We start from the raw sequence: 57,671 nt of genomic DNA on the forward strand, positions 1-57,671 counted from the left end.
TTGACCGGTTTTGCACGGGTTCGGGCAAAAGAAATCTTGAAATGTTTCGGTTTATTAATAAAAGAAAATGTGAAATGTTTCGGTTTCTTAATAATCGAATCTGGCCATCAAGATGTGCTACAAAGCCTTGAATTCAAAGGAAATGTTTCGGTTCCTTAATGATTCATTTGTGGTTGTCAACTTCAACGAGCGGAGTGTACTATTTCGCGCCAGTCGAGACCAACATTTAACTCGCCAATTCCGGTGAATATGATTGGGTATCGACGCACCGCTTTGAACTTTTGAAGAGTCTCGCCGTGGCCAAATCCATGTCTATTTCCCGCGTTCTCCGTTCCCTTATCGTGCTGGCTGGTGCCGCTGCCTTGATCACCGGCTGTGCCACAAGCAACCCAGGCCCCCAGACGGACGAGGCTTTCAAGCAGAGCATGTCGGAGGCGGAAACCGCCGCTAAGGGTGGCCAGCAAGACAAGGCCATCGACCTGTATCAGCAGATCGCCAAGGTCAACCCGACGCGTGACGAACCGTGGGTGCGCATCGCCCAGCTCCAGTTCGGCGCGGAAAAGTATCCGCAGGCCATCCTGGCGGCTGAAGAAGCGCTGCAGCGTGATGGCAGCGACCGCCAGGCCAAGAGCATCCTGGCGGTGAGCGGCCTGCGCGTGGCGCGTCGCTCGCTGCAAGAGCTGCGTGCTGACAGCGCGCTGGCAGGCGACGTCAAGACCGATGCGCAAGTGCTGGCCAAGATGCTGCGTGACACGCTGGGCGAGCAGGTTCTGTTCCCGGGTGAGCAAACCGCCAAGCAGCCGGTGCGCCGCCCGACTCGCGTCGTCAAGCGTGCAGCGCCCGCCGCAACCGAGGCCGCCAACCATGGTGGTACAGCCGCTCCGGCAGCCACGGGTGGCGCCAGCGGCAGTGCTGATCCGTTTGGCGCGCTGCGCTAAGCGCCGCACCGGTTCCCGCTTCCGCATTCCCCAGGAGGAACGTGATGGCCAAGAAAGAAAGTGTGCAGAAGCGTCTGCAGAAGGTGCGCCCGCCGCGCGTGCAACTGACATATGACGTCGAGATCGGCGACGCGATCGAGCAGAAAGAACTGCCGTTCGTCGTGGGCGTGGTGGCTGACCTGTCGGGCCAGTCGGAAGTGCCGCAACCCAAGCTGCGCGACCGCAAGTTCGTCAACATCGACCGCGACAACTTTGACGACGTAATGTCCGGCGTCGCACCGCGTGCGGCCTTCCAGGTGCCCAACACGCTGACGGAAGAGGGTGGCCGCTTTGGCGTCGACCTGACATTCCGCTCGATTGAAGACTTCAGCCCCGAGGCGGTGGTGCAGCAGGTTGAGCCGCTGCGCCAGTTGCTGGAGGCGCGTTCCAAGCTGGCCGACCTGCGCAATAAGATGGCCGGCAACGACAAGCTGGAAGACCTGCTGGCTGACGTGCTGAAGAACACCGAAAACGCGAAGAAGCTCGGCGCCAAGACAAACGGGGGCGAGGATGCTTGAGAACCAATCCGCTGCGCAGAGCGCCTCGGTTGCGGAGGAGGTCAGCCTGCTTGACAGCATCGTCGAGCAAAGCCGCGTTGCCAAATCGGATTCCGAGCGCGAGCGTGCCAAGGACATCATCGGTGAGCTGGCCAGCCAGGTGCTCAACGGCACCGTGGTGGTGTCCGATAACCTGTCTGCCACGATCGATGCCCGTGTGGCCGAGTTGGACCGTTTGATCTCGCAGCAACTGAGTGCCGTCATGCATGCGCCGGAATTCCAGAAGCTGGAATCCACCTGGCGCGGGTTGAACTACCTGGTCAAGGAAACGCAGACCGGCACGACGATCAAGATCAAGGCGCTCAACGCGACCAAGCGCGATCTCGTGAAGGACTTCAAGACGGCCATCGAGTTTGACCAGAGCGCGCTGTTCAAGAAGGTGTACGAAGAAGAGTTCGGCACGTTCGGCGGCGCACCGTTTGGCGCGATGATCGGCGACTTTGAAGTGACGCGTCAGCCTGAGGACATGTACTTCATCGAGCAGATGGCGCACGTGGCCGCCGCCGCACACGCACCGTTCATCGCTTCGTCGTCGCCTGAGCTGCTGGGTCTTGAATCGTTTGCCGACCTGGGCAAGCCGCGCGACCTGGCCAAGGTGTTCGACACGGTGGAGTACGCCAAGTGGAAGTCCTTCCGCGAGTCGGAGGATTCGCGCTACGTTGGCCTGACCTTGCCGCGCTTCCTGGGCCGTCTGCCATACAACCCAAAGGACGGCACCACCGTTGAAGGTTTCAACTTTGTTGAAGACGTGGACGGCACCGACCACAGCAAGTACCTGTGGTGCAACGCTGCCTGGGCCTTCGGTGCACGCCTGACGGCGGCGTTTGAAGACTTCGGCTGGTGCGCGGCCATCCGTGGTGTGGAAGGCGGCGGCCTGGTCGAAGACCTGCCGACGCACACCTTCAAGACCGACGATGGCGAAGTCGCGCTCAAGTGCCCGACCGAAATTGCCATCACTGACCGCCGCGAGAAGGAGCTGAGCGACCTCGGCTTCATTCCGCTGGTCCACTGCAAAAACTCCGACTACGCCGCGTTCTTTGCAGCGCAGTCAGTGCAGCGTCCGAAGAAGTACGACACGGATAGCGCCAACGCCAACGCCGTGCTGTCGGCGCAGCTGCAGTACATCTTCTCGGTATCGCGCGTGGCGCACTACCTGAAGGCGATGATGCGCGACAAGATCGGCAGCTTCGCGTCGGCCAAGAACGTCGAGACGTTCCTCAACCGCTGGATCTCGCAGTACGTGCTGCTGGACGACAACGCCACGCAAGAACAGAAGGCGCAATTCCCGCTGCGTGAGGCGTCGATCCAGGTGTCGGAAGTGCCGGGCAAGCCGGGCACGTACCGCTCGGTGGCGTTCCTGCGTCCGCACTTCCAGCTGGACGAACTCTCGATCTCGCTGCGATTGGTGGCCGATCTGCCCAAGCCGACCAACTCGTAATCATCATTCCTGACCGGACTCTCCCCGGGGGGGAATGTTCGGGCCTAACCACGCGTTGCGCTCGTTACACATTGCAGTACCAACAACCTATCTATTGAAGAGGGTCTCTGTATGAAGGATATCTACGTCAAGTTCGACAGCCCGGCAATCAAGGGGGAGTCGCAAGACAAGGATCACAAGGATTGGATCGAGATCAACAGCTGGTCGCAAGCCGTCGTGCAGCCGCGTTCGGCCACGGCTTCGACCGCCGGCGGCCACACCGCCGAGCGCTGCGAGCACCGCGACATGGTGTTCTCGAAGGATCTGGACGTGGTCAGCCCGCTGCTGTACCAACACGCTTCGGGCGGCACGACCTTTGGTGAAGTCACGATCGAATTCTTCCGCGCTGATGGCGAAGGCAATCGCGTGAAGTACCTCGAAGTGAAGCTGAAGAACGCCATCCTGAGCGAAGTCGATTCGCAAGTCGTGGCCCAAGGCATCCCGAGCGACACGTTCAGCCTGCGTTACGCCGCAGTGCAGTGGAAGTACACGCAGCAGAAGGGCGCTGGCGGCCAGGGCGGTAACTCGCAAGGCGCCTGGAGCCTCACGAAGAACGACAAGACGTACTCGGTCTAAACGTTTTAACGTTTGGCGTTCTGATTGCAAGCGCCGCAGCCGTACGCTGCGGCGTCTTGCATTGGCACTGGCTAGAGCGGTATGAAAGGCTTCGAACCCAGCCTGCTCGAAAAACTCTTCGACGACGAGCCCCACGCGCCCATGCCCACGGCATTGCGCCAGCTCTCGCTGGAAGAACTCAAGAGCACGGTCGCACGCGACATTGAATCCCTGCTCAACACGCGCATCGTGTTTGAGGAGGACGACTTGCATGGCTTGCCTGAGTGCAAGCGGTCGCTGCTCACCTATGGGCTCAACGATTTTGCCGGCCTGAGCCTCGCCAGCTTCTACGACCGCAATTACATCTGCCAGTCGCTGACCAAGGCGATCGAGCGCCATGAACCGCGCCTGCAGCATGTGAACGTGTCGCTGGAGATCAACGAGCGGGCGACCAACGCGCTGTGCTTCGGCATCAGTGCGGTACTGCTGGTCGGGCCTGCGCGGGAGCCGGTGAGTTTTGACGCCACGCTGCAACCGTCCACGCTGCGCTACTCCGTTTCACGCGGACGCGGCTGAGATTGCCTTCGGGCCTGAGTGCACCGATTGACGGCCTCAGGACCTATACCGGACCGCAAGGAAGATGGAAGAGCTGCTGCCCTACTACGAACGAGAACTGGCTTTCCTGCGCCGGTACTCGCGCGACTTCGCCGAGCGGTATCCAAAGGTCGCTGGCCGGCTCGCCATGTCGGGCGAGGGCTGCGACGATCCGCACGTCGAGCGGATGATCGAATCGTTCGCCTTCCTGACCGCACGCGTCAGCAAGAAGCTCGACGACGACTACCCCGAATTTACCGAAGCGCTGCTGGAGGTTCTGTACCCCCACTACCTGCGCCCGTTTCCCTCGTGCTCGGTGGCGCATTTCGATGTGCGTGGCGTGGCCGCGCAGCTGAGTGCCCCGGTCACGATCCCGCGCGGCACCTTTCTGACCACGCGCATCGTGCGCAAGGTGGAATGCCGCTTTCGCACGGCGTATGACGTGACCTTCGCGCCAGTGCGGGTGGCTGCGGCCGCCTTCGAGCGTGCCGTGTCTGCGCCGGCCGCCGTGCAATTGCCCAAGGGCGCAACCGGCTCCATTGCCATCACGCTGGAGCACGTTGGCGAGCGCGGCGGCTTTGAATCGCTGGCGCTGGATAAGCTGCGCGTCTACATGGATGGCGAACCGTCGTTCGTCGCAGCCCTGGGCGATGCGTTGTTCTTGCATACCGCCGCTGCCTACGTAGAAGGCGAGCGCCCCGGCGTGTGGAAGCGCCTGATGGGCGTGCCGCTGCTGGAAGTCGGCTTTTCCGAAGACGAATCCCTAATCGATTGCCCGGCGCGCTCGCACCCGGCTTATCGGCTGCTGACCGAGCACTTCAGCTTCTCGGAGAAGTTCAACTTCTTCGACATTGACCTGGCAGCGCTGCGGCGCGGCCTGACGCCGGGTGTGCCGGTGCGCAAGCTGGTGTTGCACCTCGTGCTGAAAGACGTACGCAGCGATTCCCACGCCGCGCGCCTGCTCGAGAATCTGCAAGCGGAACACCTGCGTCTGCACTGCACGCCGGTGGTCAACCTGTTCCAGCAGAAGGCGGACCCGATCCGTATCGAACACACCGCCAGTGCATATCCGGTAGTGGCTGACAGTCGCCGCGCGCACGGCTTTGATATCTACTCGATCGACAAGGTGCAACTGGTGCGCGAGACCACGGCGCACGAGCAGGTGACGGAATTCCGCCCTTTCTACTCGCTGCACCACGGCGAAGAGCCGGGCCGCGCCGGCCACTACTGGCTGGCCCGCCGCAACGAGATGGTCGCCCAGCGCAGCCCCGGCTTCGAGACCGAGATCTCGATCGTCGATACGCAGTTCGACCCGGCAAGCCCACAGACCGATACGCTGAGCCTGTCGGTCACCTGCACCAATCGCGATCTGCCAGCCACGCTGGCGTTTGGTCAACCCGATGGCGATCTGTCGATGGAGGGCAGCTCGATTGCCCGCAACATCATTTTCTTGCGCAAGCCGACGCCTTCCATGCGGTTTGGCGGCGGGCGTGCGGCGCAGTGGCGGTTGATCTCGCTGCTGGCGCTCAACCATCTTTCGCTCGTGCAGAACGGGTTGCCGACTTTGAAGGAAATGCTGCGCTTGCATGACTTGCCGCGCAGCGCGATTTCCGCCCGGCAGATCGAAGGCATTGTCGGGCTGGACTATCAGCCGGCAACACAGTGGCTGGCCGGCAAGCCGTTCGCCACCTTTGTACGCGGTCTGGAAATCCGCCTCACGCTGGATGAAGACGCCTTTGTCGGCACGGGCCTGCACCGCTTCATTCGCGTGCTGGACCACTTCTTCGGCCTGTACGTCCACATGAACAGCTTTGTACAGCTGATTGCGGTGTCGCGCCGCAGCGGCAAGGAACTGGTCAAATGCGCACCCCGCAGCGGCGAATCGATCCTGGTGTGATCCGCGGGCTGCTCAAGCAGCCGCACCGGTACCAGTTCTTCCAGGCCGTGCGCCTGCTGGAGCAGCTCTTCGCGCGCCGTGGCAGCACCTCGTCCGAGCACGCGCTTGCAACGCGGGTGAGTTTTCGCAATACGCTGTCGCTGTCGTTTCCGCCCAGCGAGTTGCAGGGGATCGAGGCCGAAAGCCTGACGCCCGACATGCTGGAAACCGACGAGGCCTTCATCGCCGCGCTGGAAGAGGGCGCGCTCGACAACCTCGCCATTACGCCCTCGTTCTTCGGCATGCTGGGCGGGCAGGGCGCCTTGCCCCTGCGCTACACCGAGATCGTTGCCGAGCGCGAATCGGTCTGGCGCGACCGTGCAGCCCGCGCGTTCTTCGACATCTTCTCGAACCGTGCGACGGCGTTGTTCTACCTGGCGTGGAAGAAGTACCGGCTGCCGTTCCAGTACGAAGTCGACAACAGCAAACACTACCTGCCGCTGTTGTTGTCATTGGCGGGCGCGGCGGACAAGACGCTGCGCAGCGATCTGACCGGCACACCCGGCGCCATCCACGACGAAGCGCTGGCTGGCTACGCCACCGCGGTGCGCCACCGCCCTGTGTCTGCCGCGTATCTGCAGCGCGTGCTGGCGGACTACTTCCAGGCGCCGGTGCGTGTGGAGCAATTCGTGGGCGGCTGGTATCACGTGCCTGCATCGCAGTACACGCGGCTGGGCAGCACAAGCAATGTGTTGGGCGCGACGGCGCTGGCCGGTGCCCGCGTCTGGCAGCGTGATCTGCGGGTGCGCCTGTGGGTCGGCCCGCTCAAGCGGGCGCAGTACCGCAACTTCCTGCCCGGCGCGCCCGGCGCACTGGCGCTGCGCAAGATGCTGACCATCCTGAGCGGCACCACGCTCGAATTTGAAATCAAGCTGATCCTGCGCCAGCAGGACGTGACTGGCTGCACGCTCGGCGCGCAAGACAGCGGCAGGATTGGCTGGGACACCTTCCTGTGCTCGCGCCCCGCGCAGCAAGACCGCAGCGACGCGCGCTACACACTCGCGCCGCTGCACTGACACCAATCACCGACACCTTTTTCGATCCTTCGGAGCCCTGCCGCCATGGCCATCCCACTCAAGACCCTGATCGCCAAGCTGAACGCGACCAGCCGGCAGGCTGCCGAGCGCGCCGCCTCGCTGTGCATGGCGCAAGGCAACTACGAGGTCGACCTAGAACACCTGTTCCTGGCACTGCTGGAAAACCGCCGCAGCGATTTCGCCGTGGCCGCGCGTGCCAGTGGCATTGATCTGGTAGCGCTGCAGCGTGACCTGGAAGCGGAGATTGGCCGCTTTCAGAAGGGCAACACGCGCACGCCGGCGTTCTCCCCGTATCTGCCGAAGCTGTTCGAGCATGGCTGGCTGATCGCCTCGTTGGATTCGCAAATCACGCGCATCCGCTCAGGCCATCTGCTGCTGGCCTTGCTGACGGAGCCGAGCCTGTCTGCCCTGGCTGAGCGTGGTTCACGCTTGTTTGCCAAATTCGAGGTCGATCGCCTCAAGCACGATTTCGAGCGCATGACCGCCGGTTCGGACGAGCAGGAACAGGCCGTCGATATTGCCGACGATGCAACCGCTCAGGCCGAAGATGGCGGCAAGCCCGCCGCAGCACTGTCGTCCACGCCTGCACTCGATCAATTCACGGTGGACCTGACGCAATCCGCCCGCGAAGGCCGTATCGACCCGGTCATCGGCCGTGACGCCGAGATCCGCCAGGTGATCGACATCCTGATGCGCCGCCGCCAGAACAACCCGATCCTGACCGGCGAGGCCGGCGTGGGCAAGACCGCCGTGGTGGAAGGCCTGGCGCTGCGCGTGGCCGCCAACGATGTGCCGCCGCCGCTGCAAGGCGTGACACTGCGCACGCTCGATATGGGTTTGCTGCAGGCAGGTGCCAGCGTGAAGGGCGAGTTCGAGAACCGCCTGAAGAACGTGATCGACGAGGTGAAGAAGAGCCCGAAACCGATCATCCTGTTCATCGACGAGGCCCACACCATCATCGGCGCAGGTGGTCAGGCTGGCCAGAACGATGCGGCCAATCTGCTCAAGCCGGCGCTGGCGCGTGGCGAACTGCGCACCATTGCCGCCACCACGTGGAGCGAATACAAAAAGTACTTCGAGAAGGACGCTGCGCTGGCCCGCCGCTTCCAGGTCGTCAAGGTGGAAGAGCCGAGCGAGCCGCTGGCGGCTTCCATGCTGCGTGGTATGGCGCCGCTGATGGAGCGCCACTTTGGCGTGCGCGTGCTGGATGAAGCGATTACCGAGGCGGTGCGCTTGTCGCATCGCTATATCAGCGGGCGCCAACTGCCGGACAAGGCCGTCAGCGTGCTGGATACCGCCTGCGCCAAGGTGGCGTTGGGCCAAAGCGCCACGCCCGGCGCCATTGAAGACGACCAGAAAACGCTTGAGCGCCTGCAGGGTGAGATCAACGCGCTGGAGCGCGAGCAGAGCGCCGGTGCAGAACACGATGCGCGCCTGGAAGCCCTGAACGCGCAGCGTGTGGAGTTGGAGCAGCGCGTCGCCCAGAACACCGAACGCCTCGCCAAGGAACGCGAACTCGTCGCCCGCATCCAGGCCCTGCGTGAAGCCCGCGAAAACGGCACGGAGCAGGCCAGTGAGGAAGATGCATTGCCGGTGGCTGCCAACAGCAACGTGGTGTCGATGCCCAAGCGCGCCCGCACCGCCGATGAGCCGGACGAACTGGCCAAGCTGCTGGCCGAACTGCGCACGCTGCAAGGCGAAACCCCGATGGTGCCGCTGCAGGTGGACGGCCACGTGGTGTCGGAAATCGTCTCCGCCTGGACGGGCATCCCGCTCGGCCGCATGGTCAAGGACGAGCTGCGGACGGTGCTGAACCTCAAGCCGCTGCTGGCTGCCCGCGTGATCGGCCAGAACCATGCGCTCGATGCTATTGCACAGCGCGTGCGCACTGCCACCGCCAACCTGGAAGACCCGAACAAACCGCGCGGGGTGTTCCTCTTTGCCGGCCCGTCGGGCGTGGGCAAGACCGAAACCGCACTCGCACTGGCCGACATCCTCTACGGCGGCGAGCGCAAGCTCATCACCATCAACATGAGCGAGTACCAGGAGGCGCACAGCGTGTCGGGCCTCAAGGGCTCGCCCCCTGGCTACGTCGGCTACGGCGAGGGCGGTGTGCTGACCGAAGCCGTGCGCCGCAACCCGTACAGCGTGGTGCTGCTGGATGAAGTGGAGAAGGCCCACCCCGACGTGCTGGAGATGTTCTTCCAGGTATTCGACAAGGGCGAGATGGATGACGCCGAAGGCCGCCCCATCGACTTCCGCAACACCATCATCATCCTGACGTCCAACGTCGGGTCGTCGAACATCATGCAAGCGTGCCTGAACAAGGCGGCGGAAGAACTGCCGGACGCCGATGCCCTGGCCGAACAACTGCGCCCGACGCTCTACAAGGCGTTCAAGCCGGCATTCCTCGGCCGCATGAAGGTGGTGCCGTACTACCCGATTTCCGACGACGTACTGGCCGAAATCATCACGCTCAAGCTGGGCCGCATTCGCGATCGCGTGGCCGTCAACCACAAGGCCACGTTCCAGTGGGACAACGCGCTGGTGGAATCCGTGCTCGCACGCTGCACCGAGGTGGATGCCGGCGCCCGCGCGGTCGACCACATCCTCAACGGCACGCTGTTGCCGGAGATTGCCGAATCGGTGCTCACGCGCATGGCCGAAGGTGGCAGCGTTGAGAAGATCAAGGTGGGCGTCGGCAAGAGCGGCGAGTTCAAGTACCGCATTCAATAAGCGAGCACACCATGGTCTCTCCGACCGAGCTGGCAAACCTGCTGCGCGCGGCCTTCACCCAGGCCAACCGCCTGCTGCGGCTGGAAACACCGCTGGGGCCGAACGCGCTGTTGCCCGAACAACTGGACGCCGCCGAGCATATGGATGCCGGTGGCTTCCGGCTGGAACTAACGGCGCTGTCCGACAACGCCGACATAGATTCCACCAAGCTGCTCGGCCAGCCCGTGCGGCTCGACCTGCTCACGCAGCAAAGCCGCAGCACGCTGCGCCCGTTCCACGGCCACGTCACGCGTTTCGAGCAGCTTGGCGCCAATGGCGGCCTGGTGCGCTACCGGCTGGTGATCGAGCCGTGGCTCGCCTTCCTGCGCTACCGCCGTGACAGCTTCCTGTTCCAGGACATGTCGATCATCGAGGTGATCGACAGCCTGTTTGGCGACTACCAAGGCCAGGGCCGCCTGGTACCCGCATGGCGCTGGGCGCTGCGTGACAGCGCGGTCTACACGCGCCGCAGCGTCATCACGCAATACGAAGAGAGCGACTTCGATTTCGTTACGCGCCTGCTGGCGGAAGAGGGGTTGTTCTACTTCTTCGAGCACGAGGCCAAGGATGGCGATGCGCTGGGTGTGCACCGCATGGTCATCGCCGATGCCAATGACGTGTTCACCGACAACGCGCAAGCCAGTATCCGCTTTGGTCGCGCGGACACCACTGCCACCGAAGACGTGATCGACCGCTGGCAGGGCACGCGCCGCTGGCAGACCAACGCCGTGTCGATCGCAAGCTGGGACTACCGCGCCAACGCCAAGCGCACGGCGCAGCTTGGGGGCCAGCAGCAGGGCAGCGATGGCCCGCAACTGACACTGCAGGACACCGACTACCCCGGCCAATACTGGTTTGAAGACAACAACCAGGCGCAGCGCGTCGCACGGCTGATGATGGAAGCGCTGGAGCTGCGCGACAAGCAGTTCGATGGCGAAGGCAGCGTGCGTACGCTGGCGACCGGCACGCGCTTCAAGCTGACCGACCACTTCGATCACGATGAGGGCGACCAGCGCTTTGCCGTGCTGGCCGTGACGCACCAGGCACGCAATAACTTCAACGACCGCTTCGGGCAGGTGCTGACTGAAACGCTCGGAGCATTGAAGGATGGCGATGTGCTTGGCGCCGGCAGCAACAAGGGCGCGGGCGAAGACGCCACGTTCTACCGCAACCACTTCACCGTAGTGCGCGACAGTGTGCCCGTGCGCCCCCAGCAGAGCGACGAGCAAGGCCGCGCACTGCACCCGCGCCCGACCGTCAACGGCAGCCAGACCGCACTCGTGATTGGCGCCGATGGCCCGGTGCATACGGACCGCGACCACCGCATCAAGGTGCAATTCCACTGGCAGCGCGGTGCGCGCTCGGCCAGCCGCCAGTCCCACCCCGCTGGCGATGACAACGCGCGCGCCAGCGCCGGCCTGGGCGCCTGGGTGCGCGTGGCCGCGCCGGTGGCCGGCCCCAACTGGGGTGGCGTGGCCCTACCGCGTGTTGGCCAGGAAGTGCTGGTGGAATTCCTGCAAGGCGACATCGACCGCCCCGTTGTGGTGGGCGCCGCTTACAACGGCACCGGCCAGACCGACGCACAGTACAACCAGAACCAGGCCGGTGCAGCCGGCGCTACCGGCAACGCACCCGCTTGGTTTGCCGGCGACAGCAAGAGCCAAGGCGCCTACGCTCACAACGCGGTGCTTTCCGGCATCAAGACGCAGGCGCTTGCGGGCAGCCAGGCAGGCACATCGGGCTACAACCAGCTTGTGTTTGACGACACAGCAGGCCAGGGCCGCACGCAGCTCAGCACCACGCAGGCCGCCACGGGCCTCGTGCTAGGCCACCACAAGGAACAGATCGACAGCGCGCGTCAGGCGGATCTTGGCCACGGTGCCGCGCTGGCCACCGACGACAGTGGCAGCGTGCGCGCCGGTGCCGGTCTCCTGCTGACCGTGCACAGCGCTGGCACCGATGCGGCATTGCAGGACAGTGAAGCCGCCGCCAGCCAGATCGAAGCGATGAGCGACCTGGCCGAATCCCTGGCTGAAGCCGCGCAGAAGCAGAAGGCCGGCCTGGCAGATGAGCCGGCCGCCAAGGAACTGCCCGCGCTCAAGCAACTGCGTCACACCACCGAAGTCCTTCGCCACACCGAGAGCGCCGGTGAAGGTGCCCAGGCCGTTGCCTACAGCGAGCCGCATCTGCAGATCTCCGCGCCCAAGGGCATCGTCACCACAACGCCCGCCGATACCGTGATCGTTGCCGGTACGCAGGTGATGCTTGCCGCCAAGCAGGATGTGAATGTGCCGGTGGGGGGCAACCTGTCTGTTGCTGTGGCCGAAGGGCTGAGCCTGTACGCGCATGGCAAGTCGCTCGGGCAGGCGGGGGATGCCACACCTGGTATCGCCATGCATGCCGCCAGCGGCAAGGTGGGATTGAGCAGCCTCAAGGGTGAAAGCCACCTCGTGGCCGAAAAGGCTGTGACCGTGGCATCCACGCAGGCCAGCGTGACGGCCGAGGCCAAGCAGTATGTGCTGGTCAATGCAGCCGGTGCGCAGATCAAGGTGACCAACGGCACGATTGAGCTGCATGCGCCTGGGATGGTGACGTTCAAGGGGGCGGGGCATCAGTTTGTGGGGCCGGGTGGGGCGGCGGTGCATAACAGCTTGGCGCAAGGCAAGCTGAAAGGGTGCAGTGTCCAAGAGGACGGTGCCGCCACCAGTGGTGCAGGGTCGGTGTCGCGTTGAATGACCAGAGCAATGACATGACGAATCGCATGTTGGCCGGCTTTGCAGATGTGACGTTGAGCGCCGTACCTGCCGAAGGGGCTGTACCGCCCCCCGATTATCTGGCGCGGTGCCGGGAACTGGCCGCTGGCTATCACATGCTTCAGCAACAGTTGCCGCAGGAACGTCCATTGCGCGCGTACTTGTTGTTTGATGCGTGGGAGGGCAATCCCCTTGCAGCTGAATTGTCCGAGCAGTGGCCCGAGGCCGTCAGTGGGCGTGAGGCCGTTCCCGATGATTTCTACGCGGGCCGAGAGGACGAGGCGCCTTGCCTTGTGCCGGTCCCGGATGACTTGTTGCTGGATGCCGATTCCGACAGTCTGGTGCAGGCACGTGCTCAGGAGGCTCTGGCACGCTGGCTGGAAGATACAAGCAAGCAAGCCAGTCAGCGACTGGCGCGTCAGTACCTCTGCGCGGTCTTGTTCAGCCCGGAGTCAGCTATACGGGTTGCCCAGCATCTTGCCCTGCTGGGGTTTCAGTACGTGCCGGGTAGTCACACTGCGCGACTGTTCCGCTATCAGGATCCACGTGTGATGCAACGCGTGTGGCCGACTCTGTCGGCGGAGCAGCAGAACACGTGGCTGGGGAAAACGCAGGCGTGGTGGTCGTTGACGCAGCCATGGGGGCCGATCGCAGATTTGTCCGCAACAGAAGATAGTGTTACTCCAGCACCAGTGTGGTTCAAAGCGCAGAGATGTGCCGCGTCGGCTGTGCCAGCCACGGTGCCTCCGCTCAACCGGTTGATGAACGCCACCCAATGGCAAGCGGCGCATTCATCGCCCGTTGGGAACCGCGTGTGGGCAAGGTTTGCACAGCGCGGGATCGCTGCTCAAACGCAGCCCAATGCGGCGAGCATGACCCGTTTGTTGGACAAAGGACAGGAACTGGGGTTGGTGGATTCCAACCTGCAGGATTTCATCTGGTGTAGCTGGCGGCCGATTCTGCAAAGCGTGCAGGACGGTATCGTCAGTAAGCCGATTGATTGGGACGCGCCACTGTGGCGTGATGTGCTGGCACGTGTTCTGCAAGCGTTGCGTGATGACCCCGATGCGGGGTTTGCCAGCCTGTTTGAAGACCGTGAGCAATTCGCATGAGGACGCATTTCCATGACAGCTGAAAAAGTCTGTGCAACACCTTGCAGTGACTGCGATCGCAAGGGGCTGCCTATCTTGTTCACGCGATATGCAGTTGCTTACAGTGCTCAGGAAGCGAACATGGTGCTGCTGAAGCAACTGAGCCCCACTGGACAACTACAAGCTAAGCCTGGCGGTGTTGCTATAGGCACAGCGCTCTATAACGTACGTATGTTGCGGGCTGGCTATTTGTACGTGCACGTTGATCGAGGCCCTCTCATCTGTACCGAGGACGAATGGAAGGGCTATGTTGTGCACCCGCAAGGGTATCTGAAAGAGTTCGATGTGTTTTTGCCGGGAAAGACGGCGCCGAAGATCGCTTGCGCACGTGATTCTCGACAAGCGAACAACAGCATGGTCTGGATCAGAGATGCAAAAAAAGTCAAAAAGCTCTGGTATCTGTTCAACCCAGATCCGATCGACTATGAGCATTTCAAAAGCGTGATTGCAGCTGATCCCGCCAAGTACATGAAATCGTTCGACGTGGCCGGCTGGGCTAATGGCAACACGAGTCAGCCGAACACAACGCAGCCGGGGCTGCTAAACGGGCAGGTTGCTGAGTTTGCGGCGTTGGCGAATTCCAGGTTGAGAGATGCGTTGGATCCTTTGCTGTATGGCCTGATGGGGAGTACGCCGCAGGAACGCGGGTGGGGCGATTACCAAGAGGAGGTCTCCACTCCGCTAATGACTCTGGATGGCTACGCCTCAGGTTTCGATGAAACCTCTACAGTCACGCGAATCGGTCCGACCTATGAGAAGGCCCATGGAATCCGTCTGAAGCAAATGGCCGCGTTTCTGCAGCAGAACCAAGGAGCGGTAGTCGCGTGTGAAGATGCTATGGGCATCACTCAAGAGTTGGGGCATCTTCAGGGGGAGGCGCAGACGGTCTATACAGCGTGGCAGGCGGAGAGCTCCCCGGGATTCGATAAAAGCGTCAGTAACGAATGGGTGTACCAAACTGCCATCGGTGCGCAAGGATTGCGCGACCTTGTAAAAAAAGGGGCAATAAAAAGGGCGAGCGAGCACATTGATACTTGGAACAAGATGCGACGCCCTGCCCCGATCGCTTATCGAGATGCCGCGACGCGCGCCAGAGAGGAAGCCCGTCGAGACGCCGCGATTGCCCGCAATCAGCAGGCTGAGCGAGACCGAGCAGCTGCAGCCGGCGATGCAGAGTTCAAAGAACTGTTTGATTCGGTATCTGCCGCAACGATTGTTGAAAAACAAGGTGAGAAGTACGAAGCCACGCAAAATCTGCAGGAGATGTTGGGGCGCGATCAGGTTGCGTGGCTTGATTCGGCTTCGCTTAAGCGCGCGATAGCGCTATACAGCGCAAAAGATGCCCAGGTCAACCAGTCAGGAGGCGGTGCAGATTTGAGTTTGGAGTTGGCGCACTGCATGAGCGGTACGGAGGCCAACAAGGCGGGCAAAGCATGGCTTGCGAAAGTAGATTTATGGGACGACAACGTGCTAGGTAAAACGCTGTCTTTCAACAATGCGCCTTATCGCCAGCAGATGAAGGCGCAGACGCAGGAATCACCTTCCGCGCAAGTTCTTCCAAATGCAGAGCCAACCACAAGTCTTGCTGACGCGATCACGGACAAGCTGAAGCCATTTGCTGCACGGGCTTCTTTGGGTGACAAGGCACTGGGCTTCATGGAAACGTTTCCACGTATCAGCGAGAGCGCTAAATTCCGCAAGCTCGCCTGGCCATTGCATATTGCGTCGCTCATGAGTGTGAAAATGATGGAGACCGTTAAAGGTCTTCCTGTCCCACAAGTGGAGGCTAAGCTGACGAGATTCATTGTGTCGCTTGGTGTAACCACCCTCGGCCGGACAGCGGCTCAGTACGCAGGAACCCTAGCGCAAGCGAACCGCGACCGTGTTCGTAACGTAGAACGAGGTCTTTCCCGGGGCGCAAGCAAGGCCGATGTGTTTAAAGCTGCGCCGAACGCACGCGCCGCCGCGCTTGCGGGTTTGTTGGATGTGAGTTTCGCGATCATCAAGGGTTCCCAGTTCCAGACGAAAATGGACGCCCGAACCGCGATAGAGTTGGTTGGTAATATATTGCAAGGTATCGGAAGCTTATCGGATTGGAAGGCTAAAGCGTATGAAGAGACTATCTTCAATGGAATAAAAGCCCACAACCTCTTCTCAGCTCCTGGAATGAAAGAAACATTCGAGGGATTGCAAGCTTTTCAGCTCAAAGCGTTGCGAATGACGGCGTTCAAATTTCTGGGGCCAGCAGCGTTAATCTCTGCAGGGCTGGACGTGTTTGATGCTTGGACTTCCGGGAAGAGAGGGAGTTACACTCTGATGGCAGCCCAGATTACAAGTGTGGCTGGCACCGTTTTTACAGTCATTGGTACTGGCGTTGCCGTTTTTTCAATTGGGAATAGCGCGCTGATAGCCATGGCTGCAGTTTTGGGGTTGATTGGGGCAGTTCTTACCGCCGCAGCCGTTATCGCAGTCCTAATCCTCAAGGAGGATGATTGGATTACTTGGCTGCGCGACAACCCATTGAGCTTGAGTCGGAAAGGAAAAAAACCAATACACGGTAATATGGGCGACACGCTTCAGAAATTGGCGAATGCGCAGTCTGGAATTTAGGTGGACAAAAAATGTTTGTACGTGAGAACGCTTACGCGCGAAAAAGAAATCGCTCTTCTGAGGAAGGTCGCAAGTACCTCAATGTTGAAGGGCAGCGCCAATGGCGTGTTGACGAGCCTAGCGATGCGGAGGGCGTAAGTCTCCCAGGGCGATGTGTTTTCGCACAAAATGATGCGTACTTGGAAATTTGCAACCCAGGGTGGGACCTGCAATGGCGGGCAGGCATTGGGAATTTCTTTGTCGTGATTCCCGCGTTGTTAATGATATGGTGGTGGTTTGGTTTCGCTATTTATCCACTAATATCAGATGGAGTCATTTTCTTTTTTGTGAAAACCTCTTTGGGGGAGGGGGATAAGGTCCTCTTGTGGATGGGGTGGCTTCTGTTCTTTCCATTGGCCATTGGTTGTGGATTCTTGCTGTACCTGTGGTTCTTTGTCGGTGGAATGCGCACAGCATTCTTCACGCTGGCGCGTGGCCGCATTCGGTTTAACCGATCGAAGAGAAAAATATACGTATTGCGACCGAAATATTGCGGTGGCAACGTTGTTATTGATTGGGAAAAAGTCGTCGCATTGCTGAAGCCTGAGGGTGTTCGGCGGGGGGATAAGGAAACGGTCCAGGCGATTGCGCTATATCACCCGTCGTCTGATCAGGCTGGGGGCGATTCCAATGAGGATGCGATCTTTGTTGGCCCAACGCTGTTGTTCAGGGATCTGCAAGCGGCCGGCATGTGGGAATACATTCGCCGCTACATGGAGGAAGGGCCCACAGTCGATCAGATTCCATCGAACGCCCCCTCAAATTACATGCACGTCCCTCGCTATCTGCCGCAGGAATACACGACTTATTGCGGCAAACCCAGTTGGCGTCAGTATGTTTTGGAGCAAAAGCCCGGCTTCATGGAGGCTACGTGCCACATGATGAGCCAAGTGACATGCGTATGGCCGCGATTCCCTAAGGAGTGGGAGAGTGACTCCGGCCTTGGTGAGCCAGAAGACCGCCCTGTGCAAACCGGCGCCGTCATGACCGCGATTGTGTATCGAGCGCAGGGCCGATTGTCCCCAGAGGATAATATCGAGTTCTTGCGGCACTGGGGAACGAAGGACGCTCTGAGCGAGGCAGTGTCCGAGGCTGCGTAGATCTCGTCACGCGTGAAGGCGCGGCGACTTCCGCTCGCACTTTGGTTGGTATACCGTGAGGTTTCCCAAGATGTCTCAGGGCAATCCTGATTTTCGTGTGCTGCTACCGGAGTGGAATCAGCCCGAGCCATATTTCGAATTTCCAAATGCAAAGAAGCGCACGTTGCAGGCTCAACGAAAGCCGTGGCGCCTTGCTCCTGACAATAAGAATCAGCCGGTGCATTTGGTTGCAAGTACTTGCGAATCACTATTGAACGTCTATCCAGACGCCATCGAAATCGGGTCCCCGCTAGGATCAGAGGGCAAGACTATTTTTGGAACATTGTTCTTGGTAAGCATGACGGTTTTCATGGTCATGTTTGTGTATGCAGGGGTTGCGATATGGGATCCGCATGAGCCCATGCTCATAGGAACGTCTGCGCTGATGTTTTTCGCTTCGGTCATTGCGTTTCTCGCGGCCGCGGCTTGTTTCAAGATCGTATTCTTCTCGCCACGTGACTTGCCAGTGCTCTTCAATAGGAAAACGAGGCAAGTCAGCTTCATTCAACTTCAACCATTCATCTTCTTACGGTTCTGGAAAGTGCAGCGTGTCGCTGAGCCACGTACGTACTCATGGGATGACGTCAAGGCACGCAGCTACAAGATGACCCAGTTCACTGGAGCAGCTGCGAGACAAACGTATTTCCTGACCCTGCTCTGGGGTGAGCCGAGCAAGCCAAATCTATGCAAGGAAATCGTGAACATCGGCTACGCAGGCTGGTGGGAAGACGCCGTGCTCTGGCGGCTCTACGAGCATATCCGTCGCTACATGGAAGAAGGCGGCGCACCGATTCAACCGGGGGAGAGGTTGCGCCGCTCGGGTGTTGGCAAGGTGCCGGCATTCTCGCCAGAGCTCATCGCAGCAGCAGGCGGAACAGCAGTGAGCGATCACGAGGTCGGAAAGCTGGCGAATCGCGGATAAGCGGCGAATGGCGCTTGACGGTGGCCCACCCATACTGCCCGGCGAAACACTGCGCAAGCCGGTCAATAGTCGTCAGTCGATGCTGTTTCCGACGGACGTGATTGCTGCTGCGGGTGGTCCTGCTTTGAGCGTCGCCGAGGTGGAGAGGTTGGCAGGATTTGAGCCTGAGCAGCTGCGCCAAGCGAGTGCAACTGCTTCCACATGAATCACGATGCCTGAAGCTACAGACAGCCCACCCAGCGAGATCGTTTTCATCGGCGCGGTTCTCACCTTGCTGATCGTTGTGGCGGCTCTCTTGTTGATTGTCTTTGGGTTTGCCGACCCTTACCCATTGGGTGGCATGCAAAGTGCGCGATGGTGGTGGCTGCGCTACCCGATGGTCTTCGCTGCCGTGATGCTGTGCGTAACGTTGCAGACGATCATTGCCAGTCGGATCGATGACGTAGATTTTGCGAAGGAGTTCGATAGAGCGACGGACGGAATGAACGCGATTCTGTTTGCGGCCGGGCTTGTCGTCGTCACCTTCGGTGGCGGCACTCTCATGAACCTGTACAACGCTTCATACGGTGAGGGGGCGATTGTGAAGGCAAAACGCATCAGCACGTTCATTGTTCCAGGCGGCCCTCGCAGCATCAGCCGCACCGAGGTTCAGTACGAAGTTCTGGAGGGTTCGTTAAAAGGGGAAACCCTTTTCTTCAGCTGGAGCGGCACGAGCGGACACGGGACTCGCGCCGACGACGGCAAGCCCGCTTTGCTCTCGCTGAAAAGGAGTTGGATGGGGACTTCTGTGCTCGGTGTGTATGACCAATAGATCAGCGTCCCGGGGTGGTCGTAACTGGCATCGAGCGCTTCGGGCGCCGCACAGTCGCCACATGAAGATTTAGAAACAATCCCCCCAAATCCACCCGCCCTGCGTAGCATCACCACCGTCGAATCCCATCGCAGCCAAGCGAGGATTGCCCTATTTTCAAACGCACCAACATGGCCCCACTGCTTCGCGTTGCAGTTGCCCCGATCCTTGCAGTGCTGATCGCCAGCCCGGCATTGGCAGGTGACGACGCGCCGCTTCAGGTTTCATACCGGCAAGTCCTCACCGAGTACTTCAAGGACGCGCCCAGCGCTGCCAGGAAGTACGACGGCCATCGCCTTGAGTTCAAGGGGCAGGTGTACCCGCTGTCCGACGACAGTTTGAACACGCTGGCCGTCACTGAAGACCTCAAGGTCGGCGCGCCGTTTCAAGATGACCAGCGCGACGCGTTGAAAGCTGTGTTTCCGGACAACAAACTTTCGGCGTACAAGCCCAGCAAGGACATCACGCTGGATTGCCTGAACCGGCAGTTCGTTGGCCTGACGCTTGCCCTGACCGATTGCCGCGTCACCAAGCCCTGACCGTTCTCCCGCATTTGCCTCTTCGCTTCTGACCATGGCTTCTCTTCCGTTTGAACAACTGCTCGCCCCGCTGCCAGGCGCTCAACCTTGCGGCGAAGATATGCTCTTCTCTGCCGAGTTCGACAGCATCCAGGAGGCGCGCCGCTTTGATGACCCGTCGCTCGACCAGGGCGAGTGGGTGACCGAGATCAAGGAGGCCGACTGGCGCGCCGTGATCACCGAGGGCACGTCGCTGCTGCAGAACCGCACGAAGGATTTGCGCCTGCTCGCGTGGCTGACCGAGGCCCTGTCGAAAGAGCGCGGCTTCTCTGGCCTGCGCGAGGGCTATGAGCTGATCTCGGGCCTGTGTGAACAGTATTGGGAACACATCTATCCGCTGCCCGAGGCGGACGACCCTGAAGCCCGCACGGGCAGCATGGCGTGGCTGGCCGCACGCTCAAGCCAGTTGATCCGCGAAGTGCCGCTGGTGGATGCCTCCAAGGGTGGCTACAACCTCGTCGATTGGGAAGTGGCAACCAGCTTGGTTGAGGCGATCCGCCGCGATCCGGATCAGGCCGATGAACTGTCTCGCGGCAAGGTCACGCAGGAGCAGTTCGAGGCCGCCAAGCGTGCTACGTCACCGGCGTTCTACAAGACGCTGCATGACGATGTGGTGGGTTGCGGGGCAGCGTTGCTGCGGCTGCAATCCGTGCTCGATGGGCGTGCTGGGGACCATGCCCCGAGCTTCCGCGCTGCGCGTGAGACGTTGCAGACGGTGCGTGCGCTGGTCGAGCGCTTCGGTGGCAAGCCCGAGCCCAAGCCGGCTCCGGTGGAAGCCAAGGCAACCCAGCAAGCTGCCGGGCCGGCAGCAACGGAAGCGGTTGTTGCAACTGTGGTGGGCCCGATCCGCTCGCGCGCGCAAGCACTGGATCAATTGCGTGAAGTGGCGGAGTTCTTCCGTCAGACCGAGCCGCACAGCCCGGTGGCCTATCTGGCCGCACGTGCCGCCAAGTGGGGCGACATGCCGCTGCATGCCTGGCTTCGTACGGTGGTCAAGGATGATGCGACGTTGTCGCAGATTGAAGAGCTGCTGGGTTTGGGCGATCCGTCGCCTGACAACGCGAGCTGATCGTTGGTTGGTATCGCCCCAGCCTGGCGTGGAGCTTGGCGTGGGGTCTGAGGCGGTGGCGTGTCGATCGAGGGGCCTATGAGCTGCTCGAACAACCGCCGCACCCACTCGATCCGCAACTGCTAGAGCTGCAGCTACTCGAGCTACCGCTGCTAGAGCTGCAACTGCTCGACGTGTCGCTTCCCGAGCCACCGGAACCGATTGGCGCTACTGGCCCACCCATCACCAATCTGTGGTCGGCCCAGGCCGTACCGACCAGCACGCTAGTGCCGGCCAACGCCGTCATCCACAGCAGATCAGTCTTCGACCAACTGGCATCGGAGCCCTGCTGGCCGCGTTGACGGTATACATCGAGCGCAGCGTCGGCTGCAGCAGTCGGCCCGGCGCTACCGACACCGACCAGTCGTGCGGTCAACCACCAGTACGCGAATCCGAACGACGCCATTTCGATCAGCAGCCACATCACCGGACGATCCCGGGTCAGGCCGACAAAGACTTTCGCCACACCGAGCCCGAGTACCAGCAGCAGAATCGCCCACGCTGCCAGCGTCGTTGCGCGCATGGAGCCAGACGTCCACATCCATCCCTGACCTTGCAGCCGCGCGGTCATGTCGGAGGCTTCACTGATGAGCTGGTCCCGAAAGCTCGGCCATGGCGAGCGGTGCTGTTTCTGCTGGGTCAGCCATCTCCACGCGCTCATGTGGCGCTCGGGCGCTTGCTCCGTGTTTGCGACCACGTAGGTCTTGCGGTCACGGCCTTTCTTCGATGGATAGGCAATGCGGATCGCACTCGCGTCGAGTAGCGCCAGCGTTGCGACCTGCGCCATTCGCGAAGCGTCGCCTGCAATGAGTGCGGCCTCGTCCGGCGTAAGTGCGTGCGGTACGCTGACAAGCGCTACTCCCCGCGGGCAACGCGAGTACGTGAACCGGTGCAGGCCCCGGATCGACAGACACGCGATCACGCACACGCCCAGATAGAACGCGAGAAAAAGCGGCCCCGGATAGTTCAGCACGCCGATATCCGGCGCCGCATGCGTGGTGATGGCGATGAGGGCGACACCGATCGCGAGCCACACGAGCGGCGGGATCCGGCGAACGATCGACACGCTTGGCGGCGCGGCCATGTTGAATGGACGCCAGGCGCGGCCATCCTGCTCCGGCGCGTTGTCCTCCTGAACGTGCTCGGGCGGTGTTGGCCAAACATCGGGAGGCGGTTCAACGCCGAACGTACTCCGGTAGCTGTCGAGCGTTTGCTGATAGTGGCGCGCGTAGGTGTCCTCTTCGTCCGGCGCACCGATGCCCGGCGCATGGTGGAGCGGAGCGCGCAGCACGTCCGCGCAGAACACCGTCCAATAGTCTTTTGAATACTGCAGGTGCAGATGCCATGCGGCATCGATCGCCTCTGATGGCGTGACCGGGTGCCCGGCATGCACTGCCAGATAGGCGAAGCGCTTGTACTCTTCGATGACGGTCAGCGTGAACAGCGTCGACCACCCTTCGGCTTCTGCCAGGCGGCGGCTGAACGGCATCGGCGCATCAGGCGCATCGAGCGAATACTGGCTCAGCCGAAGCAGGCAGGCATCGCGCTCCGCATTGGTCAGGGTCGCCTGGGGCGCGGATGCGGGATCGGGGGAGGTGGAGAGAGGGGCCAATGTCATCGGTGGCTGATCAATCGCAGTGGGTGCGCCTTGGTTGCGCTCCTTGGCGGTCCGGGCGTTTCTTCACCCATTGTTGGTGGGTTTGGATGATTCGCTGCCGGACCGCGCGGGCTGACGGGCGCCAGACTAGTCCTGTTTCTGCTGTTCCAGCGCGCGGTACACGTCGCGCTCGCAGCGGCCGAAGTCAAAGCTTCGCAAGCGCAGGTGGCGGTTGCCGTATTCCCCGGCGGCCATCATTTCCGGGATGGGGCGTAGGGGGCCCGCCATCAGGCGCATGAGCGTCTGGGAGATCACCAGGAGCACCATCGGCGCCAGGCTGAAGAGCCCCATCATGATCCCCGTGATGGAGATGGCCTCTGCGAAACCGAACTCACCTCCTGCCAAAATCAGCATGACCACGACCATCAGGATGCCGGAATAGCCGAGAAGGCCGATCGCCTCGCTAAAGCCCGGCCTCCTGTTTGACAGTACCGCCTCCAGCGGCTCGGGCAAGTTGCGTGGGCGCTTCGCGACATAGACAGTCTGCGGCTCGCGACGACCTGATAAACGCAGGCCCCACGCCGAGAACACATCGTTGTCCCACCAGCCGGCAGCAAGCACGCGCATGCCGTTAAGGCCCGCAAAATAGGGCGCATTGGACGAAACCGAGCGGCCCGTGACTTGGTATTCACAGAAGTGGATGACCCGATCGTCCGTCAGCGTGATGACGACAGGCGTCACGCGGTAGTAGGTCTCTCGCGAGATATCGTCGTCGGTGTAGTCATGCGCATTCCGTGCATCGGAAGCGACGGTCCATCCCATCGCCTCATAGGCATTGAATGCCGCGTTATCCACCTGTACGGAGCGAATGATGCCGCTGACGATCGCGACAGGCGCACCCTGCCGTCGACTGGCAAGCCAGTGCTCAAGCTGCTGCCAAGCCCATACCAGATGACACCAAAGCCACCAGATGCGCTCCTTCAATGGTGAAAATTGCGTGATGCGCTCGGGTAGCCTCGCTGCGGGGTCGCAGTATTCAAGCCGGATCTGGGGGGCGGCACGCCTTTCGCCAGCCGGCTGTCGTGGGGCGGCAGGCGACGGTTCACGCAACCGTGCCCGCCGGCGCGCATCCTGCTGCGTCACTGACTCGCCCGAAACTCAATCCGCCGATTGCGCGACCGCCCTTCATCCGTGTTGTTCGCCGCCACGGGTTGATCCGGCCCCACACCAATCGCCGTCAACGTGCCTTGCTCGGCACCCTTGGCAATCAGGTAGTTCTTCACCGTCTCTGCACGCGCCTGGCTCAGGTTGAGGTTCATTGCGCGGCTGCCCGAGTTGTCGGTGTGGCCGACGATCTCGATCTTGCGGCCGTTCAGGCGCGGCAGCACGGTGTACATCTCATCCAGAATCGCACGGCCCTTGGGCGTGAGCGTGGCGCTGCCGGTTTCAAACTCGATGATGCGGTTGGCCAGCGTCTTGTCCAGCAGGCCCTGTTCGGACACCGCCGCCACGCGCAGGCCGTTCTTGATGGTGTAGCTCTGGCCCAGCGTGGTGGCCATGTCGCTGGTGATCTGCTGGCGCTGCGCCTCGTTGCCCACATCACCATGCAGCGAGACCTGCGTGCCATCGATGTTGAGTTGACCGCGGTTGACCTGCTTGATGGCCGGCGACAGGATCTTCTGCACGTTGGCCGACCAGTTGGGCGGCGATACCACGTTGCCCACCTCGATCTGGTCCAGCACGTTGGCGCTGCCATACAGCTCGCGCAGCTTGGCCAGCACGGTGGCCTTGGTGGCCTCGTCAGGCACCGTGCCACCGGCGACGACCTGACCCGGGGTCGGCGTGGCCGCCGTGACCGTTGCGGCAGCCGGCGGCTGGTCGCCCGGGGCAGCAAAGGCGAAGCCGGGCAGCGCGGCGAGACACGCCACCAGAATCGCTGCTGGCCGGAAGCCGCGCTTGATTGCATCCAGACCCATGTTCATTCTCCGATGAAGACTTCGCGGAAGGTGTCGACCGCCACGCGCAGCGAGAGCTGCGGTTGATCCAGGTAACTCACGAACTTGGCCAAGCCGTACTCTCCGCTCACGTGCTGGTCGACCCATTCCGGATCGTCGATGTTGATGTTCTGCTCGGCATACGCCAGCGGCGACATCACGCTGTGCAGCGTGCGCGACGATGCGCCGTTGAAGCCGATGACCAGGCGCTCGGCGCCGTTGATCTCGCCCAGGAACAGCGAGAGCTCGAAGTCCGCACGCTGCAGGAAGCGTGACACCAGTTCCAGCCAGAAGCTGGCCACCAGACTGCGGTACAGCGGATCGGCTGGCAGGGGCAGGGTGAGCCCTTTCTCCAGGCGCGATGAGCCATTCGACATGACCGGCTGCAGCAGCGTGCCAAGTGCGAGCAGCGTGCGGCGCAGGCGGATGTTGTGGCCCTCGGCGCGCAGCATCTGCTCAAGCCCTGAGACGGTCTGGAAGTCGATGAAATCCGAAAAGCTGGCGTCGTAGGCCTGCGTGCCGTTATCGGTTTCCACGCTGTGCTGCCCCTCGGCCAGCAGGCGCAGGCCCTCGGTGGCATCCGAGGCCTGGCCGAGCGAGATCATCTGCTGGCCGGCCCGCGTCCACAGGCGGGCCAGTGCGATCGGGCTGCGCGCGATGAAGCTGATGGGGCGGTCCACCTCCATCGCCGCCGCCGTCAGAAACGGAAAGCGGCGCGAAGACAAGTCGCTGCTGGCCATCAGCGTGCCGGCAATCGCCAACCGGCTTTGCGAGCCCAGAAAGGCGAATTGCACCGGCTTCCACGTGTCGTAGGTGGTCTTCCAGTCCGGCGCCTCGGCCAACAGCTCCATGCCTTGTGCCAGCCAGCGGTCGAGCGTGTCGAGCAACTGGACGTTGTTGGCGCTTTTGACAAAGTCGCCGCGCGATGGAAGCTTGCCGAAGTACGAAAGCTGCAACTGCGTCAGGCTCATTGTGCCGTCCCCCCTTGCTCTTCCGTCACGGCGGACCGGGTTGCGGCCTGCGTCTGAGCAGGGGCCGGTGTGCGGCCCGCCGGTGGCGAGCCAGCCGGGGCGGGTGGGGTGGAGGTGTTGAGCGGTGCGTTCATGTCGGCAATCGACGTCGGCAGGCGCAGGCCGCGCAGGCCCTGGCCTTGCGGCGAGTCGGAAGCCGTTGTGCCGCCGGTCTGCGGGCTGCTGATGATGCGCAGGCTGATGGCAACCGTCAGGCCGTCCTTGGTCCACGACAGATCAAAGGCGCCATCCGGGCGACGCTTGCGCTGCGCGGTGGCTATCAGGCGCTCCAGGCCAAAGCGGCCCGGCTCGTTGAGCAGTTCCACCGTGCGGCCGTCAAACGTGGTGGCCGTGACCTTCGCCCCAGGCGTGCCTTGCGGGTTCGGCCACACGAAGTTGGCCCACTGCGGCGGCGTGTTGCGATAGCGCAGTTGCTGGCCGTCAATCTCGATCGTGTATTCGGTGGCGCCTTGCGATGGCACCGGCAGGATCTGGAACACCGTCTGCGGGGCGGCAGCGGCTGCACCTCCGGCACCGCCACCCGCTGCGCCGCCCGTGAGCGGCGCGATCCAGCGTGTAAAGCCAGTCGTGAACTCGGGCACGAACGACAGCCCCAGGTCACCCCACGTGCGGGCGGCAAGCATGTCGCCACGGCGCACCGACAGCGGGCCGATGGTCGTGCTGGCGAACTTGGCAATCGAGCCATCCGGGCCGAACACCTGGCCGATTTCGGCTGCGCTGGCTTCGATCTTGGCGTTGGCCGAGAACGGGTACTTGTCAGCCAGCGTGGTGGCAAACGTCTGGTAGACCTGCGCGTTCCACACCTTATTGATTTCTGCCGTGGCCGGGCGGATCACCACCGCATACGACTGCAGCAGCGGACGCACCAGCAGCGGGCGCAGCGTTGCGCGCTCGCTGTCGGTCATGCCGGTCAGCATCTGTTCGTCCACGTACTTGAGTGTGTCGGCCAGCTCGGAGCCGCTGCCGTCCAGCGTCTGCTGCATGAGTTGGCGCGCACCCGGGCCTGGGTCGCCCTGGTTCTTGATGAGGTTGAAGCGCGTGCGCACCTTGGACAGCGAATCCATGTAGCCACGCAGCAGCGACTTGTCGTCACGCACCATCACCACGCGGGCCAGGCCAGAGAATTCCTTGCCCACAGGCCCCATCGGGATCGCGCCGGCATCGGCGATGTTGCCCGTGTCGACATTGATGTTCACCTGCGACGGCGTCTGGCGTGCGAAGAGCTGCTTGAACCAGCCCAGCACGCCGGTCTTGGCCTGCTTCAGCCCCGCATTGAGCATCGACGGGTTGTCCCACGAAGTCTGGTCGTAGGCGGTGTCGAGCACCTTGCGGATCGGCGAGTTGGTCGGGTCGCCCAGCAGGTTCATGCCGGTGACGGCCTGGTCGAAGCCGGTGAAATCCTGAATGGCCACGCCCTGCATGAAGCGCTGCCACTCGCGGGCGTACTCGGTCTTGTACATCGTGACCAGCGCTTTCTGGATCTGCTCGGGGCTGCCTTCCAGCGTCAGGTCATCCCGTGCCGCCACGTTGAGCACCCAGTCCTTGGTCTGCAGCTCCTTGTTGGCGGCTTCACGGATGGCGGGCTGCACATAGCCGAGCCACGCTTCCTTGGTGAAGGTGCCGGGCACGGCGTAGCTGCCGGCCACCACACCCGCGCCGGTTTCACCGACGATGCGGGCGACCGTCATCGGGGCGTAGCGCGTGGAGGCGCGCGCCTTGATCTCGGCGTAAGCGCGTTCGCGGGCCGGCATGCCGCGCACCACGCGGCGCAGGTTTTCCCGCGTCTGGTCGACCAGCGAGAGGTTGCCCTCCAGCATCGGCCAGTTGTCGTCGTTGACGTGCGCGAGGAAGAACGACAGGTTGCGTTCCGCCGAGCGGATCATCTGCTCGCGCGGCATGTTGCCCCGGTTGTCTTCCAGCCAGCCGCGCCAGAAGCGCGTGACCTGGTCGGTCAGGTGCGCAATTTCCACATGGCGCTTGTCCGACAGCATCAGGTAGGTCTTGAGCGCGTTGTAGCCGTCTTCCACGTTGGTGGGGGAGGCATCGGTGTAGCGCTTGGCACCGGTCGAAGCGGTGGCTTGGTTTGGCGCGGCCGGCGCGTTGGCGGCAGCACCCGACGCACCACCCACTGTGGCAGTTGCCGTCGTCACAGACGAGGTCATCACCGCACCGGTTTCCGGCGGGCGCACCATCGGCGCGAGTTGATCCGGGTGGGCGTTGACTTCGGCCAGGAAGGTTTCGATGGCGCCGCCCACCGGCTTGAGCATGACCTGGCGCAGGCCGTTGTAGTACTCATCCAGCAGCTTGTGCTGCAGCGTGTCGCCCTGGTACAGGCCCAGCGACAGCGCGAGCGGGTGGTCGTTGCGATAGCGGTCGAGCTGCTCGATGCGGTCTTGCAGCATGTCGAGCGCTTCCAGGCGGGCCTGCAGGTCGACGCGGTTCTGCTGCATCTTCACGATCTTGTCGAGATCGGCCTGCACGTTGGCCGTGAGCGTGCGGTTGCCCATGTAGGACCACGTCCAGCCGCCCAGCATCAGGCCCAGCGCCAGCACCAGCCCGAAGAAGGTGGCGATGCGCAGGCGCGTCTTGGCGGGGCTCGCAAACTGGCGCACCGTCTGGCGGTCCGCAAAGATCACCTTGGAGAACAGGTCGCGCAGGAAGAAGCCGTTCTTGGAGAACACCTCGCGGCTGCGCGCAGCGCCATCGGTCGACAGGCCAAACCGGCGAGCAATGCGCTCGGCCGACGCGCTGTTGGTCGCACCTTCCTGCAGTGCGCTGGTGAAGTAGAAGCCGCGGAACACCGGCTTGTACTGGAACGGGTTCTCATCAAACAGCGTGACCAGGAACGAGCGCAGCGTCGGCTTGATCGACGCGAACTCCAGCGGGAAGCTCAGCAGCCCCGGCGAAAGCTTGTTCTTCTGATGCAGCGCGATCTGCGCCACGCTGATCTCCTTCAGGCCGTCGCACAGCTCGTCAAAGCGCTGGTCGAACATGGCCGCCACATCGGGCTTGGCATCCGGCTCGAAGGGCAGGGAAGAGCCCCAGACGCGGTCGCGCTCCTGTTTCTCGCTGTCGCCAAAGAATTCGGTAAAGCCGGTGATCAGGTCGGCCTTGGTGAACATCACGTACACCGGGGCGAACACTTCCAGGCGCTCCGTCAGCTCTTGCACGCGTTGGCGCAGGTTCTTGGCCAGGTTGATGGCGAACTCGGGGCGGTTTTGCGTGAGTTCCGACACGCTCACCGTCACCACGATCCCGTTGATGGGGGCCTTCGGGCGATAGCGTTTGAGCAGATCCAGGAAGCCGAGCCATTCGCGGCGGTCTTCTTCGTGCACCGAGTAGCGGCCGGCGGTATCGAGCAAGATGCCTTCGGTGGTGAAGAACCAGTCGCAGTTACGCGTACCGCCGATGCCCTGAATGACTGCGCCGCCCTTGTCGGCAAACGGAAACTGCAAGCCCGAATTCAGCACCGCCGTGCTTTTGCCCGCCGCCGGGTTGCCGATCACGATGTACCACGGCAGCTCATACAGCGCGGCGTCTCCCGACAGTTGGCCGAGCTTGGAGCGCTTGATGGTCTTGACGGCTTCAGCCAAGCGCACGCGCAGGGCTTCAACTTCCTCGCGCTTGTCGGGCGTGGCGGCCTTGTCGGGCGTGGCGGCCTGCTCCAGCACGCCTTCCAGCTTCTTGCTGGCCTGACGCGCGCGCCAGCGCTTCCAGAGGTAGGCCACCAGCCACAGCGCCAGCAGCACACCCAGCGCGATGCCGGCCCAGACCAGGCCAATCTCGAAGGTCTGCGCGATCAGCAGCAGAAAGATGGTGAGCACGATCACGCCGAGAACCGACAGCGTGCGTGAGTTGGTCAGGAAGTTTAGGAAGCGTTGCATGTTGCCTTCGGCTCGCGAGCGGACAAAGTCGGATTCGGGATTCGGGGTCAGGTCAGGCGCGGCACCACCGCAATGGCGCCGCGCTGCTGGATGTCGTTGGCGGTGATGGCCAGCACCGGCTTGCCGCTTTGCTGGCTCAACTGGTGCGCCACCACGACAGGCAGCAGGGCACCCGCCGCGCCGACGTAACCGCACGGTGTGCCCAGGGGCAGCAGATCGGCGGCCACGTCCAGCGTGGGAAAGCGTTCAGAGACGATGCGTGCGACCTCCACGGTGCGCACGGGGTGCATGCCGGTGTCGGTGACGACGCTGGCGACGAGCGGTTCCGCATCGGTAGCGGCCGGCTTCGCATCGGCAGGTGGCGTCTTGCTGTTGGCTTCGGCAGGCGCGGCAGCGGCAGCAAGGGTCTCCAGCACGTGACGTACTGCGCCGTTAAGGGCTTCCAGTTGCGGCTGGCCGCGATCGGGCGTCGGCGCCTCCAGGCGGGCCACGCTGGCGCGGGTGATTGTGATGGCGGCCGGTGGCGTGTCGTCACCCGTGCCGTCAACAGACGGCGTTGCCGGAGCAGCAGCAAGGGCCGGCGCGCAGAGCAACACGCCAGCGGCGGCTTCGCCCGGCACGCGGCCATGCTGGCGGTTGGCCTCGAACAACTGCTCCTGTTGCGTCAGTTGCTCCACTGCACTGGGGCCGACCAGCGAGTCGGCCACCACCAGCATGCGCAGCACGCGCTCGTCGCTTGTGCGGTTGACGGCCTGCGTGGCGCGATCAAGCAGCAGCAAGGCATCGGCATCACCCTTGGCGGTGATCGGCTCAAGGGTGAGGTGATTCGTTGGCCAGATCACGCTGATGCGCTGGCGCAGCCAGGCATCTGCGATGGCCTGTTGTTGCGGTGTCCATTCGCGCGGCAGCAGGGCGGTGATGACGAGCCGCGTGGCATCCGGGCCGGCGGGTTCTGGCTGTTGCGCGACGGCATGGGCCGCAAGTTCTTCGGCAACCTGCCCAGCAAGCGTCAACGCGCGCAGCTGTTCGTCCAGCCAGTCCACGTCTGGGTGGCGCTCCGTCAGCTCGGTGCGCAGGTCTTCGATGTCGAGGCCATCCACGGGTGCTGCAAAGATCGGTTGGCCAAAGCCTTGTACATCCGTCAGGCCTGGCTGGGTGCTGGCCTGCACGGCGTCCACCAGCGATGCCGCATCGCTGCCGCCCGGCGCGCGCAATGCACTGGCCAGCAGTACGGCACGCCAGTGGCGCGTTGCATCTTGCGGGTCGGCCGGTGTGCCATCGCTCTTGGCGGCAGCAGCGGGTGCTGCGGCCGAGAGCTCACGCCCGGCCGCCACGTTGGAGCGGATGCCGTCCAGCGCGCGCTTGATGACCCAATAGCCAATCACCATGCCCAGCGGCAGCAGGAACAGGTAGGTGACGATGTCGGCGGTGCTCGGCATGCGGTTGGTGGACTGCCACCACACGATGACGGCAATCCACACCACCACGAACGCTGCCAGCAGCGTCAACCCGGACCGGAAGAGTCGTGCAGCCATGTCGTTCTCAGATGCTGCCCGTGTTGCCTTGGCTCGACAGGAGCGTGGCGCCGCAGGCGGTCTTGTCGCCGTGGCGCGCGGCCTGCTTGCCGTCGATGATGACGTTCGGGTCTCCGGTGACGATGACGGTGGTGCCGCCATGGCCTTGCTTGGGGCAGGTGACCTTGTCGCCCACACAGGCGATGCCCTTGCCGCCCGTGGACGTGTTGCCCGACGCGCTGATCACCACACCGCCGTGGTCCGTCTTGTCACCCAGCAGGATGAAGGGACGTGTCATTGCATGCTCCCCGTATGTGTTCGATTCATCGATTCGTCATTGGCCTGGCGCGTCGGGACGCTTGCCGAGTACGCCCTTGCGACGCAGCTCCACATGGCCCAGGTCCATCATCTTCCAGCGGCCGCCCCACACGAGGCCAACCGACTCCGCCGTTTGCCCATACAACTCGTAGCCGCGCATCGCCCACGGGTCTTTCTCACTGATCACCAGCTTGCCCTCGCGGAAGAACGCGCTGTCTGCTGCCAGGCCGTACTGGTGGTAGCTCTGATACGCCCCAGCCTGTGTGACGTTGCTGCCCATCGCCGCCAGCTTGGCTTGCCGATCGGGGCTGCGGAAGCCTTCGAGCAGCGCCATCTCGTAACCGTGTTCGTCGCGCATGATCTTGTAGACGAGCAGCAGACGCTGGCGGAAATCGGCGTCGAGCAGGTTCCAGTCACGGCTCGCATCGCGGATGGCCGGGCGGATCAGCTCGACCTCGCGCGTGGTGAACACCTCGGGCGGCAACGGCGGCGGCGGGATCAGCCGTTCACCATTGAGCAGCGCAGAGATGTGCGGGTCCGGCTCACGCACCTGGTCATCGTCAAACTCGAACGACTGCTGCTCGCGCAGCGCCAGCGCCACAATGGGTGGCACCGACAGCACACCCATAGCCCCCAGCAGCAACAGTTTCCGGCGCGCCACGAACCGCTTGAACGCAGACGCATTCGACGCTGCGCTGTCCACCGACCCGCGCAACGAGCCCGCCGAGCGCGCACCAACCACGGCCGCACCGGTGCTCAGGCGCTGCCACTGCGCGCGCACAACCGCAGCGCAGCGTTGCCGAACCGACGGCAACAGCAACACGGCAGCCACCACCACCATGGCGACGAAGTAGAGAGCGAGAACAACGAAAACCATACCGACCTGCGGAGCGTAGGCGTTTACATCAATTCAGCCTGATTTATATCTGTATTCAGGAGTTGAAAATATTATGAAACGATAAAAATTCAGCCGATTTTAGGCCCCGTTTTATTAACAAACGATAAAGAAAGAGCGTGTCTTTCCTAAGCATTTGTCTTTCAGCTAGGCCAGACTTAGAATCAGCAGCCACAACCGGAATCGGCATGTTTTGTTGTACCTGATGCTCGGACGTTGTTTTTGAACCGCATACGCTCGCCGCGCATTCTATTTCAATTCTGGACCCGTGATGAGTAATAACGGCGATTTGAAAAAAGAAGGGCCTCCGACGCTCTTCAATTCCCAGTCTGAAACTGATGAGGCTGGTCATACACGCATCCTCGCGAGCCTGGAAGGCAGGGTCGGGGCGGGTGGCAAGCCGCCCAAGCGTTCGGGGCGTCGCTATGGCATCGCTGCGGTCATCGCGGTGCTGGTGGCGGGCGTCGGTGCCTGGGTGGTGCTGAACCCGTCGGGCGATCAGAGTGCACCGCAAGTGGCCGAACACGCGACGCCTGCCACCCCTGCAGCCGCACAGCAGGCCGCAGCCGAGCCCGCACAGGCTACGGCGGCCACGCCTGCAGCGGCTGCCAGTGAGAGTGCCGTAGCTCCCGCGGCCACCATCGTCAACGTGGCCCCCAATGACGAGCACACGCTCGACAAGCTGGGCAAGGATGAGCAAACCGCCAAGGCAACTGCCGATGCTCCTGCAAAGGATGCCCATACCTCGACCACGGCGCAGCAAGCCGTGACGGCCAAATCGGGTGATACGCCGCAAGCCAAGGCGGAAACCGCCAAGCTGGTTGCAAAATCCACCAATACGCCGGTCAAGGTTGCACAAGTTACAAAGGCAAAACCGCAAGCCACGACAAAAGCCAAGAACCGTAAAGGCGGATTGGCGGCGGATGATCCGGATGCCGATTTGCTGGCGGCATTGCTTGCACCGCAAAACGCCAATCAACCAGCCAATCAACCCAATTACAAGGGGAAATAGCCGCTCGGTGGATGTCCGGAAGGGCAATCGCCAGGCGATGTTTGTGTTGCCGGGCGTTAATCAGGCGGCTGGCGCATTGCGAGACAATGCGCCGCCCACACAATGCATGCGCGCCGGCTTCACGTCATCGTTCTTACGTGATGCGCCCGTCGTTGCAGTATCGGACAGCGAATGGACGTAACGACCCTTCTCCAGAACCTCTTTGCGCCGGCGCATCGTTTGTATGCCCTGGAAGGCGAAGGCCCGCTGGCAGACCTGGCGGTGGAAGCGTGGCTCGGCCGCGAGGCGCTCTCCGATTTGTTCGAGTGGCGCGTGGTGGCGGTCAGCGCCAACGCGCGCATTGCGCTCAAATCGCTGCTCGGCCAACGCGTGACGTTGGTCACAACCTTGGCCAATGGCACGCAAGCCAAGCGCACCGGGCTCATCCGCCTGGCTGAGAAGCGTGGTGCAGACGGCAGCCTGACGCGCTACCGCCTGACCGTCGTGCCCTGGTTCTGGCTGGCGACGCAGCAGCGCCACAGCCAGGTGTTCCAGAACCGGCCGCTGGCGGACATCTTTGAGCAGGTGCTGAACCCGTACGCACCGTATGCATCGTGGCGCTATGCCGCCGGCGCCGAGGCGCGCATGAACGACTTCGGCACGCGCAGCCACATCGCGCAGTTTCGCGAGACCGACTACCACTTCGTCACACGTCTGCTGGCAGAGGCCGGGCTCGGCTTCACCACGGTCGAAGACGAGCAGGCGCATGGCGGTCATACGCTGGTGATCTTTGCCGACAGCACCCAGTTGGCGGAAGACACGGAATCGGCTGCTGATGGCGGCATTCGTTACCACCGCGCGCACAGCCAGGAAGAAAGCGACGCCATCCAGCAACTCGCCTGCCACAGCCGCACGACCGTAGGCGGCGTGGCCGTGGCCGCGTGGGACCCGGAAGGCAAGAGCAGCGTGCGTGGTCATGCGCCGGCACGCGCTGGTGCCGTATCGGGCAGCCCCGACGCGTATCTGTCGATCAGCCCATCGCTGGCGCCCGATGCCGCCAACGCACAGCGCGTTGCCGAACAAGTCATGGAAAGCCTGGAGGCGCGCGCGCTGCTGTTCTCCGGCCGTGGCACGGTGCGCACGCTGCGCAGCGGCACGCGCTTGCAGTTGCGCGACTGCCCGCATCTGCCGAACAACGTAAATTCGGACCCCAATGCCGACGCCAGCGCACCGTATCCGCTGCTGATGGATCTGGTGGAGCACTGCGGCATCAACAACCTGACGGCCGACACGCACCTCGCGCTGGGCCAGCGGTTGGGTGGGGTGGACGCTTCACTGTTGTTTGATACGCCACCTGATGCGCCGGAATCCGGCCCGGGTGTCTTCGGTTTCCAAGAGGCGGACGCGCCCGTCGAACGTTTGACGCCCACCGGCGAGCTGCTGGCCGCAGCGCGCAAGCATGGCTATGTCGGCCTATTCCGCGCCGGCGATGCCCGCCGCCCCTGGCGTCCGGCCGTGACGGAACCTGACACCGGCCGTTTGTACTCACCACCCACGGCACAAGGCGTGCACAGCGCCATCGTGGTCGGCCCCGACGGTCAGACGCAAGCCGGTGGCGATGGCGAACACCACACCACCCCCGCCGGTGAAATCCGCGTCCGCTTCCCCTGGCAACAAGGCGAGCGCGCTGATGACCGCAGCACTCGCTGGGTGCGTGTGGCACAGCGCCAGGCAGGCTCGGGCATGGGCTGGCAGTGGCTGCCGCGCATCGGCCAGGAAGTGCTCGTCAAGTTCAGCGAAGACGACATCGACCAACCAGTCGTGATTGGTGCGCTGTACAACGGGCAAGGTGAAGCCGGTATCGCGCCCACGCCGGGCGGGCAGGGTGCCTCTGGCCAGAGCGACGGCGCCGCGCTCTACAAGCAAGGCAGCGACAGCGCCACCAGTGCGCAGGGCAACGTTGCCGGTGGTCACAGCCCCGCGTGGCACGGCATGGGTACAGAAGCCGAGGGCCACCGCAACGCTGCCGCACACACCGGCTTCAAGAGCGCAGAACATGGTGGCAGCGGTTACAACCAGCTCGTCTTTGACGACAGCGACGGTCAGCTGCGCACACAGCTTGGCACCACGCAGCAGCATAGCCAGCTCAACCTCGGCCACCTCGTTCATCAACAAGACAACCGGCGCGGCAGCTTCCGCGGCCAGGGCTTTGAGTTGCGTACCGATGGGCACGCCGCCGTGCGCGGTCAGGCGGGCCTATTGCTTACCACGTACCGCGATGCCAGCAACGGCAAAGCCCTGCCCACGGGTGACAACGCAGCAGGCATCGCGTTGATCAAGCAAGCCAAGTCACTGACCGCATCATTGGGGCAGGGCGCTGTGACACACCAGACCGCTGCACTTGCCACCGCCAAAGACGACGACGCGCCGCTCGGCAAGCAGGCCAAGGCTGCTGCCGGCATGGTCGACGGCAAGGCGCTGGATGCCGCCAAGCAAGACGCCAGCGCCGGCAACACCGCCACGCAAGGCAAGGTGCCGCACCAAGGTGAGGCCATGGCGCACCTTGCCGGCCGTGCTGGCCTGGTGATGGTGGCGGGCCAAGACTTGCAGTTCTCCAACGGCGAAAGCATCGCCCTTGGCAGCGGCCAGGACACCAATCTCGCCATCGGCAAACAGGCGCGCCTGCACGCGGGTCACGCCATCGGTGTAGCAGCGGGTTTGTCCAAGGCAGGGGACAACAACATCGGGCTGCAGATCACCGCGGGGCAAGACAACATCGACGTGCAGGCCCAGCACGACGTGCTCAAACTGATGGCCAAGCAAGACCTGAAGCTGGTGTCGGCCAACATGAACGTGGATTTTGCGGCGGCCAAGCGCATTCGCATTGCCACGGCGGGCGGGGCGTCGATCACGATTGAAGGCGGGAACATTACGGTCGAGTGTGCTGGGCCGATTACGTATAAGGCGGCGCAGCGGCAGTTTCAGGGGCCGCAGGGCACGAGTTACAGCCTGCCGAACTTCCCGCAGTCTCCGTTTAACCTCAAGGGCGCGTTCCCGTTCTCCTGATTTTCTTGCCTAGCTTTCATGCTGATCAGCTACCCCATTCTGGAAACGCCGCAGGCGAACGATACCGAGGAAACGTTGCTGGCTCGTATGCTGGCGCGCGCAACAAGTCCTGCCGGGCAGTATCCGGCGAACACGATTAGGCAATACAAGGTGTGGCACGGTGGTTTGCATTTGGAGGCGACGAACGCCACCCCGATTCGGGCCATTGCTGACGGAACGATCGTCGCGTATCGGCAGGCCGCAGCCAGTGAGCAGTACCAAGGCCAGCTGTACGACACTAGCTTTGTCCTGATCAAGCACGAGACTGAGAGCGGTGAGAACACGCCTGTTGTGTTCTATTCGCTGTATATGCATCTTGCGAGCCGTGATGCGCTGACAACTGATCAAGTATCCAGTTTGCCGTCGCTTTTTCAGCAGGCGGCAGCGATTGGACCGGACGCCAAATCGCCACCGGTCTCCTCGCCGGCTGAACGTAAGCAGGCTCGCGTGTACCGCAAGGACATTCTGGGCTATCCGGGGTTGCAGTATGGGCAAACCGATCGGCGGCTGCACTTTGAGGTCTTTACCACGGAGGAGCATCTGGGCAGGTTCTGGAAAGACAGTTCCACCGCAACCAACCAAACCGCCAGTGTCGATTTCTATGGCGATGCGCACTTCGTTATTCCGGCAAGCACGACGTTCACTGACCGGCATCCGAATGCAAGCCCGCCGCATCGCATCGTCTTCAGCGCACCGTATGACTACGCGCCGCACGATTTCCCGTTGGACGTTGGTCAAGCCGGTGCAAACAGTGATCAGCTCTTTGTGACCGTACGCTTAGACAGGGGGAGACGGATTGCGACGACATACTCAATGCAAGGCGGGGTGTGTCAGCAAGTCGGTCCGGCTGTCGAGCAGGCCAACTATGAGTATGAGCTTTTCAGACTGGCTACGACCCTGTATCCAGATCGCCCGAGTGCCGGATTCGAGTGGCTGCGCTTCGGTCGAATACTCTCTGGCGAGACGACCACCACCAACCAGAACTGGCAACTTGTGCGTTACAGCGACGCTGCCGTCGGTTACGTGGATCTAGCGCAAGCCAATGTCGTCAAGCTTTCCGATGCGGATTTCCCATACTGGCGAGGATGGGAAAAATTTGAAGAAGGCGAACTTGCAAGCCCGACGGATGCGTTCGTTGACGATCAACGTGCGTTGCAACTACTGAATGACCCGAGCGATGTTGGCCAACAGAAGCTTCGGCATCTCGTTGTCAAGCACCCCAGTGAATGGGATGCTTCGGATCTTGGGGCCCGGTATGCGAAGCTCAGGCAGCAAGGTGAACCCCTAGAGTCCGAGGAGAGTTGGCAGCCGTTCGAGGCGCATGTCCAGAAGTTAGCGTTCTGGGAAAAAACTGGTGGACTGGATCGCTCAGTGTGGCACTTCCACCCACTGGAATTTATTTCCCATTTCAGAAGATGCAGTTGGCTCCACAAATCAGAATTGCTGCAGCTACTTCCAATGAATTCTTTGAGAAAGGCCGGGGCAGCGTGGGTGTGGGAGCCGGTTCATTTATCCGGTGCGGCAACGTTGTTGGGAAGCACGCCCGGAGCCGCATCGAGAAGACTGGCGCTGAATAAGGCATTGAACAAGTACGGCATCGGAACTACCGTCCGGAAGGCATGCTTTTTTGGAAACGCAACTCAGGAAACCCAATGGTTTTTAAAGTTTCATGAGGGGAGTCCTTATTGGTATAAGCCATGGGATGGCCGCGGTTTTCTGCAATTAACTCACGCCACCAATTATTGCAAATACTGGAGCTTTAAAGGTGAGCCGGTGTCTGCTCAAGTCAAGTCGGTGTTAGATGTGGCTACTACAACCGCCAACAACAATCGGCCGCTTGTTAATGGACATAAGTTGATGACGGATCCAACAAACTCCCTGAGTGATGCAAACACACACATCCCTCAAGAAGTCATAGATAAGAGAAACGCTGTCGCTGAGGCTTTTGATGCGGCGAACAGCGCAGGTGTTTATTGGGCGTGGTCATCCGCATCAAAGTCGGCTGATGCCTTTATCCTTCAACCACAAAACACAAGGCGCCAGGTTAACACCGGACAAGGGGTCAAGTATTACTACGAAAATCAAGCATTCGGAAGTGTCGCCGGAACGGTGAATACGGGGTCACCATCAAGTTCGTACTCGTCTATTTGGGGGGTTCAGGCCCGCTTCCAGGCATTCGCAAACGCGCAAGTCGTGTTATTGGATACACCGGCATTCGAGCACACGGATGGTGTTACGCGTGATATACCTCAAGGCTTTGAACGGAGGGAGATGGAATGAGCTATGCGAACGCGTGGGTTCTGGCGATCGCTGGGCTCATCTTTCAAGCACCGTGCCTAGGTCAGTCATTGGTGACAGTGGGAAACGCTCCAGGGGAAGTTGCGACAGTGATTGGCCCAAGCAAATTTGCCGTGGACTTGGGGAAGTGTCGGTTTTCCGTTGATCTTCTCCCTAGCCAACGCATGACCTTCAATGACCCGGATCTGGTTGTTTATTACTCCGGATCGAAGGAGGGGGGAGAGGCGCATTTGCGGCAGGCAGAGACGAATTTTGGTGCGTCATGGAGTTTTGAGAAGAAAGGGTCTCGTCAAGAAAAGTGGCTGGGGATGATGTGTGAAAGCGCTGAGAATTTTTCAGCACAGACCTTGGGGCGGAAAACGATCGAGGGGGCAGAGGTTAGCTCAGCTTTAAGCGATGTGCGCGAGAGTAACGATTTGCGTTGCCCAGCAGATCTGAAAGATGGGAAATGGATTCCAAGGCCAATTCTCAAAAAAGGCGAGAGTTATGTGTTCGCGGAGATATCTGGAGCGGGTTGGGTTGGATTTTTAATCGGATATAAGGCGTCGAAGAGTCGTAAGGAATTATCTTCTTTGCGATTCTGCGCTTTGAGCGGTGATAATGTTCTGATGGGGGCTGCTGAGAACTCGGAGCAGCCATTGGCGATCCCAGTTGGTGCTATGGGTGAGATTATAAAATCTTTGTCAACTATCCGATTTTCGGATTAATTTCATTTTCCGTGAAGAGGTGTTGGAGGTTCTAGCAACCAAGATGTCCAATCTTGCTTCGGCTCAGTTGGAGGGGCTGGCGGCTTGCCGGCGCATCAACAGTTCTTCCGCTATGCGTATTTCATTTTGAATGACATGCTAACCATGCCGGACGAAAATGGCTTACGCCGCCAGGTGGAGGATATCTATTGATTCGTTGCATTGTATTTCTTTGGACATTTCTCATTTGCATGAGTGTCAGTGCTCAATCGGCAATGGATACTGGAAATATTAAGAGCATAGCAACCAATGTCATGGATCCGGATGTCGTGCGGCAATGCGGGATGTCAGTGCGTGTTCCAGATCTTAAGTATGTATATGATCAGCCAATGGGCTTTGGGTGTACAGGATCGTATGAAAATGGTGGGCAGGCTGTTTTGGATATGGATATTCAATATGATCCGAATCAAAATAGCGAGGGTGCGCGTATCAGCTTTGTGATTGAGGGCGTCGGTGTCGATAAGAAAATCGGCGATGACGCTGATGGAATATTTCTCGTAAGCGGAAGCGGTGCTCCAGCGTTACGGCCTGCGGCAGCGTATGGCGAGTCAAACTGTGGGCCGGTAACCGATACAAAGGTCACGCCAATTCACGGGGCTAACTGGCACGGGTGGATTGCAGAGGAGACATTTGGGAAAGTGCGTCCGGGTTGCAAGCCATCGAGAGAGTTTACAAAGGCGTATCGCTGCGTTCATGTCATGGTAGGTAATGACGCAGTGACAGCTCAGCTTACCGGTGTCTGCCTTCTGAGGAAGCGAGAGTTCAGTCTGGAGAATGGGTTAAGTTACGATTTATTTATGGATATGATGCATTCTCTGCGGTTCGTTGGGAAATAGTGGCAATAAATTTCTGCCGAACATTAACCGACGCATACAACCCTACGTGGTGCAGAGCTGGCAGTGACGTCAATCACGACGGTGAATACAGGTGATGCGTAAGTGAACAGCGGTGCGCACCTAAGCTGCAGAGCCTGCATGAGGCTAGCGGCAGTGTCGATGCCTCAGCTCGCACTGCGTACTTAGAGAAGGCACGGTGTCCGTCTCTGGCGCCTTACCGGTATGGCATCGCCTATACCCTGATTGGCGTGGGCGGTGTGATCGTGCTGGGTGCCATGGCGCTGGCATTTCTCTTGGTCAGCCCCTTCTTCTAAATCAACCAACCTCTCTCAGAAAGATGCAATACAAAATCGCTGTAGCTCTTCTCACCGCCGTCTGTATGAACGCTGGCATCGGCGCTCAGCTCACCACGCCGTCGCAGGACTCTGCCAACCCCGTTCAAGTCAGCACAAAGACCAAAGCTCAGGCGAAGAAGCACGTAAAGAAGCGCTCTAAGATCGTGCGGTCCCGCAAGAACAACGCGGCACCGGCGCGCGATTCCGACGCGGATGTGCTCGCGCAGGTGCTGGCCTCGGATAACAAGAGTCCGCTGTGGGCAAAGCCGCAGCAGTAAGGGTGCAGTGGGCCGTCAAAGTTTCGCTGGCTAGGTGTGAGCCTGCCGTTATGCCAGGCCTTGCTACGAACTGAGTGTGCATACGTAGCAACTGAGCCATGATGAGTCTTCGTTCGCGTGCCGCCGGCAAACGGAAGCCCACCTGGAGAAAACTTGTCTTTGCTCTTTCCTTTGTGGCGGGACCGGCAATCGGTGCCACTTCGGCGGGCCTCTTCTTTGTGGTGGCGGTTCTCGTTGAGCAACCGTCGAAGTGCTGCGGTGTAGAAGATCTGTTGTTGGGCATCTTGCTGCTTGGCATTTTTGGTGCACCAGTTGGACTGGTGGTCGTGCCTCCTTTGGTTTATTGGTATTTTCTTTACAGACCCTATCGTTCCCAGTCAGCCCACCGCGTGCAGCACTTCAATGAGGCACAAAATCGGCCGGACTGCGCCGATCGCTAAGCAGCGAAGGAAGAAAATGAGGACGCTTGCGTTAGACAAGTCTTGGCGTGCCAGCCTTCTTGCGATCGCGGTGAAGGTGGTTTGTGTGCTGGCGATTTGTCATAGGAGCAGCAGTGCGGCCTCCATCGCAGACGCGATGCCGAATGCAACTGAAGCACAGCGCGAGATGATCCGGCGGATGGAGAAGAGCGCACCGCCGACACTCAATGGCATTCAACTCTATACGGGACCCGAGCGAACCCCAGCGTTTCTCAAAGGGCTGACGATTGTCGGCTACAACTACACCGACACGGCGATTGCCAATTTCTCGGTTGAAGGCGCAGGCGGCGGAAATATTGAAGTGTCTTCGCGTGGGTACAGCTATGGCGGTGGCACGTGTTGCGCGCCGATTCCACAGGAGACGCCACTGCCGGTTCCGGTTGGCATTAAATGGCAACGCGACGGCATTGGGGTTCGTCCATGGTGCGAGCAGACTGTGTTGCTGAAGGGGCCGATGCCGAGAGATGCAAACTTCTTCGAAGTGCATTTCTATCAGGACGGCACCATTCAGGTTGCGATCACAGACTATCCGTCACGACCTCGCGTGTCGATGGATCGATACAGCCCTGCACTGCGGAAGCCCAGCGGAAACATAGACAACGATAGTCAGCACGCAAGGTGCAGCGACAAATGAACGAGACTGTCAGCGATAGCGCCGAAACACGAAAGCGTGACTTCATTCGAGGCGCAGCCGTCTTCCCGGTTGCAGGACTGGCATGCTGGGCCATCCTGAAAGTTGGTGGCAATAGCCAGGATTGGGGCGTCGGGTTTCTGACGGTACTCGTCGGAGTTGTCCTCGCTGTCGGTGGCACGATCTGGGCATTGGTCGCGGGGCTAGTGCACAAAACGTTCAAGATCAGCGCACTCGGATTGCTGGCTGGGCTCTTGCTAGTTGGAATCGTCAGAGGCCATTAGATGCGCCGCTGAGAGCCCTTTGGATTTGCAGGAAGGTCGCCGGCGCGATGCAGATATCCTCCGGGAGCACGAATCTCCTCAAGAGATAGTCGGCCCAGCAATCGCCAGGCTGCCTCCCAACACGTGCCGGATACCCAGTCTGCGATAATTCTGATTTTGGCCAGACAGCCTTGTAGGCTCCAGCCATTCATCGCTAGACTCTTGCCCATCCCTTTCAGTGCCATAGAGAAGGGGATCGAGGCGTGGAACCCTCGTGCATACCGGGCAAGAGTCGAGCATAGATTCTTGTCCTCTTTCGCTATGGCCCGGCTTCGTCTCTATGGGCGAGCTGGGCGAGTGCGGCTTCGGCCGCCCCGACTGGTATGCATCGGTGTTCCACCTCGTCCGTGCTCGCCCACCCTCATTCGTGGTGGCGCGCAGTTCTCGTTCAAAGGAGACCGAGCGTGACCCTTCCCATTTCTGATCTGCATTCCGATTCGTACATTGCATTGCGCCTGGAGGCGCATGCCGAACTGTTCGACAAGCTTTCCAAGCTGCGCGCGTTCCTGGGCATGCTGCACACGTACGGTCTGGAACACTTCTTTACCCTGGATGAAGCCCGCAAGGCTGAATATCTCGGCACGTGCTTGGCGTGGGCAGACGAAGCATTCAATGCGCTGACAGTGTGGGATGGGGCGAACAGCTAGCTCGCCCATGTGCTGTCTTCGAGGCGTCCATCGCTGCCAACTCTGAAGCCTGTCGAAACTGGCTAGCGGGGAGACTTGAAGCGTGGGTAAGCAGATATTGCTGGTCGAACAAGACCAAGCGGAGCGGGAACGACTGTTGTCGTCCCTGCGCGGTGGTGGGCATGTTGTGCAACGGGTTGACGATGTTGAGCGGGTATCTGCAGCCGCTCAGTTCGCGTCACTCGATCTATTGGTGATGGATTGGGCGCAACCGAAAAACGTGTTGATCGATACGTTGCTAGCGTTGCGTACCAGCAAGCATATTTGCAGCCTGCCGGTCATCGTGCTCTCGCACTTTGACGATATTCACACCAGGATCGCCGCGCTCGACGCGGGCGCCGACGACTACATGGTCAAGCCTTGCGACATGGGGGAGCTGCACGCTCGCATTCGTGCCGTTTTACGTCGTCGCATGCCACAACCACCGGTCGACGAAATCCCGCAGGTCCGTGGGCTGCAGCTTGATCCACTTACGCTTGGCGTGACAGTGCAAATCGAGGCAGGGATACGAGCAATCTCGCTCAGTCCGCTGGAATTCCGCCTGTTGCACTTCCTGGTGATGCACCCGAACCGCGTACATGCCCGTGCGCAACTGCTTGATCGCGTTTGGGGTGAGCACATCTTCATTGGTGAGCGGACGGTCGACGTGCACGTGCGCAAGTTGCGTGCTGCCCTGGCGGGCACCGCGTGCGATGGCCTGATCCAGACGGTTCGAGGCGGCGGCTATCGTTTGGTGGCGGATGCTGATGCTGGTAGCGAGGTGCAGTCGAAGCAGGTCATCGGCGTGCAAGCAGAAGTCGTCATGGACCAACCTGAGTTGCGGCATGCCGCTAGATCCGTGCCGGATGCAGTGAACGTTGCTGTGCAGAAGGCGGCGGTGACTCGCTGGGGCAAACCTAGCCGTAAAGCGGCCACGGGAGCACGTCACCACCCGGACTAGATGTAAACGACAACACCCCAGTCCGGCCCACCCCCCACCCAATGTGCTATCGTCCCCGCCACACAAATTTCACAAACACCGGGTATGCACGACGTTGTTATCAGCGGCACGGGCCTGTGGGTCGCGCCGGAGGTCATCACCAACGAGGAGCTTGTCGCCTCCTATAACGCCTACGCACAACGCTTCAATGCGGAACACGCAGCAGCCATTGCTGCGGGTGAGCTGGCGCCGTTGTCGGAATCATCGGCGGAATTCATCGAAAAGGCTTCAGGCATTCGCCAGCGCTACGTGATCGACAAGGCTGGCGTGCTGGACCCGGCGCGCATGCGTCCGCATCTGACGCAGCGCCCGGATGATGCGCTGTCCTTGCAGGCCGAGATCGGTGTGGCGGCCGCGCGCGATGCCCTGGCTGCCGCCGGCCGCGATGCTGCGGACGTCGACATGCTGCTGTGCGCAACGTCCAACTTCCAGCGCCCGTATCCGGCGCTGGGCGTTGAAATCCAGAACGGCATCGGCGCGGGCGGTTATGCGTTCGACATGAACGTTGCGTGCTCCTCGGCCACCTTTGGGCTGGAGCAGGCCATCAATGCGGTGCGCAGCGGCACAGCGCGCGCCGCGCTGGTGGTGAGCCCCGAGATCACCTCGGGCCACCTGGATTGGAAAGACCGCGACTGCCACTTCATCTTCGGTGACGTGTGTACGGCCGTGCTGGTCGAGCGCGCAGAAGACACCCGCTCGGCCGATGCCTGGCGCGTGCTCGGCACCAAGTGCGCAACCAGCTTTTCGAACAATATCCGCAACAACGCCGGCTACCTCTCGCGCAGCGAAGACCGCAACCCGGACGACCGCGACCAGCTCTTCCGCCAGGAAGGCCGCAAGGTGTTCAAGGAAGTCTGCCCGATGGCCGCCGAGCACATTGCCGCCCATCTGCAGCAACTGGGTCACACGCCGGCAGACGTGCGCCGCTTCTGGCTACACCAGGCCAACCTGGCGATGAACCAGTTGATCGGCAAGCGCTTGCTGGGCCATGAGGCCTCGGCTGATGAGGCGCCGGTCATTCTGGATGAGTTCGCCAACACAGCCTCGGCGGGTTCGATCATTGCGTTCCACCGTCACCGCGCCGACATGAAGGCGGGTGACCTGGGGCTGATCTGCTCGTTTGGTGCGGGCTATTCGATCGGCAGCGTGGCGCTTCAGAAACGCTAAGCCGCCGGCGGGCGATGCTCAGGTTTTGGCCGGCAGCGTCGCCCGGAAGAAGTCCAGCGCACGGCGCACAGCCTCGGCGTGGACGACGTCACGATCGACGCCTGCCTTGTCCTGGCACAGCAGTGGCAGGTGCGGTATCGCCCCCGGGTGGCACGTATCGATGAAGGTGTAGTGCGACGCGCCCGGAACCAGCACCACATCGGCGTTCGGCACCAGGCCGGCGATGCGGCGCACGTTGCTCTCCACGGGTACCGTCACATCGGCGTCACCCGCCATCAGCGAGACCGGCAGCGCAATACTGCGCAGGGAGTCTGCATCCAACGCCATGCCCAGGGCTGGTGCGATGGCAAAGACGGCCTGGATGCGCACGTCGCGGTAGGAGGCGCCTGAGCGGGCAAGGGAGGCTTCCGTTGCTGCCGTTTTCGGCGCATTGGGTCCGGGGCTCGGCTGCAAGCGATCCATTTCTGGCGGCCGGCAGATCGCGTCGCCTTGTGGCCCGCCGCAGAATGCTTCGAACGCCGCCACATTGGTACGTGCGCCTGCTAGCTCCAACACCGTATAACTCCCCAGCGAGAAACCCACTGCGCCAATGCGTGTGCGATCGACATGCGCGCCCAAGACCGGGTCGGCGAGGATGCTGTCGAGCGCCTCGCTCACATCCGTTGCGCGTTCCCACCACAGCATGAAGCCGTCGCGCGTGAGGGGCTCCAGCGCGTTGTTCCCCGGATGGTTCACACCCGCGACGATATAGCCGTTGGCGGCCAATGCGGCGGCCAACCAGTCGAGGCTGTCGGCTGTGCCCCCGGTGCCGTGCGACAGCATGAGCAGCGGGTAGGTGGAGTGGGCGGGCGCCAGCGCCGCTTCGCCGGCCGATGGATGGCCGCGAAATGTTGGCCGACCGGGCTCGCCGATGTTGCGCGGCGTTTCAGGCACTGACGCATCCACCGGATACCAGATGTTGGTGACAAGCGCTTCCGTGCGTGCGCCACGCCAATGCCGCTCGACTTGGGGATGGAACACGCGGGAGGTTTCGCCCACGTGATAGGGCGCGGCGGGCTCGGCCGCACAGGCGGCGCCCATGACAAAGGCCGCCAGCGCGGCGGCAACGCAATGACGCAACATCGTTACTCCTTGCGGATGGGGATCATCAGGTCGGTCACGCACGCACTCGGCACAGGGTGGCGGGCGGGACTGCGATACAGCTCCAGCGTCGGCCGGTCATCCGGCTCGAAGCCGTAGCTGGGCAGGCAGCGGCCATACAACGCTTGCATCGTCGGTGCGATCAAGGCGTAGGGGCCGATGAGGCGGTGTGAGGCATACAGGCCGCCTTCGATGCGCATCGGCTGCAGGCCGCCCGTGATGGCGCGTGGCGTATCGAGAATGACGCCCGCAAAGTACGCAAACGAGCCGGGCGTTTCCGGATCGCCATAGCAGATGCCGATGCGATCGGGTGCGTCTAGCGACGTGCTCTCGATGCCCAGCGCCTCCCATAGCGCGATGAAGGTCTGGCGGATGGTCGCGATCGGGCCTTCGTGCCGCAGGCACAGGGCGTTCAGGGGCGGCTGCTCGACCAGTTCGAGCGGCGGCAGGCCAGCGGCTTCCGTGGTCGGCACGATCAGTTCCTGCTGCCGGGTTTGAAAGGCGCGCGGGCTGACCCCCGTGAACTCGCGAAACGCACGGGCAAAGGCCTGCGGGCTGCCATAGCCGACGTTGATGGCGACGTCGGTGACGGAGTCTTCCGCTCCGGTCAGGCGCTGGGCCGCCTGCGCCAGCCGTACGCGCTGCACGGTCTCGAACACACCTTCGCCGGTGAGTGCGCGATAGATGCGGTGGAAATGAAACGGCGACAGGTGGGCGACCTCCGCCAGGCTCTGCACGGTGTGCGGGGCGGCGGGATCAGCCAGGATCGCCTCGATCACGCGGGCGATGCGGCGGTGGTAGTCGCGAATGGTGCGGGGTTTCATGCGACAAAGCATAGTCGCCCGGCGTACTGCGCGCGGTGCAGCGATTGCGCAAATGTGCGCCTGCAGCGTTATCGCCCGGCCGTTGCGCGCAGGGTGGTGGAGAAGGTGCGCAGCGCCTTTTTTGCCACCGGATCGGCCACCCGAGAATGCAGCACCACGCTGCGCGGTGGCAGTGGCGGCAGGCCGAGCGATTCGCCCACGTCGATGGTGCCGGGCGGTGCCACGCGCCGGCTGAGTGCGGCGACAGCCAACCCGGCCGCGACGGCTGCGCCGATGGTGCCCACGCCGCCGCCAACAAACACTTCCTGCCACGCAATGCCCGCCGCATCCAGCACGTTGACGGCCATCTCGCGCACGCGGCAGGGCTCGGACTGCGTGGCAAGGTAGAGCGGTTCTCCGCTGCGGTGTTCGAAGTCGGGGGCGGCCATCCAGCCGAAGGGCTCTTCCATGAGGACTTCGCCATCGGTGCGGCGGCTGTCGTGGCGCAGGATCACGGCCGCATCCAGTGCCCCGTCTTCAAACGCATCGAGGATCTCCCGCGAGCTGTCGATGCGGATTTCCAGCGTCAGGGCAGGTTCGGCCCGGCTCATCTGGCGCAGCAGGCGCGGCAGCTCCGCCCCGACGATGTGGTGGCTCATGCCGACCGACAGCCGACGCCGCTCCAACCCGAACGAGCCCATCGCACCCTCATGCGCGGCCACCAGATCGCGTGCCGGCCCGAGAAAGGCGCTGCCGTCCTGCGACAGCCGCACCAGGCGCGGCGTGCGCTCCAGCAGGCGGCGGCCCAGCGTGTCTTCCAGCCGCTTGATCTTCAGGCTCACGGCGGATTGAGTGGAATCCATTGCCTCGGCGGCACGCGTGAAGCTCTTCAGGTCGGCGGTCAGTACGAAGGCCTGTACGGCCTCCAGATCGAGCATCCTCATGGTTCAGTCATTTTGAAATCGAATGATTGAAATATCTTAGGATGTCTTTTTGAAATGAACAACCCGAGGCATGCTGTGAGCACGGTTCATCACCCAACACGGAGTCCACCATGCCCCTCGTTCAAGTGTCATTGCGGCGCGGCAAGCCCGCTGCCTATCACCAAGCCATTTTCGACAGCGTCTATCGCGCCATGCGCGAGACCTTCAACGTGCCGGAGGACGATCGCTTCATGGCGATCACCGAGCACGACGCCAGCACCTTCAGCGTCAGCCCCACGTACTTTGGTATTGCGCGCAGCGACGATGCGATCCTGCTCCAGCTCACCGTCAGCAACACGCGCTCGCGCGAGCAAAAGCAGGCGCTCTATCGCCGCATCGTGGAGTTGCTGCAGGAGAGCCCCGGCCTGCGGCCCGAAGACGTGTTCATCAACCTGGTGGAAGTGCTGCCCGAGAACTGGTCGTTCGGCCACGGCATTGCGCAGTACGTGGCAGACAAAAGCTGAGGTGTCGCATGTTGCTCGCTCACTATGCTCACCATCTGCCCGCCGACTACGACATGGCGCGGCTGCACGTGCGCGCCAGTCAGCGTGGTCCGCTATGGGATGACGCACCGGCCCTGTTCTTCAAAGCGTTTCTGCTGCGGGAGAAAGGGAAGTTTGGCGCGACTGCCAATGAGTATTCGTCGCTCTATCTTTGGCAGCATGACGCCGCCTTCCGTGACTTTCTCGTCAACGGCCGTTACCACGTCGTGACCGAAAGCTTTGGCCGCGCGGCCATCCGCACACATGTGGCATTGGATGCGCGCAAAGGACCATCGAATACGGCGCGCTTCGCATATCTCGAAGAGAAGGACATCGCACCCGATGGAGATCTGACCGATGTCTTCCGGCACGCCATTGAACGCAACCGCGAAGCTGCCGCACTGGCAGGGACGGCGGCGGCCGTTATCGGCGTGGACACAGTGGCGTGGCGGTTGATAAGGGTACGCCTGTCGGAGGTGCCGCCTGCCGACAATGAAACCGCCACGTGCCACCAACTACTGCATCTCGCGCAGCCGCTGCTGGAGACGTTGCCATGACCACGCGCCAGATCCTGTTCGCCTATGTGGGCGGCGTGCTGTGGGGCATGGGGCTCATCGTCGGCGCGGCGGTCACGTTGGCGACCGTCGCGCGCGATGTGCTGCGGGTGCTCAGTCCTTGAGCGAATTGCCCAGCATGTCCAGCAGGAACTGCGAGCCGCGTTCGCGCGAGCCGGCATCGTCGTAGCCATCCAGGAAGGCGCCTTGCTCGGTCATGACGAGGCGTGTGCCATTGCCTGCCTCACGCAGTTCCAGCGTGGCCAACGAGGCCGAGATCTTGCGGTCGTCCAGGTGCATTACGTACGAGTAGACAACGCGTTCGTTGGGGATGACGTCGTGGTACAGGGCCTCGAAGCTCGACACCACACCGCTGTCCCATCGCCCTTTGACGACTTCACGGCCGCCGGGGGTGGCATCCATCTCGCGCACCAGCAGCGTGTAGCCGTTGCCGCCGGCAAACCACTTGGCCTTGGCGGCAGGGTCCGTCAGTGCCTTGAACACGCGTGAGCGCGGCGCATCGTACGTGCGCTCGATGGTGAATGTGGCATGCACGACCGAGCGCTTGATGCCGTCGGCCAGCGGCACGCTTGCGGCTTCGCGCTCCAGCTTGTCGAGGGTTTGCTTCCAGCCTTCGGGCGCACCCTTGATCATCATCTCGGCAATCGGGGCGAGCGGCGTGTGGGTCTGCGTGACTTCCATGCGCGTGGCTTTCGCACCCTCGCCCCCTTCTTCGGCAAACGTGACGACGGTGTGCGCGTTCATCAGCGGGCGGTTGTCGGCATCCACCACGTTCATGTCGATCACCAGGCGCGCATTGGGCACGATCTCGACAAAGTGGCCGCGCGACCAATGGTCTTGCCCCTCGGGCGAGCGCATGCAGACGTCAAACTTGCCGCCCACGCGAAACTCGACCGTCGCGTCCGGCACCGTGTAGTGCGTCGGGCAGAACCAGCGCTTGATGTGTTCAGCAGTGCTCCACGCCGTGAAGACCCAGTCGCGCGAGACGGGAAAGGTGCGTGAGATCACGAGCGGGCGCAGGGTCGTAGCGGTGGGGCTGTCAATGGTCGTCGTCATGCGGGTCTCCTTGGGTTTTGAGGGTATCCAGGTAAGCGCCGAGGCGGTCGAAGTGTTGCTCCCACTCCAGGCGCCGTTGGTTGATCCACTGCTCGGCCAGGCTCAGGGCCTCGGGTTCGATCCGGCAGGTGCGCACGCGGCCCACCTTTTCCGATCGCACGAGACCGGAGTTCTCCAGCACGGACAGGTGTTGCATCACTGCCGGCAGCGAGATGTCGAGCGGCTGCGCCAGTTCGCTCACAGAAGCCGGGCCACGCACGAGCTGGACCAGCATCGCGCGCCGGTTGCCGTCTGCCAGCGCCTGGAAGGCGAGATCGAGAGAAGTGTCATGGTTAAGCATGTTGTTAACTATAGCGACTCTGAATAGTTAAGCAAGTACTTTATCTTTCGGTGGTTGACACGTCGATTTACTTCGCATACAAAGTAAAACACTTCGCATGCGAACTAAATCGATACGATGGACAGCACACCTCAAACCATTCCCGCCACAGACGGCTACCCCCTGGGCGCCACGTTCTGGGCGGCCGCCGGCACGCCGCAGGGCGTGGTCGTCATGCACCCGGCCACGGGGGTGCCGCAACGCATCTATCAGGCCTTTGCGCAGTTCCTGGCCGAACGCGGCTTCCACGCCATTACGTACGACTACCGCGGCATCGGCGCATCCCGGCCGAAGACCTTGCGCGGCTTTGCTGCCCGCATGCGCGACTGGATGCTGCTCGACGCGGAAGGCGTGACGCGCCGGGCGCGGGCGCGCTATCCGGAACTGCCGCAACTGGCCGTGGGGCATTCAGTGGGCGGCCACGGCATCGGCATGAGCGGTGCGGGCTGGGGGCTGGCCGGCGCGGTGCTGGTGGCTTGCCATACCGGCAACTCGCGCTTCATTCGCCAGCGGGGAGAGCGCTGGCGCGTTGAGTTGATTCTGCGCGGCGTCGGCCCGGCACTGGGGCGGTTGATTGGCTACGTGCCCGGCAAGCGCCTGGGCCTGGGCGAAGACCTGCCGGGCGGCGTTGCCATCGAGTGGGGCGCGTGGGCAGGCATGCAACGCTACTTCTTCGATGACCCCACGCTCGGCGCTGTCGAGCGTTTCAACCGCGTAACGAACCCCCTGCTCGTCTACGGCTTTGACGACGATCCCTGGGCCACACCGCCCGCCATCAACGCGTTGACGCAGCACTTCACCGGCACCTGGGTCGAGCGTCGCCAGATTGCGCCGGCGGAGGCAGGCGGTGCCGTCGGGCACATGGGTTTCTTCCGCCCCAAATTTGTCGACACGCTCTGGCCGGGTCTGGCCGATTGGCTTGCCGCGCAGGCAGCGGCTGCACGCGTGCCTGAAGCTGCGGAGGCTGCATGACCGCACCTGATCGCCGCCTCGTCTATCTGATCAACGTCGGGCAACGTCGCCTGCAGCGCTGGATTCAGACGCGCACCGGGGAGGGCGTGACCGCTGCGCAATCCGGTCTGCTGTTCTTCCTGGAGAAGAAAGACGGCGCGCTGATGCGTGAGGCCGGTGCCGCGCTTGACCTCGGGCCGTCCGCCATGAGCGGCCTGGTGGATCGCACCGCCGACGCCGGCCTGATCGAGCGCCGCGCCGATGCCAAGGACGGCCGCGCCTGGCAACTCTGGCTGACACCCGCCGGCCGCGCCGCGGCGGCTGAAACACGCACCGGCCTGACCGAGCTGAACGCACGCCTGACCGAAGGTTTTACCGACGCCGAGATCGACGTCGTCGCACGCTGGCTGACCAGCCTGCAAACCAAGTTCCCCACAGGAGACGAGCAATGAGTGAACCCATCCAGAGTCATATTCAAAGCCATATTGCCGACGGCGTGCTGACGCTCACGCTGGCACGTGCTGACAAGAAGAACGCCATCACCGATGCCATGTATGGCGCGCTGGCCGATGCGCTGGACGCTGCTGAGCGCGACAACACCGTACGCGTGGTCCTGCTGCGCGCCGAGGGCGACATGTTCTCGGCCGGCAACGACATCGGCGAGTTCGCCTCGGTGGCCATGACCGGCGGCAAGAGCGATGGCGAGCGCAACGTCATCCGCTTCCTGCATGCGTTGGCACGCGCTACGCGCCCGCTGGTGGCGGCGGTGCAGGGGCGTGCGGTTGGCATCGGCACGACCATGCTGCTGCATTGCGACTTCGTACTGCTGGCCGACAACGCACAGCTCTCCACGCCGTTCGTCAATCTGGCGCTGGTGCCGGAAGCCGCATCGAGCCTGCTGATGCCCGCGCGACTGGGCCATGTGCGCGCGTTCGAGATGTTTGCGTTGGGTGATGCGGTGAGCGCGCAGTCTGCGCTCGCATGGGGGTTGGCGAACCGGGTGGTGCCGCTCGACAAGCTCGGCGACGAGGCACAGGCGATTGCGCAGCGTCTTGCACGTCAGCCGCTGGGTGCACTGACCGAAACCAAACGCCTGATGCGCGATGCTGAACTGCTCAAGCAGCAGATGGATGTGGAGAGCGCCTCGTTTGCCAGGCGTTTGCAGTCTCCCGAGGCGCATGAAGCCTTCCGGGCGTTTGTCGATCGACGGCCGCCCAATTTCAACGCCGTGGCGCACTGAGCGCGGCGGTGTCTCCTTCGGCGGCCCTGGTCTGGCCGCCTTTTTTCTTTCCGAATGGCCCGATCGACCAAGCTGCGGCCGTGGTCTCCCCACGCACCCTCAGCCCGCATGGGGGCGATTCAAACGCCTGAGCGTGCACTTGCTCTGCACCCCCTCCAACGGGTGCTGTAACAGAACAGTCACGTTGCATTACTACCCTACGCGCTTACTTCACACTTGCGCGTTGTGAAACACGTCCGCACACCGGGCGATGTAGCACGCGTCTCTCACACTGACCGGGTATGGCTGGAAACGTCGCATCGGGTGGTGCGCGGCGGATACTGCCTTGGTGCATCGCGATGATCGGCGTCTGCGTTTTCCATCCTGCCGTGTCTGCCGGCCCTGTCGAGCCGGAGCCGGCCGTCATTGCCGGCGCGCCGCCTCTGGATGTCGAGCGCTGGTTCGACATCGAGCCGCAGCCGCTGCAGCGTGCGCTGGAGCACTACGGTGCTGTCACCGGCATGTCCTTGCTGTATGACAGCGCGTTGACGGCGGGCCGTGCTGCGCCTGCCGTGCGTGGTGCCATGACGCCGCACATGGCGCTGTTGCGCTTGCTGGAGGGCAGTGGCCTGGCCCCGCGCTACACCGGTGCCGACACGCTGGTGCTGCTGCCCGTGCGTTCGCAAGCCAGTGCAGAGGCAAACGAACCCGATACCGCCAACCAGCCGGCACAACGCTGGTACTACGGCCTGATCCAGCACCGGATACGCGATGCGTTCTGTGCGAACCCGATCCTCGCGCAAGGCCGGCACCGCATTGCATTGCGCCTGTGGGTGGATGCGCGGGGCAGCATAGGCCCGGTGCATCTGCTCGATTCCACCGGCGATGCGGTGCTCGATCGACTGGTGGTGAGCGCGCTGCAGGGCGTGTCGGTGGGCGAGGCGGTGCCGGCATCCGTGGCGCAGCCATTCACCTTTGTCGTGATGCCGCGCGCCTCGGGGCAGAGCTGGGGCTGTGTTGCACCGGCTGCGTCCGTCTCCGTCATCTCAGCCGGAGTGCGCCATGGCTGACGGCAGCCGCGCCGTACTGCGCGATTTTCTGGTGGAGCGCTACAGCCACCTGAAATACCTGCTCGCTCGCCGGCTGGGCAACCCGGATCTGGCCGGCGACGCACTGCAGGACATCTGGCTGCGCCTGGAAGGCAACGGCAACACCGATGCCATCGAGCCGGTGCAGAACCCCGGTGCGTATCTCTACCGCATGGCCTTTAACGCGGCGATTGACCAGCAGCGTGCCGAAGACCGTCGCCTGAGCGTGGGCGAGGTTGAGACCATGCTCGAACTGGTCAGCCCCACACCCGGCCCGGCTGAAGTGGCCGAAGCCAACTCCGAGCTCGACGCGCTGATCCGCGCGATGGAGCAGATGCCCCAGCGCCGCCGCGACATCCTGCTGGCCGTGCGCCTGGAGGGCACGCCGCAGCGGGAGGTGGCCGAGCGCTTTGGCATCTCGCTGCGGCTGGTGGAGCTGGAGCTGCAACGCGCCCAGGAGCACTGCGCCGCCAAGCTTGGCCGATAACCATGCGCCTTGGTGCGGCGGACTTTGCCAAGGCAATGGACGTACAAAAGAAATCTTCCGAAAAGCTTGCGGGTTTGTGTGGCGGGATTCGTCATACCGATAAGACCGTCGGAGTGGCGGCAGAGGCAAGCCGTGGCCGTAGAGAGAACGGCGGTATGACAGATGGTTGAACGCATGAAGGCAGCACCCGAACCCCATAAGACGACATTGAAGATTCCGCACACGCTGCGCCGCGATGCGCACGCGTGGGTGCGTCGTCTGACCTCGGGCGAGGCCACCGTGGCCGACGCGCAGGCACTCAAGCGCTGGTGCGATACGAGCGATGCGCACGCCGCCGCCTTTGCCGAGGCACGTCAGTTGTGGAAGGACTTTGGCCCGGCGGGTGAGGCTGTACGGCGTCGCCAAGCCGCCAAGGCGCGCCGCGCGCCCACGTTGGGCCGTCGCGCCTTTCTGGGTGGCGCTTTTGCGACGGCGGCCGGTGCTGCCGTGGCTGTGGTTGCGCCGGCTGGCCTGTGGGGTGCGTTCCCCTCATTGGCCGCAGACCTGCGCACCAAGACCGGCGAGCAGCGCCAGGTGGCACTCGGTGCTGACGTGACGATCGACATGAACACGCACACCAGTGTGGCGCTGCGTCGTGATGCGGGCGCGCTGCATGGTGTTGATCTGCTCGATGGCGAGATCGCCGTCAACAGCGCGCGCGGCGCGGCACAGCCGTTTGTTGTGGCAGCAGGCCCCGGCCGTGCGATTGCCACGCAGGCCAGCTTTGAGGTGCGCAATCTCGATGCGCGCGTATGCGTGACCTGCCTGTCGGGCGACGTGCGTGTGGAAGTGGGCGGCCGCAGCCTGACGCTGGCAGCCAACCAGCAGGTCACCTACGACAAATACATGCTGGGCACCGTTGCGCAAACCGATGTGGCCACCGCATCGGCGTGGCGCAACGGTGTGCTGGTTTTCCGCCAGACGCCGCTATCGGATGTGGTGAGCGAGATCAACCGCTACCGCCCTGGTCATGTGCTGGTGGTGGACGACAAGCTCGCGCGCAGCCGCCTGAACGGGCGCTTCCGTATCGACCGGCTCGACACGGTGTTCGCGCAGATACGTGAAGTGCTGGGTGCCAGCGTGACGGAGCTGCCGGGCGGCATCGTGCTGCTGGGGTAACGTGCGCGAGCATCGTGCATTGCCATATTTCTGTCATTGCGGGTTCGGCTTGTGACCTTCGTCATAGCAGGAGAGGCCGCACGGATGTGAGCGACGCGGCCGCCGTCCGATCGTCCGTTTGCCTCCTGACATGCAGCCGAGCCAGCCCGCCAAGTCCTCTTCCGTTCCGTTTCTGTCGCATCGCCGACGCGCTCATGACAAGCGGCCGGTGCACACGTGGCGTATCAAGCCGCTGGTGCAGGCGGCGGCACTCACGCTGTTGGCGGCGAGTGCGCACGCGCAAACGCGCGCCTTCAGCGGCGCCTGGTTTGCCGAGCGCGGCGCGGCGCAGAACACGGCAGCCGCCACCGGCCGGTTGCCCAACGGCACGCCGGTCGCGCTGATCAACGACCCGCAGCAGCAATCGCAGCAGGCACGTCAGCAACTGCAGCAGTCGCTGGCCAACCTCAACGGCGTGGCGGCAGCCATTGCGGCACAGCAGGCTGCGCAGAATGCAGCGCGGCAAGCCGCACTCAGCGGTTCATCAGATGTGCCCGATGGCCTGGCCGATGGCGGCCTGAAGGTCGACACGAATTCGCTCACGCGCGGTTGGGTCAACGCCAACGCGCCGGTGCAGTCCAACAAGGACGGCCGCGTGAATGTGGCCATCCAGCAGACCGCCGACAAGGCCGTGCTGAACTGGGAGACCTACAACGTTGGCCGTAACACGACGGTGGAGTATCAGCAGCAGTCCAACTGGTCGGTGCTCAACCGCGTGAACGATCCGAACGGGCGGCCCAGCCAGATCCGCGGCCAGATCAAGGCGGACGGCACGGTGCTCATCGTCAACCGCAATGGCGTGATCTTTACGGGCAGCAGCCAGGTCGACACGCGCAACCTGGTGGCCGCCGCTGCCAACGTCACCGACGACCAGTTTCGCAAGGGACTGTACGGTGACAACGCCACGCCCACGTTCACCAACGCAGGCGGCAAGATCAAGGTGGAAGCGGGCGCGCAGATCAGCACGCGTGCGCCGCAGTCCGTTACGCAGGGCGGCGGTTACGTGCTGTTGGTTGGCACTGAGGTGGAGAACGCAGGCACCATTACCACGCCCAAGGGCCAGACGCAGTTGGCCGCGGGTGACAGCTTCATCATTCGCAAGGGCGTGGGCACGGATGGCAACTCCACATCCACCACGCGCGGCAACGAGATCGCGCCGCAGTTCGTGGCCAACAGTACGGCTGGCTATGTGGTCAACAATGGCTTGATCGCCGCCAACCAGGGCGATATCACGCTGGCCGGGCGCGATGTGGCGCAGAACGGTGTGGCCATTTCCACCACCACCGTCAACACGCGCGGCACGATCCACCTGCTGAACTCCGCTACCGACACCAAGGGGCGTGTGACAGTGGGCCCCGGTGCAACCACTGCCATCCTGATCGAACAGGACGCGGCCACGGCACTCGATAGCCAGCGCAACGCGCTGCTGCAGGAGTCCGCCACGCAAGACAAGCTGCGTGCGGACACGGCGCAAGGTGTGTTCGACAACCTTTCGCGCTTGTCAGACCGGCGCGACCTGTCGCGCATCGAGATCGTCTCGGGTGGCGATGTGCTCTTCGCAGACAGCTCGCTGTCGCTGGCCACCGGTGGGCAGATTCAGGTGAGCGCCGCGCGCCGTGCGCTGGTGACCGATCGCGCCAGGCTGGATGTGGGCGGTGCGGTGGGCGTGCAAGTGTCGATGGAATCGAACAACGTTCAGGTGAACGTGCAGGGCAACGAGCAGCGCGATGCACCGGGCAATCGCGACAGCGGCGTGCTGAACAACGCCAACGTATGGATCGACCGACGTCGTCTCATCTACGTGCCGGCCAAGCCCGGCGTGTATGACAAAGACCGTTACTACACCGCCGGCGGTCTGCTGGAAGTGGGGGGCTATCTAGACAATACCGGCCACAGCATCGGCGAGTGGGCTGCGCAGGGCGGCACCATCATGCTGGGCGGCAAGGAGGTCGTCACGCAGCGCGGCTCGTCAATCAACCTGTCGGGCGGCTCGCTTGATGTGCAGACGGGCTTCTTGCGCCAGACGTTCTTCAAGGGGCGTGACGGGCAGCTCTACGATGCTTCGTCAGCACCGATGGACGTGCTCTATACCGGTGTCTACCAAGGCTTTGAAGCTGCGCACCCGCGTTGGGGCAACAAGACCACCGAGTACTTCTACAGCCCGCT

At 62.3% G+C, this 57,671-nt stretch carries 51 protein-coding genes (1 of these 51 running past the window's edge); 38 read left to right on the forward strand and 13 right to left on the reverse strand.

Translation table 11 applies throughout. The annotated features are described in order from the left end of the window. Positions 1–308: 308 nt before the first annotated feature. The 16 genes from F7R11_RS21505 to tssA all read left to right on the forward strand — a co-directional run bounded on the left by F7R11_RS21505 (position 309) and on the right by tssA (position 21,019). Positions 309–938: an outer membrane protein assembly factor BamD gene (locus F7R11_RS21505; protein ID WP_169341975.1), complete on the forward strand. Its 630-nt coding sequence runs from the start codon at positions 309–311 to the stop codon at positions 936–938. Between the two features lie 44 nt (positions 939–982). Then, complete coding sequence (tssB, locus tag F7R11_RS21510; protein ID WP_021193540.1) at positions 983–1,495, forward strand: type VI secretion system contractile sheath small subunit; 513 nt, start codon at positions 983–985, stop codon at positions 1,493–1,495. After that, the gene (gene tssC / locus F7R11_RS21515) at positions 1,488–2,972 is read left to right on the forward strand and encodes a type VI secretion system contractile sheath large subunit (RefSeq protein WP_064807993.1); all 1,485 of its coding nucleotides are present in this window, start codon (positions 1,488–1,490) and stop codon (positions 2,970–2,972) included. Before tssB ends, tssC begins: the two co-directional genes overlap by 8 nt. 111 nt (positions 2,973–3,083) lie before the next feature. Further along, positions 3,084–3,587, forward strand: coding sequence for an Hcp family type VI secretion system effector (locus tag F7R11_RS21520; protein WP_021193542.1), 504 nt, complete (start codon positions 3,084–3,086; stop codon positions 3,585–3,587). A gap of 81 nt (positions 3,588–3,668) precedes the next feature. After that, the gene (gene tssE / locus F7R11_RS21525) at positions 3,669–4,142 is read left to right on the forward strand and encodes a type VI secretion system baseplate subunit TssE (protein ID WP_064807990.1); all 474 of its coding nucleotides are present in this window, start codon (positions 3,669–3,671) and stop codon (positions 4,140–4,142) included. Between the two features lie 64 nt (positions 4,143–4,206). Next, positions 4,207–6,057 (forward strand): type VI secretion system baseplate subunit TssF, encoded by a 1,851-nt coding sequence (gene tssF, locus F7R11_RS21530; protein WP_064807988.1) that lies wholly within the window; start codon positions 4,207–4,209, stop codon positions 6,055–6,057. Next, the gene (gene tssG, locus F7R11_RS21535) at positions 6,021–7,112 is read left to right on the forward strand and encodes a type VI secretion system baseplate subunit TssG (protein WP_064807986.1); all 1,092 of its coding nucleotides are present in this window, start codon (positions 6,021–6,023) and stop codon (positions 7,110–7,112) included. Before tssF ends, tssG begins: the two co-directional genes overlap by 37 nt. Before the next feature lie 45 nt (positions 7,113–7,157). Further along, positions 7,158–9,869 (forward strand): type VI secretion system ATPase TssH, encoded by a 2,712-nt coding sequence (tssH, locus tag F7R11_RS21540; RefSeq protein WP_064807984.1) that lies wholly within the window; start codon positions 7,158–7,160, stop codon positions 9,867–9,869. 11 nt (positions 9,870–9,880) lie between these two features. After that, positions 9,881–12,640: a type VI secretion system Vgr family protein gene (locus F7R11_RS21545; RefSeq protein WP_064807982.1), complete on the forward strand. Its 2,760-nt coding sequence runs from the start codon at positions 9,881–9,883 to the stop codon at positions 12,638–12,640. Positions 12,641–12,657: 17 nt separating this feature from the next. Continuing rightward, positions 12,658–13,773, forward strand: a complete 1,116-nt coding sequence (locus F7R11_RS21550; RefSeq protein ID WP_064807980.1) for a DUF4123 domain-containing protein — start codon at positions 12,658–12,660, stop codon at positions 13,771–13,773. A 12-nt stretch (positions 13,774–13,785) separates the two neighbouring features. Further along, positions 13,786–16,422, forward strand: a complete 2,637-nt coding sequence (locus F7R11_RS21555; RefSeq protein ID WP_064807978.1) for a T6SS effector BTH_I2691 family protein — start codon at positions 13,786–13,788, stop codon at positions 16,420–16,422. Between the two features lie 11 nt (positions 16,423–16,433). Continuing rightward, positions 16,434–17,561 (forward strand): DUF6708 domain-containing protein, encoded by a 1,128-nt coding sequence (locus tag F7R11_RS21560; protein ID WP_064807976.1) that lies wholly within the window; start codon positions 16,434–16,436, stop codon positions 17,559–17,561. A gap of 70 nt (positions 17,562–17,631) precedes the next feature. Then, positions 17,632–18,522, forward strand: coding sequence for a DUF6708 domain-containing protein (locus F7R11_RS27350; RefSeq protein ID WP_064807974.1), 891 nt, complete (start codon positions 17,632–17,634; stop codon positions 18,520–18,522). Between the two features lie 211 nt (positions 18,523–18,733). Beyond that, positions 18,734–19,333, forward strand: a complete 600-nt coding sequence (locus F7R11_RS21575; RefSeq protein WP_064807972.1) for a hypothetical protein — start codon at positions 18,734–18,736, stop codon at positions 19,331–19,333. 212 nt (positions 19,334–19,545) lie between these two features. Beyond that, positions 19,546–19,911: a hypothetical protein gene (locus F7R11_RS21580; RefSeq protein WP_238500887.1), complete on the forward strand. Its 366-nt coding sequence runs from the start codon at positions 19,546–19,548 to the stop codon at positions 19,909–19,911. A 34-nt stretch (positions 19,912–19,945) separates the two neighbouring features. Further along, the gene (tssA, locus tag F7R11_RS21585; protein ID WP_064807969.1) at positions 19,946–21,019 is read left to right on the forward strand and encodes a type VI secretion system protein TssA; all 1,074 of its coding nucleotides are present in this window, start codon (positions 19,946–19,948) and stop codon (positions 21,017–21,019) included. Positions 21,020–21,095: 76 nt separating this feature from the next. Here the strand turns inward: tssA and F7R11_RS21590 are convergent, their stop codons facing one another. From F7R11_RS21590 to F7R11_RS21625, 8 genes are all read right to left on the reverse strand, one after another. Then, positions 21,096–22,676 (reverse strand): TIGR04222 domain-containing membrane protein, encoded by a 1,581-nt coding sequence (locus tag F7R11_RS21590; protein WP_082932946.1) that lies wholly within the window; start codon positions 22,674–22,676, stop codon positions 21,096–21,098. 126 nt (positions 22,677–22,802) lie between these two features. Further along, a complete protein-coding gene (locus tag F7R11_RS21595) occupies positions 22,803–23,798 on the reverse strand; it encodes a hypothetical protein (protein WP_151180560.1) in 996 nt (331 codons plus the stop codon). Beyond that, a complete protein-coding gene (locus F7R11_RS21600; protein WP_064807964.1) occupies positions 23,795–24,631 on the reverse strand; it encodes an OmpA family protein in 837 nt (278 codons plus the stop codon). Before F7R11_RS21600 ends, F7R11_RS21595 begins: the two co-directional genes overlap by 4 nt. Before the next feature lie 2 nt (positions 24,632–24,633). Further along, positions 24,634–25,620, reverse strand: a complete 987-nt coding sequence (gene tagF, locus F7R11_RS21605) for a type VI secretion system-associated protein TagF (protein WP_021193557.1) — start codon at positions 25,618–25,620, stop codon at positions 24,634–24,636. After that, the gene (tssM, locus tag F7R11_RS21610) at positions 25,617–29,564 is read right to left on the reverse strand and encodes a type VI secretion system membrane subunit TssM (protein WP_064807962.1); all 3,948 of its coding nucleotides are present in this window, start codon (positions 29,562–29,564) and stop codon (positions 25,617–25,619) included. Before tssM ends, tagF begins: the two co-directional genes overlap by 4 nt. Positions 29,565–29,611: 47 nt before the next feature. Beyond that, positions 29,612–31,099, reverse strand: coding sequence for a hypothetical protein (locus tag F7R11_RS21615; protein ID WP_064807959.1), 1,488 nt, complete (start codon positions 31,097–31,099; stop codon positions 29,612–29,614). A gap of 7 nt (positions 31,100–31,106) precedes the next feature. Further along, positions 31,107–31,376 carry a PAAR domain-containing protein gene (locus tag F7R11_RS21620; RefSeq protein ID WP_021193560.1) on the reverse strand — a complete coding sequence of 90 codons (270 nt, stop codon included), beginning with the start codon at positions 31,374–31,376 and terminating at the stop codon, positions 31,107–31,109. Positions 31,377–31,412: 36 nt separating this feature from the next. Continuing rightward, positions 31,413–32,273, reverse strand: a complete 861-nt coding sequence (locus F7R11_RS21625) for a M15 family metallopeptidase (RefSeq protein ID WP_064807956.1) — start codon at positions 32,271–32,273, stop codon at positions 31,413–31,415. Between the two features lie 289 nt (positions 32,274–32,562). Between F7R11_RS21625 and F7R11_RS21630 the strand changes: the two genes are divergently transcribed. The 12 genes from F7R11_RS21630 (at position 32,563) to F7R11_RS21685 (ending at position 45,145) form a co-directional block, all read left to right on the forward strand. Continuing rightward, positions 32,563–33,303 (forward strand): hypothetical protein, encoded by a 741-nt coding sequence (locus F7R11_RS21630; protein ID WP_064807954.1) that lies wholly within the window; start codon positions 32,563–32,565, stop codon positions 33,301–33,303. Between the two features lie 171 nt (positions 33,304–33,474). Continuing rightward, positions 33,475–36,348 (forward strand): type VI secretion system Vgr family protein, encoded by a 2,874-nt coding sequence (locus F7R11_RS21635; RefSeq protein ID WP_064807952.1) that lies wholly within the window; start codon positions 33,475–33,477, stop codon positions 36,346–36,348. A gap of 18 nt (positions 36,349–36,366) precedes the next feature. Then, on the forward strand, positions 36,367–38,667 hold the full coding sequence (locus F7R11_RS21640) for a M23 family metallopeptidase (RefSeq protein ID WP_064807950.1): 2,301 nt from the start codon (positions 36,367–36,369) through the stop codon (positions 38,665–38,667). A gap of 182 nt (positions 38,668–38,849) precedes the next feature. Beyond that, on the forward strand, positions 38,850–39,392 hold the full coding sequence (locus F7R11_RS21645; protein WP_151180561.1) for a hypothetical protein: 543 nt from the start codon (positions 38,850–38,852) through the stop codon (positions 39,390–39,392). 230 nt (positions 39,393–39,622) lie between these two features. Next, positions 39,623–40,267 (forward strand): hypothetical protein, encoded by a 645-nt coding sequence (locus F7R11_RS21650; protein ID WP_151180562.1) that lies wholly within the window; start codon positions 39,623–39,625, stop codon positions 40,265–40,267. A gap of 379 nt (positions 40,268–40,646) precedes the next feature. Then, on the forward strand, positions 40,647–40,880 hold the full coding sequence (locus tag F7R11_RS21655; protein ID WP_231973284.1) for a hypothetical protein: 234 nt from the start codon (positions 40,647–40,649) through the stop codon (positions 40,878–40,880). Positions 40,881–40,978: 98 nt separating this feature from the next. After that, entirely contained in the window at positions 40,979–41,320 is a 342-nt protein-coding gene (locus F7R11_RS21660; RefSeq protein ID WP_151180563.1) for a hypothetical protein, read from the forward strand. A gap of 16 nt (positions 41,321–41,336) precedes the next feature. After that, positions 41,337–41,993, forward strand: coding sequence for a DUF3304 domain-containing protein (locus tag F7R11_RS21665; RefSeq protein WP_025584881.1), 657 nt, complete (start codon positions 41,337–41,339; stop codon positions 41,991–41,993). Then, the gene (locus F7R11_RS21670; RefSeq protein ID WP_025584879.1) at positions 41,990–42,274 is read left to right on the forward strand and encodes a hypothetical protein; all 285 of its coding nucleotides are present in this window, start codon (positions 41,990–41,992) and stop codon (positions 42,272–42,274) included. The genes F7R11_RS21665 and F7R11_RS21670 overlap by 4 nt, the downstream gene beginning before the upstream one ends. A 443-nt stretch (positions 42,275–42,717) precedes the next feature. Then, positions 42,718–42,960, forward strand: a complete 243-nt coding sequence (locus tag F7R11_RS21675; RefSeq protein ID WP_231973282.1) for a hypothetical protein — start codon at positions 42,718–42,720, stop codon at positions 42,958–42,960. An 82-nt stretch (positions 42,961–43,042) separates the two neighbouring features. Further along, positions 43,043–43,939 (forward strand): winged helix-turn-helix domain-containing protein, encoded by an 897-nt coding sequence (locus F7R11_RS21680; protein WP_082932945.1) that lies wholly within the window; start codon positions 43,043–43,045, stop codon positions 43,937–43,939. Positions 43,940–44,023: 84 nt separating this feature from the next. Then, entirely contained in the window at positions 44,024–45,145 is a 1,122-nt protein-coding gene (locus F7R11_RS21685; protein ID WP_064807941.1) for a beta-ketoacyl-ACP synthase III, read from the forward strand. 18 nt (positions 45,146–45,163) lie between these two features. Here F7R11_RS21685 and F7R11_RS21690 read toward each other — a convergent pair whose 3' ends face one another. The 3 genes from F7R11_RS21690 to F7R11_RS21700 form a co-directional block, all read right to left on the reverse strand. After that, positions 45,164–46,267 carry an alpha/beta hydrolase family protein gene (locus tag F7R11_RS21690; RefSeq protein WP_064807939.1) on the reverse strand — a complete coding sequence of 368 codons (1,104 nt, stop codon included), beginning with the start codon at positions 46,265–46,267 and terminating at the stop codon, positions 45,164–45,166. 2 nt (positions 46,268–46,269) lie between these two features. Beyond that, the gene (locus tag F7R11_RS21695) at positions 46,270–47,109 is read right to left on the reverse strand and encodes an AraC family transcriptional regulator (RefSeq protein ID WP_064807937.1); all 840 of its coding nucleotides are present in this window, start codon (positions 47,107–47,109) and stop codon (positions 46,270–46,272) included. Between the two features lie 68 nt (positions 47,110–47,177). Beyond that, positions 47,178–48,032 (reverse strand): LysR family transcriptional regulator, encoded by an 855-nt coding sequence (locus F7R11_RS21700; protein ID WP_064807935.1) that lies wholly within the window; start codon positions 48,030–48,032, stop codon positions 47,178–47,180. 110 nt (positions 48,033–48,142) lie between these two features. Here F7R11_RS21700 and F7R11_RS21705 point away from each other — a divergent pair, with 110 nt between their 5' ends. From F7R11_RS21705 to F7R11_RS27445, 3 genes are read left to right on the forward strand one after another with little or no spacing between them, the layout of a single operon-like run. Then, positions 48,143–48,535 (forward strand): tautomerase family protein, encoded by a 393-nt coding sequence (locus F7R11_RS21705; protein WP_064807933.1) that lies wholly within the window; start codon positions 48,143–48,145, stop codon positions 48,533–48,535. A gap of 8 nt (positions 48,536–48,543) precedes the next feature. Then, positions 48,544–49,110 carry a DUF4865 family protein gene (locus F7R11_RS21710; protein ID WP_064807930.1) on the forward strand — a complete coding sequence of 189 codons (567 nt, stop codon included), beginning with the start codon at positions 48,544–48,546 and terminating at the stop codon, positions 49,108–49,110. Continuing rightward, entirely contained in the window at positions 49,107–49,232 is a 126-nt protein-coding gene (locus F7R11_RS27445; RefSeq protein ID WP_257784471.1) for a hypothetical protein, read from the forward strand. Before F7R11_RS21710 ends, F7R11_RS27445 begins: the two co-directional genes overlap by 4 nt. On the opposite strand, the gene F7R11_RS21715 is transcribed toward F7R11_RS27445, so the two are convergent. Together F7R11_RS21715 and F7R11_RS21720 are read right to left on the reverse strand one after the other, a co-directional pair. Beyond that, positions 49,222–50,184, reverse strand: a complete 963-nt coding sequence (locus F7R11_RS21715) for an SRPBCC family protein (RefSeq protein ID WP_064807928.1) — start codon at positions 50,182–50,184, stop codon at positions 49,222–49,224. The genes F7R11_RS27445 and F7R11_RS21715 overlap by 11 nt on opposite strands. After that, entirely contained in the window at positions 50,168–50,524 is a 357-nt protein-coding gene (locus F7R11_RS21720; protein WP_021193578.1) for an ArsR/SmtB family transcription factor, read from the reverse strand. The genes F7R11_RS21715 and F7R11_RS21720 overlap by 17 nt, the downstream gene beginning before the upstream one ends. Positions 50,525–50,641: 117 nt before the next feature. On the opposite strand from F7R11_RS21720, the gene F7R11_RS21725 reads away from it, so the two are divergent. The 7 genes from F7R11_RS21725 to F7R11_RS21755 all read left to right on the forward strand — a co-directional run. Further along, positions 50,642–51,535 carry an alpha/beta hydrolase family protein gene (locus tag F7R11_RS21725; RefSeq protein WP_064807926.1) on the forward strand — a complete coding sequence of 298 codons (894 nt, stop codon included), beginning with the start codon at positions 50,642–50,644 and terminating at the stop codon, positions 51,533–51,535. Further along, entirely contained in the window at positions 51,532–51,966 is a 435-nt protein-coding gene (locus F7R11_RS21730; protein ID WP_064807924.1) for a MarR family winged helix-turn-helix transcriptional regulator, read from the forward strand. Before F7R11_RS21725 ends, F7R11_RS21730 begins: the two co-directional genes overlap by 4 nt. 8 nt (positions 51,967–51,974) lie before the next feature. Then, a complete protein-coding gene (locus tag F7R11_RS21735; RefSeq protein WP_104577587.1) occupies positions 51,975–52,754 on the forward strand; it encodes an enoyl-CoA hydratase in 780 nt (259 codons plus the stop codon). Between the two features lie 368 nt (positions 52,755–53,122). Next, complete coding sequence (locus F7R11_RS21740) at positions 53,123–53,803, forward strand: TonB C-terminal domain-containing protein (RefSeq protein WP_167317178.1); 681 nt, start codon at positions 53,123–53,125, stop codon at positions 53,801–53,803. Then, entirely contained in the window at positions 53,796–54,308 is a 513-nt protein-coding gene (locus F7R11_RS21745; RefSeq protein ID WP_021193583.1) for an RNA polymerase sigma factor, read from the forward strand. The genes F7R11_RS21740 and F7R11_RS21745 overlap by 8 nt, the downstream gene beginning before the upstream one ends. Positions 54,309–54,482: 174 nt before the next feature. Beyond that, the gene (locus tag F7R11_RS21750) at positions 54,483–55,466 is read left to right on the forward strand and encodes a FecR family protein (protein ID WP_064809083.1); all 984 of its coding nucleotides are present in this window, start codon (positions 54,483–54,485) and stop codon (positions 55,464–55,466) included. Positions 55,467–55,596: 130 nt separating this feature from the next. Then, positions 55,597–57,671 carry the start of a filamentous haemagglutinin family protein gene (locus F7R11_RS21755; protein WP_064807918.1) on the forward strand. 10,273 nt of this gene lie beyond the right edge of the window, so the window shows 2,075 of its 12,348 coding nt (coding positions 1–2,075); it begins with the start codon at positions 55,597–55,599; its stop codon lies off the right edge, out of view.

The organism is Ralstonia insidiosa (assembly GCF_008801405.1).
Taxonomy (GTDB): domain Bacteria; phylum Pseudomonadota; class Gammaproteobacteria; order Burkholderiales; family Burkholderiaceae; genus Ralstonia; species Ralstonia insidiosa.

Coding starts and splice junctions, on each gene's coding strand:
- F7R11_RS21505 (WP_169341975.1), top strand. CDS start 309: ATGTCTATTTCCCGCGTTCTCCGTTCCCTTATCGTGCTGGCTGGTGCC.
- tssB (WP_021193540.1), top strand. CDS start 983: ATGGCCAAGAAAGAAAGTGTGCAGAAGCGTCTGCAGAAGGTGCGCCCG.
- tssC (WP_064807993.1), top strand. CDS start 1,488: ATGCTTGAGAACCAATCCGCTGCGCAGAGCGCCTCGGTTGCGGAGGAG.
- F7R11_RS21520 (WP_021193542.1), top strand. CDS start 3,084: ATGAAGGATATCTACGTCAAGTTCGACAGCCCGGCAATCAAGGGGGAG.
- tssE (WP_064807990.1), top strand. CDS start 3,669: ATGAAAGGCTTCGAACCCAGCCTGCTCGAAAAACTCTTCGACGACGAG.
- tssF (WP_064807988.1), top strand. CDS start 4,207: ATGGAAGAGCTGCTGCCCTACTACGAACGAGAACTGGCTTTCCTGCGC.
- tssG (WP_064807986.1), top strand. CDS start 6,021: ATGCGCACCCCGCAGCGGCGAATCGATCCTGGTGTGATCCGCGGGCTG.
- tssH (WP_064807984.1), top strand. CDS start 7,158: ATGGCCATCCCACTCAAGACCCTGATCGCCAAGCTGAACGCGACCAGC.
- F7R11_RS21545 (WP_064807982.1), top strand. CDS start 9,881: ATGGTCTCTCCGACCGAGCTGGCAAACCTGCTGCGCGCGGCCTTCACC.
- F7R11_RS21550 (WP_064807980.1), top strand. CDS start 12,658: ATGACGAATCGCATGTTGGCCGGCTTTGCAGATGTGACGTTGAGCGCC.
- F7R11_RS21555 (WP_064807978.1), top strand. CDS start 13,786: ATGACAGCTGAAAAAGTCTGTGCAACACCTTGCAGTGACTGCGATCGC.
- F7R11_RS21560 (WP_064807976.1), top strand. CDS start 16,434: ATGTTTGTACGTGAGAACGCTTACGCGCGAAAAAGAAATCGCTCTTCT.
- F7R11_RS27350 (WP_064807974.1), top strand. CDS start 17,632: ATGTCTCAGGGCAATCCTGATTTTCGTGTGCTGCTACCGGAGTGGAAT.
- F7R11_RS21575 (WP_064807972.1), top strand. CDS start 18,734: ATGCCTGAAGCTACAGACAGCCCACCCAGCGAGATCGTTTTCATCGGC.
- tssA (WP_064807969.1), top strand. CDS start 19,946: ATGGCTTCTCTTCCGTTTGAACAACTGCTCGCCCCGCTGCCAGGCGCT.
- F7R11_RS21590 (WP_082932946.1), bottom strand. CDS start 22,676: ATGACATTGGCCCCTCTCTCCACCTCCCCCGATCCCGCATCCGCGCCC.
- F7R11_RS21600 (WP_064807964.1), bottom strand. CDS start 24,631: ATGGGTCTGGATGCAATCAAGCGCGGCTTCCGGCCAGCAGCGATTCTG.
- tagF (WP_021193557.1), bottom strand. CDS start 25,620: ATGAGCCTGACGCAGTTGCAGCTTTCGTACTTCGGCAAGCTTCCATCG.
- tssM (WP_064807962.1), bottom strand. CDS start 29,564: ATGCAACGCTTCCTAAACTTCCTGACCAACTCACGCACGCTGTCGGTT.
- F7R11_RS21615 (WP_064807959.1), bottom strand. CDS start 31,099: ATGGCTGCACGACTCTTCCGGTCCGGGTTGACGCTGCTGGCAGCGTTC.
- F7R11_RS21620 (WP_021193560.1), bottom strand. CDS start 31,376: ATGACACGTCCCTTCATCCTGCTGGGTGACAAGACGGACCACGGCGGT.
- F7R11_RS21625 (WP_064807956.1), bottom strand. CDS start 32,273: ATGGTTTTCGTTGTTCTCGCTCTCTACTTCGTCGCCATGGTGGTGGTG.
- F7R11_RS21630 (WP_064807954.1), top strand. CDS start 32,563: ATGAGTAATAACGGCGATTTGAAAAAAGAAGGGCCTCCGACGCTCTTC.
- F7R11_RS21635 (WP_064807952.1), top strand. CDS start 33,475: ATGGACGTAACGACCCTTCTCCAGAACCTCTTTGCGCCGGCGCATCGT.
- F7R11_RS21640 (WP_064807950.1), top strand. CDS start 36,367: ATGCTGATCAGCTACCCCATTCTGGAAACGCCGCAGGCGAACGATACC.
- F7R11_RS21645 (WP_151180561.1), top strand. CDS start 38,850: ATGACCTTCAATGACCCGGATCTGGTTGTTTATTACTCCGGATCGAAG.
- F7R11_RS21650 (WP_151180562.1), top strand. CDS start 39,623: ATGAGTGTCAGTGCTCAATCGGCAATGGATACTGGAAATATTAAGAGC.
- F7R11_RS21655 (WP_231973284.1), top strand. CDS start 40,647: ATGAACGCTGGCATCGGCGCTCAGCTCACCACGCCGTCGCAGGACTCT.
- F7R11_RS21660 (WP_151180563.1), top strand. CDS start 40,979: ATGATGAGTCTTCGTTCGCGTGCCGCCGGCAAACGGAAGCCCACCTGG.
- F7R11_RS21665 (WP_025584881.1), top strand. CDS start 41,337: ATGAGGACGCTTGCGTTAGACAAGTCTTGGCGTGCCAGCCTTCTTGCG.
- F7R11_RS21670 (WP_025584879.1), top strand. CDS start 41,990: ATGAACGAGACTGTCAGCGATAGCGCCGAAACACGAAAGCGTGACTTC.
- F7R11_RS21685 (WP_064807941.1), top strand. CDS start 44,024: ATGCACGACGTTGTTATCAGCGGCACGGGCCTGTGGGTCGCGCCGGAG.
- F7R11_RS21690 (WP_064807939.1), bottom strand. CDS start 46,267: ATGTTGCGTCATTGCGTTGCCGCCGCGCTGGCGGCCTTTGTCATGGGC.
- F7R11_RS21695 (WP_064807937.1), bottom strand. CDS start 47,109: ATGAAACCCCGCACCATTCGCGACTACCACCGCCGCATCGCCCGCGTG.
- F7R11_RS21700 (WP_064807935.1), bottom strand. CDS start 48,032: ATGAGGATGCTCGATCTGGAGGCCGTACAGGCCTTCGTACTGACCGCC.
- F7R11_RS21705 (WP_064807933.1), top strand. CDS start 48,143: ATGCCCCTCGTTCAAGTGTCATTGCGGCGCGGCAAGCCCGCTGCCTAT.
- F7R11_RS21710 (WP_064807930.1), top strand. CDS start 48,544: ATGTTGCTCGCTCACTATGCTCACCATCTGCCCGCCGACTACGACATG.
- F7R11_RS27445 (WP_257784471.1), top strand. CDS start 49,107: ATGACCACGCGCCAGATCCTGTTCGCCTATGTGGGCGGCGTGCTGTGG.
- F7R11_RS21715 (WP_064807928.1), bottom strand. CDS start 50,184: ATGACGACGACCATTGACAGCCCCACCGCTACGACCCTGCGCCCGCTC.
- F7R11_RS21720 (WP_021193578.1), bottom strand. CDS start 50,524: ATGCTTAACCATGACACTTCTCTCGATCTCGCCTTCCAGGCGCTGGCA.
- F7R11_RS21725 (WP_064807926.1), top strand. CDS start 50,642: ATGGACAGCACACCTCAAACCATTCCCGCCACAGACGGCTACCCCCTG.
- F7R11_RS21730 (WP_064807924.1), top strand. CDS start 51,532: ATGACCGCACCTGATCGCCGCCTCGTCTATCTGATCAACGTCGGGCAA.
- F7R11_RS21745 (WP_021193583.1), top strand. CDS start 53,796: ATGGCTGACGGCAGCCGCGCCGTACTGCGCGATTTTCTGGTGGAGCGC.
- F7R11_RS21750 (WP_064809083.1), top strand. CDS start 54,483: ATGAAGGCAGCACCCGAACCCCATAAGACGACATTGAAGATTCCGCAC.